Annotated in this window: 53 protein-coding genes (1 of these 53 running past the window's edge); 24 read left to right on the plus strand and 29 right to left on the minus strand. The window is 66.1% G+C overall.

Going from position 1 to position 56,207, the window contains the following annotated elements; genetic code table 11:
* Positions 1-169 precede the first annotated feature (169 nt).
* Positions 170-547 carry a hypothetical protein gene (locus tag RND78_RS20960; protein WP_312731853.1) on the minus strand — a complete coding sequence of 126 codons (378 nt, stop codon included), beginning with the start codon at positions 545-547 and terminating at the stop codon, positions 170-172.
* A 286-nt stretch (positions 548-833) separates the two neighbouring features.
* Between RND78_RS20960 and RND78_RS20965 the strand changes: the two genes are divergently transcribed.
* The 7 genes from RND78_RS20965 (at position 834) to copD (ending at position 7,782) form a co-directional block, all read left to right on the plus strand.
* Positions 834-1,631, plus strand: coding sequence for an outer membrane protein OmpK (locus RND78_RS20965; protein WP_312731854.1), 798 nt, complete (start codon positions 834-836; stop codon positions 1,629-1,631).
* Positions 1,632-1,701: 70 nt separating this feature from the next.
* Positions 1,702-3,078 carry a nucleobase:cation symporter-2 family protein gene (locus tag RND78_RS20970; protein ID WP_312731855.1) on the plus strand — a complete coding sequence of 459 codons (1,377 nt, stop codon included), beginning with the start codon at positions 1,702-1,704 and terminating at the stop codon, positions 3,076-3,078.
* Positions 3,079-3,148: 70 nt separating this feature from the next.
* A complete protein-coding gene (locus tag RND78_RS20975; protein WP_312731856.1) occupies positions 3,149-3,814 on the plus strand; it encodes a TetR/AcrR family transcriptional regulator in 666 nt (221 codons plus the stop codon).
* Positions 3,811-4,395, plus strand: coding sequence for a YigZ family protein (locus RND78_RS20980; protein ID WP_312731858.1), 585 nt, complete (start codon positions 3,811-3,813; stop codon positions 4,393-4,395). Before RND78_RS20975 ends, RND78_RS20980 begins: the two co-directional genes overlap by 4 nt.
* Before the next feature lie 286 nt (positions 4,396-4,681).
* Positions 4,682-6,466: a SulP family inorganic anion transporter gene (locus RND78_RS20985; RefSeq protein WP_312731860.1), complete on the plus strand. Its 1,785-nt coding sequence runs from the start codon at positions 4,682-4,684 to the stop codon at positions 6,464-6,466.
* 33 nt (positions 6,467-6,499) lie between these two features.
* Positions 6,500-6,874, plus strand: a complete 375-nt coding sequence (gene copC / locus RND78_RS20990) for a copper homeostasis periplasmic binding protein CopC (protein ID WP_312731861.1) — start codon at positions 6,500-6,502, stop codon at positions 6,872-6,874.
* An 8-nt stretch (positions 6,875-6,882) separates the two neighbouring features.
* Positions 6,883-7,782 (plus strand): copper homeostasis membrane protein CopD, encoded by a 900-nt coding sequence (copD, locus tag RND78_RS20995; protein ID WP_312731863.1) that lies wholly within the window; start codon positions 6,883-6,885, stop codon positions 7,780-7,782.
* A gap of 33 nt (positions 7,783-7,815) precedes the next feature.
* Here the strand turns inward: copD and RND78_RS21000 are convergent, their stop codons facing one another.
* The 8 genes from RND78_RS21000 to ptsP all read right to left on the minus strand — a co-directional run bounded on the left by RND78_RS21000 (position 7,816) and on the right by ptsP (position 21,822).
* Positions 7,816-8,421, minus strand: coding sequence for a hypothetical protein (locus tag RND78_RS21000; protein WP_312731864.1), 606 nt, complete (start codon positions 8,419-8,421; stop codon positions 7,816-7,818).
* Between the two features lie 162 nt (positions 8,422-8,583).
* Complete coding sequence (locus RND78_RS21005) at positions 8,584-9,594, minus strand: class 1 fructose-bisphosphatase (RefSeq protein WP_312731865.1); 1,011 nt, start codon at positions 9,592-9,594, stop codon at positions 8,584-8,586.
* A 166-nt stretch (positions 9,595-9,760) separates the two neighbouring features.
* Entirely contained in the window at positions 9,761-11,857 is a 2,097-nt protein-coding gene (gene glgX, locus RND78_RS21010; protein ID WP_312731866.1) for a glycogen debranching protein GlgX, read from the minus strand.
* Between the two features lie 157 nt (positions 11,858-12,014).
* Positions 12,015-14,456 carry a glycogen/starch/alpha-glucan phosphorylase gene (locus RND78_RS21015; protein ID WP_312731867.1) on the minus strand — a complete coding sequence of 814 codons (2,442 nt, stop codon included), beginning with the start codon at positions 14,454-14,456 and terminating at the stop codon, positions 12,015-12,017.
* A 335-nt stretch (positions 14,457-14,791) separates the two neighbouring features.
* Positions 14,792-16,147: a chloride channel protein gene (locus RND78_RS21020; protein ID WP_312731868.1), complete on the minus strand. Its 1,356-nt coding sequence runs from the start codon at positions 16,145-16,147 to the stop codon at positions 14,792-14,794.
* A gap of 73 nt (positions 16,148-16,220) precedes the next feature.
* The gene (locus RND78_RS21025) at positions 16,221-17,978 is read right to left on the minus strand and encodes a PTS fructose-like transporter subunit IIB (RefSeq protein WP_312731869.1); all 1,758 of its coding nucleotides are present in this window, start codon (positions 17,976-17,978) and stop codon (positions 16,221-16,223) included.
* On the minus strand, positions 17,975-18,943 hold the full coding sequence (gene pfkB, locus RND78_RS21030; protein WP_312731870.1) for a 1-phosphofructokinase: 969 nt from the start codon (positions 18,941-18,943) through the stop codon (positions 17,975-17,977). The genes RND78_RS21025 and pfkB overlap by 4 nt, the downstream gene beginning before the upstream one ends.
* Positions 18,940-21,822: a phosphoenolpyruvate--protein phosphotransferase gene (gene ptsP / locus RND78_RS21035; RefSeq protein ID WP_312731871.1), complete on the minus strand. Its 2,883-nt coding sequence runs from the start codon at positions 21,820-21,822 to the stop codon at positions 18,940-18,942. Before ptsP ends, pfkB begins: the two co-directional genes overlap by 4 nt.
* A 280-nt stretch (positions 21,823-22,102) precedes the next feature.
* Here ptsP and cra point away from each other — a divergent pair, with 280 nt between their 5' ends.
* A complete protein-coding gene (cra, locus tag RND78_RS21040; protein WP_312731872.1) occupies positions 22,103-23,095 on the plus strand; it encodes a catabolite repressor/activator in 993 nt (330 codons plus the stop codon).
* Positions 23,092-23,889 (plus strand): TatD family hydrolase, encoded by a 798-nt coding sequence (locus RND78_RS21045; RefSeq protein ID WP_312731874.1) that lies wholly within the window; start codon positions 23,092-23,094, stop codon positions 23,887-23,889. Before cra ends, RND78_RS21045 begins: the two co-directional genes overlap by 4 nt.
* Here RND78_RS21045 and ampD read toward each other — a convergent pair.
* Both ampD and RND78_RS21055 read right to left on the minus strand, forming a co-directional pair.
* Positions 23,886-24,446: a 1,6-anhydro-N-acetylmuramyl-L-alanine amidase AmpD gene (ampD, locus tag RND78_RS21050; RefSeq protein WP_312731876.1), complete on the minus strand. Its 561-nt coding sequence runs from the start codon at positions 24,444-24,446 to the stop codon at positions 23,886-23,888. The genes RND78_RS21045 and ampD overlap by 4 nt on opposite strands.
* Complete coding sequence (locus RND78_RS21055) at positions 24,446-24,922, minus strand: FAD/FMN-containing dehydrogenase (RefSeq protein WP_312731877.1); 477 nt, start codon at positions 24,920-24,922, stop codon at positions 24,446-24,448. Before RND78_RS21055 ends, ampD begins: the two co-directional genes overlap by 1 nt.
* An 82-nt stretch (positions 24,923-25,004) precedes the next feature.
* Between RND78_RS21055 and RND78_RS21060 the strand changes: the two genes are divergently transcribed.
* Together RND78_RS21060 and RND78_RS21065 are read left to right on the plus strand one after the other, a co-directional pair.
* Positions 25,005-25,484, plus strand: a complete 480-nt coding sequence (locus RND78_RS21060; RefSeq protein WP_312731878.1) for an MOSC domain-containing protein — start codon at positions 25,005-25,007, stop codon at positions 25,482-25,484.
* A 445-nt stretch (positions 25,485-25,929) separates the two neighbouring features.
* The gene (locus RND78_RS21065; protein WP_312731879.1) at positions 25,930-27,222 is read left to right on the plus strand and encodes an NAD(P)/FAD-dependent oxidoreductase; all 1,293 of its coding nucleotides are present in this window, start codon (positions 25,930-25,932) and stop codon (positions 27,220-27,222) included.
* A 136-nt stretch (positions 27,223-27,358) separates the two neighbouring features.
* On the opposite strand, the gene RND78_RS21070 is transcribed toward RND78_RS21065, so the two are convergent.
* A complete protein-coding gene (locus RND78_RS21070; RefSeq protein ID WP_312731880.1) occupies positions 27,359-29,548 on the minus strand; it encodes a DUF1631 domain-containing protein in 2,190 nt (729 codons plus the stop codon).
* A gap of 287 nt (positions 29,549-29,835) precedes the next feature.
* On the opposite strand from RND78_RS21070, the gene nadC reads away from it, so the two are divergent.
* Together nadC and RND78_RS21080 are read left to right on the plus strand one after the other, a co-directional pair.
* The gene (gene nadC / locus RND78_RS21075; RefSeq protein WP_312731882.1) at positions 29,836-30,687 is read left to right on the plus strand and encodes a carboxylating nicotinate-nucleotide diphosphorylase; all 852 of its coding nucleotides are present in this window, start codon (positions 29,836-29,838) and stop codon (positions 30,685-30,687) included.
* A gap of 111 nt (positions 30,688-30,798) precedes the next feature.
* Positions 30,799-31,020, plus strand: coding sequence for a hypothetical protein (locus RND78_RS21080; RefSeq protein WP_312731883.1), 222 nt, complete (start codon positions 30,799-30,801; stop codon positions 31,018-31,020).
* Here RND78_RS21080 and RND78_RS21085 read toward each other — a convergent pair.
* Positions 31,008-31,238 (minus strand): hypothetical protein, encoded by a 231-nt coding sequence (locus RND78_RS21085; protein WP_312731885.1) that lies wholly within the window; start codon positions 31,236-31,238, stop codon positions 31,008-31,010. The two genes, RND78_RS21080 and RND78_RS21085, sit on opposite strands and share 13 nt — an antisense overlap.
* Entirely contained in the window at positions 31,210-32,061 is an 852-nt protein-coding gene (gene purU, locus RND78_RS21090) for a formyltetrahydrofolate deformylase (protein ID WP_295468237.1), read from the minus strand. Before purU ends, RND78_RS21085 begins: the two co-directional genes overlap by 29 nt.
* Positions 32,062-32,366: 305 nt before the next feature.
* Between purU and mvaT the strand changes: the two genes are divergently transcribed.
* Positions 32,367-32,750, plus strand: a complete 384-nt coding sequence (gene mvaT / locus RND78_RS21095) for a histone-like nucleoid-structuring protein MvaT (RefSeq protein ID WP_312731887.1) — start codon at positions 32,367-32,369, stop codon at positions 32,748-32,750.
* A gap of 251 nt (positions 32,751-33,001) precedes the next feature.
* Here mvaT and sbcB read toward each other — a convergent pair whose 3' ends face one another.
* Positions 33,002-34,453, minus strand: coding sequence for an exodeoxyribonuclease I (gene sbcB / locus RND78_RS21100; RefSeq protein ID WP_312731888.1), 1,452 nt, complete (start codon positions 34,451-34,453; stop codon positions 33,002-33,004).
* A 251-nt stretch (positions 34,454-34,704) separates the two neighbouring features.
* Here sbcB and RND78_RS21105 point away from each other — a divergent pair, with 251 nt between their 5' ends.
* Genes RND78_RS21105 through RND78_RS21115 form a run of 3 tightly spaced genes read left to right on the plus strand, consistent with a single transcriptional unit; the run spans position 34,705 to position 37,740 of the window.
* Positions 34,705-35,922, plus strand: a complete 1,218-nt coding sequence (locus RND78_RS21105) for a DUF4350 domain-containing protein (protein WP_312731889.1) — start codon at positions 34,705-34,707, stop codon at positions 35,920-35,922.
* Positions 35,912-36,907 carry a MoxR family ATPase gene (locus tag RND78_RS21110; RefSeq protein ID WP_312731890.1) on the plus strand — a complete coding sequence of 332 codons (996 nt, stop codon included), beginning with the start codon at positions 35,912-35,914 and terminating at the stop codon, positions 36,905-36,907. Before RND78_RS21105 ends, RND78_RS21110 begins: the two co-directional genes overlap by 11 nt.
* On the plus strand, positions 36,904-37,740 hold the full coding sequence (locus RND78_RS21115) for a hypothetical protein (RefSeq protein WP_312731891.1): 837 nt from the start codon (positions 36,904-36,906) through the stop codon (positions 37,738-37,740). Before RND78_RS21110 ends, RND78_RS21115 begins: the two co-directional genes overlap by 4 nt.
* Here the strand turns inward: RND78_RS21115 and RND78_RS21120 are convergent.
* A complete protein-coding gene (locus RND78_RS21120) occupies positions 37,701-38,063 on the minus strand; it encodes a PilZ domain-containing protein (RefSeq protein WP_312731892.1) in 363 nt (120 codons plus the stop codon). The two genes, RND78_RS21115 and RND78_RS21120, sit on opposite strands and share 40 nt — an antisense overlap.
* A 55-nt stretch (positions 38,064-38,118) precedes the next feature.
* Positions 38,119-38,505 (minus strand): tetratricopeptide repeat protein, encoded by a 387-nt coding sequence (locus RND78_RS21125; RefSeq protein ID WP_059230281.1) that lies wholly within the window; start codon positions 38,503-38,505, stop codon positions 38,119-38,121.
* Positions 38,506-38,701: 196 nt separating this feature from the next.
* On the opposite strand from RND78_RS21125, the gene pyk reads away from it, so the two are divergent.
* Positions 38,702-40,153 carry a pyruvate kinase gene (gene pyk, locus RND78_RS21130; protein ID WP_312731893.1) on the plus strand — a complete coding sequence of 484 codons (1,452 nt, stop codon included), beginning with the start codon at positions 38,702-38,704 and terminating at the stop codon, positions 40,151-40,153.
* Positions 40,154-40,246: 93 nt separating this feature from the next.
* On the opposite strand, the gene RND78_RS21135 is transcribed toward pyk, so the two are convergent.
* Positions 40,247-40,399 carry a hypothetical protein gene (locus RND78_RS21135; RefSeq protein WP_177339242.1) on the minus strand — a complete coding sequence of 51 codons (153 nt, stop codon included), beginning with the start codon at positions 40,397-40,399 and terminating at the stop codon, positions 40,247-40,249.
* Positions 40,400-40,541: 142 nt separating this feature from the next.
* Between RND78_RS21135 and RND78_RS21140 the strand changes: the two genes are divergently transcribed.
* A complete protein-coding gene (locus tag RND78_RS21140) occupies positions 40,542-43,157 on the plus strand; it encodes a DEAD/DEAH box helicase (protein WP_312731895.1) in 2,616 nt (871 codons plus the stop codon).
* Between the two features lie 229 nt (positions 43,158-43,386).
* Here RND78_RS21140 and RND78_RS21145 read toward each other — a convergent pair whose 3' ends face one another.
* Positions 43,387-43,860, minus strand: a complete 474-nt coding sequence (locus RND78_RS21145; RefSeq protein WP_312731896.1) for a phosphate-starvation-inducible PsiE family protein — start codon at positions 43,858-43,860, stop codon at positions 43,387-43,389.
* 279 nt (positions 43,861-44,139) lie between these two features.
* Here RND78_RS21145 and RND78_RS21150 point away from each other — a divergent pair, with 279 nt between their 5' ends.
* Positions 44,140-44,946, plus strand: a complete 807-nt coding sequence (locus RND78_RS21150) for a transglutaminase family protein (protein ID WP_312731898.1) — start codon at positions 44,140-44,142, stop codon at positions 44,944-44,946.
* 173 nt (positions 44,947-45,119) lie between these two features.
* Here the strand turns inward: RND78_RS21150 and RND78_RS21155 are convergent, their stop codons facing one another.
* The 3 genes from RND78_RS21155 to RND78_RS21165 all read right to left on the minus strand — a co-directional run bounded on the left by RND78_RS21155 (position 45,120) and on the right by RND78_RS21165 (position 46,739).
* The gene (locus RND78_RS21155) at positions 45,120-45,809 is read right to left on the minus strand and encodes an LrgB family protein (RefSeq protein WP_312731899.1); all 690 of its coding nucleotides are present in this window, start codon (positions 45,807-45,809) and stop codon (positions 45,120-45,122) included.
* On the minus strand, positions 45,802-46,185 hold the full coding sequence (locus RND78_RS21160; protein ID WP_409457093.1) for a CidA/LrgA family protein: 384 nt from the start codon (positions 46,183-46,185) through the stop codon (positions 45,802-45,804). The genes RND78_RS21155 and RND78_RS21160 overlap by 8 nt, the downstream gene beginning before the upstream one ends.
* A 92-nt stretch (positions 46,186-46,277) precedes the next feature.
* Positions 46,278-46,739, minus strand: a complete 462-nt coding sequence (locus tag RND78_RS21165) for a flavodoxin (protein WP_312731900.1) — start codon at positions 46,737-46,739, stop codon at positions 46,278-46,280.
* 214 nt (positions 46,740-46,953) lie between these two features.
* Between RND78_RS21165 and RND78_RS21170 the strand changes: the two genes are divergently transcribed.
* From RND78_RS21170 to RND78_RS21185, 4 genes are all read left to right on the plus strand, one after another.
* The gene (locus RND78_RS21170) at positions 46,954-47,514 is read left to right on the plus strand and encodes an antibiotic biosynthesis monooxygenase (RefSeq protein ID WP_312731901.1); all 561 of its coding nucleotides are present in this window, start codon (positions 46,954-46,956) and stop codon (positions 47,512-47,514) included.
* Positions 47,515-47,609: 95 nt separating this feature from the next.
* Positions 47,610-48,308 (plus strand): dihydromonapterin reductase, encoded by a 699-nt coding sequence (folM, locus tag RND78_RS21175; protein WP_312731902.1) that lies wholly within the window; start codon positions 47,610-47,612, stop codon positions 48,306-48,308.
* A 15-nt stretch (positions 48,309-48,323) separates the two neighbouring features.
* Positions 48,324-48,617: a DUF1244 domain-containing protein gene (locus RND78_RS21180; protein WP_312731904.1), complete on the plus strand. Its 294-nt coding sequence runs from the start codon at positions 48,324-48,326 to the stop codon at positions 48,615-48,617.
* Positions 48,614-48,952 carry a HopJ type III effector protein gene (locus tag RND78_RS21185; protein WP_312731906.1) on the plus strand — a complete coding sequence of 113 codons (339 nt, stop codon included), beginning with the start codon at positions 48,614-48,616 and terminating at the stop codon, positions 48,950-48,952. The genes RND78_RS21180 and RND78_RS21185 overlap by 4 nt, the downstream gene beginning before the upstream one ends.
* 58 nt (positions 48,953-49,010) lie before the next feature.
* Here the strand turns inward: RND78_RS21185 and lpxC are convergent, their stop codons facing one another.
* The 7 genes from lpxC to ftsW all read right to left on the minus strand — a co-directional run.
* Entirely contained in the window at positions 49,011-49,925 is a 915-nt protein-coding gene (gene lpxC, locus RND78_RS21190; RefSeq protein ID WP_059230293.1) for a UDP-3-O-acyl-N-acetylglucosamine deacetylase, read from the minus strand.
* A 109-nt stretch (positions 49,926-50,034) separates the two neighbouring features.
* Entirely contained in the window at positions 50,035-51,216 is a 1,182-nt protein-coding gene (gene ftsZ / locus RND78_RS21195; RefSeq protein WP_059230294.1) for a cell division protein FtsZ, read from the minus strand.
* A gap of 53 nt (positions 51,217-51,269) precedes the next feature.
* Entirely contained in the window at positions 51,270-52,514 is a 1,245-nt protein-coding gene (gene ftsA / locus RND78_RS21200) for a cell division protein FtsA (RefSeq protein WP_059230295.1), read from the minus strand.
* Between the two features lie 16 nt (positions 52,515-52,530).
* Positions 52,531-53,382 (minus strand): cell division protein FtsQ/DivIB, encoded by an 852-nt coding sequence (locus tag RND78_RS21205; RefSeq protein WP_059230296.1) that lies wholly within the window; start codon positions 53,380-53,382, stop codon positions 52,531-52,533.
* Between the two features lie 65 nt (positions 53,383-53,447).
* On the minus strand, positions 53,448-54,866 hold the full coding sequence (gene murC / locus RND78_RS21210) for a UDP-N-acetylmuramate--L-alanine ligase (protein WP_312731911.1): 1,419 nt from the start codon (positions 54,864-54,866) through the stop codon (positions 53,448-53,450).
* Positions 54,867-54,900: 34 nt separating this feature from the next.
* Positions 54,901-55,971: an undecaprenyldiphospho-muramoylpentapeptide beta-N-acetylglucosaminyltransferase gene (gene murG / locus RND78_RS21215; protein WP_312731912.1), complete on the minus strand. Its 1,071-nt coding sequence runs from the start codon at positions 55,969-55,971 to the stop codon at positions 54,901-54,903.
* Positions 55,961-56,207, minus strand: the final stretch of a protein-coding gene (ftsW, locus tag RND78_RS21220; RefSeq protein ID WP_153014266.1) for a putative lipid II flippase FtsW. 953 nt of this gene lie beyond the right edge of the window; the window shows 247 of its 1,200 coding nt (coding positions 954-1,200); the start codon falls outside the window, past its right edge; it ends in the stop codon at positions 55,961-55,963. Before ftsW ends, murG begins: the two co-directional genes overlap by 11 nt.

Here is a 56,207-nt window from a genome sequence, read left to right on the forward strand (position 1 = left end):
TTCGCCGAATTCCGACCCGAAGGCTAGAACCCAGCAGCGAGGACTCCGTGGACCCCTCGCCCGGCTCAGACCTAAGTGCTTGATTTTCAAGCCCTTCAGCGTCTGCGCCGGAAGTGGGGCGCATTATAGGGGAGTTTAGGAGCAGGTCAACAGGTTATTTCAGAAATATTCAATAAAGAGGAATAGGCGCCAGGCGATAGCCCGCTTCGGTGCCGATGATCCGGTATTGCTTGATCTCGCCGGGCGCCAGGAGAATGGACTGCGACACGGCACTGGCCATGGGGGCGGCACAGGCGCCGGGCCCGGACGAGGTGAGGCTCACCGTGATCTCACCCGAAGGCAGGTTGAAGGAGGCACTCTGGCCGGCCATGAGGGTACCGGCCAGGCGACCCTGGATCACCAGGCCGATATCGCACCCCGAGCCAGAATAGGCGTCGTTGCGCGTGATCATCAGGATGCCCGGCTGTCCCGTCCCGCCCTGGGCGACCTGGGCAAGCGCAGAGGTACTACAGAGCAGGACGGCGAAAACACCAGCAAGCCACTTCATGACGATCTCCTCCGAGTCGTTACGAACCTTAGCATCGACCAGCCGGAACCGCGCTCTCTTTCGAAGCACGACCGGCCAGGTAGACGCCTACCCTGCACAGAAACTGAGCGAGCGGTCAGATTCCAGACTGAAGCAGCTGCCAGCAGCTATCTCTTTCAATAGCTATATCATTGAAAAACAACAATTTTATCTATCATCCCGAAAGTGGCTTCGATATTGCTAAAGAGGGCGATACCTGACCGTAGGGACAGGAAGCCATAACGAGAAAATCATCTGGGGAGCTGAAATGCGCAGAATCTTAACCACCACACTACTGACGGGCAGCCTGTTGGCCACCGGTGCAGCCAAGGCCGCCGACAGCCCGTTGCTGTGGCATGGCGAAAGCCTCACCTATCTATATGGCAAGGATTTCCGGGTCGACCCGCACATTCAGCAGACCATCACCTTCGAGCACGCCAGCGCCTGGACCTGGGGCGACCTCTTCCTGTTCGTCGACAGTATCTGGTTCAACGGCGCGAGCAATGCCAGCGATGGACACCAGGGCTTCTATGGCGAGGTCAGTCCGCGGCTGTCGTTCGGCAAGCTCTCCGGTAAGGATCTCTCCTTTGGCCCCGTCACTGACGTGCTGCTGGCCACGACCCTGGAATACGACCAAAACGATGGCAGAGGCGCCGGCCGTGATCAGCGCAACTATCTAATCGGCCCGGGCTTCGATCTCAAGGTGCCAGGTTTCGACTACTTCCAGCTGAACCTCTACTACCGCAAACCCGATGGCGGCAGCGCCCCCTCGGGTGCCTGGCAGTTGACGCCGGTGTGGGCCTACACCCTGCCCCTGGGCAATTCGGATCTGCTCATCGACGGCTACATGGATTGGGTGATGAACAACAAGGGCAGCTACCACGCCAACCTGCACTTCAATCCGCAGATCAAGTACGACCTGGGCAAGGCCCTGGGCTACGACGCCAAGCACCTTTATGTAGGTACCGAGTACGACTACTGGTCGGATAAGTACGGCATCAAGGACAGCGAAGGTTTCCGTACCGACCAGAGCGTCTTCAGCTTCCTGGTGAAGTATCAATTCTAAATCGCCCGGGGCCGTCCACGGTCCTGCCGCCGCCGTCCGCACGCGCGGATTCGATGCGAGGTAATCATCCATGACCACTCCCTCCCGGGACGATCTTCTCTATGGCCTGGAGGATCGCCCGGCCCCCCTCGCGGCCTTCTGCGCCGCGCTGCAGCACGTGCTGGCCAGCTTCGTGGGAATCGTCACCCCGCCGCTGATCATCGCCGGCGCCCTGGGCCTGCACGAGCACCTGCCCTATCTGATCAGCATGGGCCTGATGGTGTCGGGCGTCGGCACCTTCCTGCAGGCGCGGGGCGCGGGTGGCCTGGGTGCGGGCATGATCTGCCTGCAGGGCACCAGCTTTTCCTTCCTGTCGGCGGTGCTGGCGGCGGGGATGCTGGTGAAGCAGCGTGGCGGCACGCCGGAGGACATCCTGGCGATGATCTTCGGCGTCTGTTTCTTCGGCGCCTTCGTGCAGATCGGCCTGAGTCAGTGCCTGGGGCTGTTGCGCCGGGTGATCACGCCCCTGGTGACGGGTATCGTCATCACTCTGATCGGTGTGAGCCTGATCAGGGTGGGTGTCACCGACCTTGGCGGCGGTGCCAAGGCGGCTGACTTCGGCGCACCGACCAACCTGGCGCTGGGTGGACTGGTACTGGTGCTCATCATCGGCCTGAATCTGTCGCGACGACCCTGGCTACGGCTGTCGGCGGTGGTGATCGGCCTGCTGGTCGGCTCTCTGGTCGCCTGGGCCTGTGGCCTGCTGAAACCTCAGCCCTTGCCGCCGTTGCCTCTGGTGAGCGTACCCCTGCCCTTCCACTTCGGTTTCGCCTTCGACTGGTCGGCCTTCCTGCCGGTGGCGCTGATCTATCTGATCAGCACCCTGGAGACCACCGGCGACCTGACCGCCAACTGCCTGATCTCGCGGCAGCCCATCGAAGGACCGGCCTATCTGCGGCGTATTCGAGGCGGAGTGCTGGGCGATGGCGTCGCCTGCCTGGTGGCGGCTACCTTCAATACCTTTCCCAGTACCACCTTCGCGCAGAACAACGGCGTGATCCAACTGACCGGCGTGGCCAGTCGCTACGTGGGCTACTGGATCGGCGGCATCCTGCTGCTGCTGGGGTTGTTCCCGGTACTGGGCGCCGTCCTGCAGCAAATCCCCAAGCCGGTGCTGGGTGGTGCGACGCTAGTTCTGTTCGGCAGCGTCGCCGCAGCGGGCATCCGCCTGCTGGCGCAATGTAGCCTGGACCGCCGCAGCCTGTTGATCATCGCCACCTCCCTGGGTGTGGGGCTGGGCGTGGCCAGCCAGCCGACGTTGCTGGATCAGTTGCCGCCGCTGGTAAAGAATCTGTTCGATACCGCGATCACCAGTGGCGGCATCACCGCCATCCTCCTCAACCTACTGCTGCCCGAGGAGCGCACCGTACCGGTGACCGAGGGCAACCGCTCGGCGCAGCACCCTTGAGCGGAGACTTGTGTCCGAGGCAAGGGGTGCGCTATTGATGCCTGCCCCGCCCTCGGACCCTGCAGTCGTCATGACCCTACTCGTACCCGCCCACTACACCGGCCAGGACAAACCGGCTGGTCGCATCCGGCAGAAGAACGAGGAGCTGATCCTCGCCGCGGCGGAGGAGGAATTCGCCCGCAACGGCTTCAAGGGCACCAGCATGAATACCATCGCCCAGCGCGTGGGGCTGCCCAAGGCCAATCTCCACTACTACTTCAATAACAAGCTCGGCCTCTATATGGCGGTGCTGGGCAACATCCTCGAGTTGTGGGACAGCACCTTCAACCACCTGACGGTGGATGACGATCCGGCCGAGGCGCTGGCCCGCTATATCCGCGCCAAGCTGGAGTTCTCGCGACGCCAGCCACTGGCCTCGCGGATCTTCGCCATGGAGATCATTGGCGGCGGCACCTGCCTGTACGAGTACTTCAACCAGGACTACCAGGCCTGGTTCCGCAGCCGGGCAGCTGTGTTCGAGGCGTGGATCGCTGCCGGAAAGATGGACCCGGTAGACCCCATCCACCTCATCTTCCTGCTCTGGAGCAGCACCCAGCACTATGCCGACTTCGCCAGCCAGATCTGTCGGGTGACGGGACGTACGCGACTGACGCGGCAGGATTTCGAGGAGGCGGCCCAGACGCTTACCCATGTCGTCCTCAAAGGCCTCGGGCTCAAGGCGCCCGCAGGCGCATGACGTTCACCCTGACCGACGAAGCCTCCTGCGAAGAAGAGGTACGAAAGAGTCGTTTCCTCGCCCTCGCCGCTCCCGTCAGCAGCGTTGAGGCCGCCGTGGCCTTCATCGAACGGGTCAGCGTGCCCACCGCCACGCACAATTGCTGGGCCTGGAAGCTCGGCAACCAGTATCGCTTCAACGACGATGGCGAACCCGGAGGTACCGCGGGCCGCCCTATCCTGGCCGCCATCGAGGGTCAGGATTGCGATCAGGTCGTGGTAGTGGTCATCCGCTGGTATGGCGGCATCAAGCTGGGCACGGGCGGACTGATGCGAGCCTATGGCGGTTGCGCCGCTCGCTGTCTGCAGCAGGCAGACAAGCAGCCACTGGTGTTGCGTCAGGATTTCCGTTTCGCCTGTACCTATGCGGAATGGCCACTGATCAAGGCGCGCCTGGCGACCCTGGCCGTCGTGGTGCTCGACGAGGAGTACCAGGCCCTGGAAATCGCCCTGCGGATCGCTATAGAGCCGCAGCGCCGGGACGAGGTGGCGACCCTCCTGGCCAATGTCAGCAGCGGCCGCATCGTCTTGAGCGCCCTCTAGCGGCACGACCTTCGCTTTTACTCGCATCGCCGCCAACAGTCACGACGGCTGATCGCTCGGGTTACCCACAATGCCCGTGCACAGGGATGTGGATAACCCGTGCATGAAGTCACCGGAACGCCACCCAGACAGCTTTGACGGCAACTGGCGAAGAAATGAACACGACGCGTGGCCCCGCACCCCTGCCTTGACCCTGTCGTGGAGACGACGGCGGGAGGCGGGCCATCGGTAGCCTGCTGACCGCCGGAGTCGGTAGAGTGAGCGACCCCCTTTCCAGGAGCGCCCCATGCCCGCCCTTTCCACCCTGCTGCCCTGGCTCCGCGAGGTGGACCGCACCAGCCTGAGGGCGGACCTGGGCGCGGGCCTGCTGGGCGCGGTGCTGGCGCTACCCCAGGGCGTGGCGTTCGCCACCCTGGCCGGACTGCCGCCGCAATACGGGGTCTATGGCGCCGTAGTGCCCTGCATCGTCGCCGCCCTGGCCGGCTCCAGCCGCCACGTGGTGACCGGGCCGACCAATGCCAACTCCCTGGCCCTGCTGGCGGCGCTGTCGCCGCTGGCGCTGGCCGGCTCCGGGCCCTATATCGACCTGGCCCTGGCGGTGACCCTGCTGGTCGGCCTGCTGCAACTGACCGTGGGGGCGCTACGCCTGGGCGCCGTGGCCAATTTCATCTCGCCATCGGTGCTGCTCGGTTTCATGAGCGGCGCCGCCGTGCTGATTGGACTCTATTCGCTCAAGGATCTGTTCGGGCTTTCACCGCCCCTGGGCACCTCGGCGTTCGGCGTGCTCGGCTATCTGTTCGCTCATCCCTTGGCGATTCATTGGCCGTCGCTGGTGATCGGCCTGGTGACCCTGGCTGCCACCCTGCTGCTGCGCCGGCTACGGCCACGCTGGCCTAACATGCTGCTGGGCCTGCTGGCCGGGTGCCTCTGTGCCTGGGTGCTGGAGCGTAACCTGCCGGGTGCGGCCCAGGGCATCGCCCTGGTTGGCCGCATCCCTTCGGCCTTGCCGCCCTTTCATATCCCCGACGTCACCCTGCAGGACTTGGGCAATCTCTCCGGGATCGCCGTGGCCCTGACCCTGGTGGCGCTGGGGCAGTCGCTGTCCATCGCCAAGGCGGTGGCCCAGCGCTCCGGACAGCGGCTGGACATCAATCGCGAATTCATCGGCCAGGGGCTGGGTAATCTGGCCGGCGGCTGTTTTTCGGCCTATGTCTCCTGTGGCTCGCTGAATCGTTCCATGCCCAATCTGGAGGCGGGTGCCCGCACCCCCCTGGCCGCGGTGTTCGCCGCGCTGCTGGTGGTTGCCCTGGTGGCCTTCGGGGGCGCACTGATCGCGGCCATTCCCCTGGCAGCGATCTCCGCCACCCTGCTGCTGGTGGCGCGCGGCCTGCTGGACCTGGGGCGCTGGCGCGAGGTGCTGAAGGTCAGCCGCACCGAGGCGCTGGTCGCCGGAGTGACCTTCCTGGCGACCCTGACCATCCCCTTGGACCGCGCCGTGCTCCTAGGCACCCTGGTGTCCCTGGTGGCCTATCTCTATCGCACTTCGCATCCGGCGATCCGTCCGCTGGTGCCGGATGGCAGCACACCCGAGCGCCGCTTCACCCCGCTGGACGAATTGGGCCATCCGGCACAGGAATGTCCGCAGCTCAAGCTGGTGCGGGTGGAGGGTTCGGTGTTCTTCGGCGCCGTCCAGCATGTCACCGAGCAACTGGACGGCTTCCGTCGCACCCAGCCAGACCAGAAGCACGCGCTGTTCATGACCAAGAGCATGAATTTCATCGACCTGGCCGGTAACGACCTCTGGCGCCGAGAGTGGCGTGAGCGCCGTGCCCTGGGTGGCGACCTCTATTTCCATCGCCCACGGACGCCGGTGCTGCAGTTGTTCGCCAAGACCGGCTTCCTCAGGGAGCTGGGCGAGGGGCACGTGTTTTCGTCCAAGGACCAGGCCCTGCGCAGCATCTATCCGCGCCTGGACCCGGAAATCTGTCGAACCTGCACCGCGCGCACCTTCGTGGAATGCGCGGCGCGAGCAGCGGAGCCGCCTAAGGACGAGACCCGGACGGGCTGCTAAGCTGGCGGTTTCCCTCTGCCGCTGGAGCTGCTCATGCCTGCTGTCCTGTCTCGCGTTCGTTCGCTCGCCTTGACCTGTCTGCTGTTGCCAGGCCTGGCCCTGGCCCATGGTCATCTCAAGAACGCCGAGCCCGCGCCGGACAGCACCAGCAGCCAGGCACCCAAGCAACTGAGCCTGACCTTTTCCGAGGGCATCGAGGCGTCGCTCAGCCAGGTGCAGTTGCAACGGCTGGACGGCCAGTCCAGCACGGCGATCACCACCGGCAAGGTCATTTCCGGCACGGATGCCCGGACCCTGGAGGTCCCGCTGGAAGCACCGCTGCCGGCAGGCCGCTATGAGGTGAAATGGCGGGTACTGGCCAAGGATGGGCACAAGACCCAGGGTGATTACCGCTTTACCGTCCAGTAAGTCTACTCGTGTTCGACGGCGGACTGGCGACGCCCGAGGCCTGGCGTCCGCTCACCCGTGCCCTGCTGCTACTGCCGCTGCTGCTGACCTGGGGTTATCTGGCCCTGGCGCTATGGCTCGCCAAGCCCAGGCTGCGTGCCTGGCTGCTGGCGCGTGCCAGGTCGAGCGCACGGCTGTTGGGCGGACTGTTGTCGCTCGGCGTGCTGGCGCAATTACCATTGCAGGCCGCCTTGATCGGTGATGGCTGGACGGACGCCTTCAACCTGACGCTATGGCGCCTGGTCTTCGCCACCGACGCGGGACAGGTCTGGCGCTGGCAACTGCCCCTGGGGTTGCTGCTGGCGTTGTGGCTGCTGGGAGGGCCGCGCGAACGGGGTTGTGGCTTGTTCTGGGGCCTGAGCGGCGTACTACTGGCCAGCCTGGCACTGGGCGGCCATGCGGCGGCAACGGGTGGCGCCCTGGGCTTTGCGCACCAGTTGAATCAAGGGATGCACCTGCTCAGCAGCGGTCTCTGGCTGGGCAGTCTGCCCGGCGTGCTGCTCTGCCTGTATCGGCCACCTGCCGCGTTGAAAGGCGGGATCCGCGAGCTGCTGCAGGGCTACTCGCTGCCAGGCCAGGTGAGCGTGGCATTGGCGCTGCTCAGTGGTGTAGTCAACAGCCTGTTGATCCTCGGACCCGAGGGACTGTTGCAGCTGACTCCCTACTCCGGCCTGCTGCTGGCCAAGGTGCTGGTGGTGGCGGGGATGGTGGGGCTGGCGCTGCTCAATCGCTATGGACTGGTGCCGCGCTTGGCGCGGGGACCCGGCGCCTTGCAGTGGCTCCGCCGGGCCACCCTGGTGGAGATCGCCCTGGGCGTGATCGCCGTGGCCTTGGTAGCGATCTTTTCCGGCCTCGATCCCTACCGCTGAAACGCGGGGCGGCGCGCACCGCCCCGGTACGCCTCAGAAATAGACGTTCATGCCCAGGTAGATTTCCTTGGTGCTGTCGAGTTCGGTGGAGCCGAGCTTGGTGCCGTCTTCGTCGATGTCCGGCTTGGCGTTGCTGCGCAAGTAGCGATAGCCGGCCTCCAGCGAGGTGCGGTCGTTGACCTGCTGCAGGATGCCCGCCTGGACGCCGGCCAGGTAGCCGGTATCGCCGTTGTGGCTGTAGTTGGAGCCATCCTGGGTAACCCGCGTCAGGCCCAGGGTGCCACCGCCGAACAGTTTGGTGCTGTTGCCCAGCGGGTAGAAGGCGTCGTAGCTGCCAGTGAGATCCTGCTGCCGGAGCTTGATGCCATCACTGCTGCCGCTGACCTGGTCGAGGGTCGCGTAGTAGCGCCCGGCGTCGTTCTGCTGACCGAGGCGCAGCCCCCAGGTGTTGTTGCCGTCGATGGCGCCATCGGTGTCGGGGCTGTTGAGGTTGCTGTTGAGCGCGTGGCTGTTGTCGAAGTTGTTGTAGCTCTTGCCGTAGGTGAGGCCGGCGAAATTCTGGGTATCGGCAGCGAAGACCGAGTGGCTGGCCAGCGCCAGCAGACCGAAGAGGACGACACGGGATTTCAAAGCGTTCATGTTGATAGATCCTCACGCGATTCGAATACAGCCCGACCGGCTGCGAGGCCATCTTCGCGGCACGCAGGTTATCGGCGGATTAACGGTACTGAATCGAAGCTGAACGGCATGAGGCGGGAAGGCGACCGGACCGCCCGTTGCAGGCGGCCCGGCAGGGAGGGATCAACGCTGACGATGGTACTCGGTCACGCGCAGGACTTCTTCCTTGGAGCCCAGGAACACGGCTACCCGCTGGTGCAGGCCGTCGGGCTGGACGTCGAGGATGCGCTGGTGGCCGTTGGTGGCGACGCCACCGGCCTGCTCCACCAGCAGGGCCATTGGGTTGGCCTCGTACATCAGGCGCAGCTTGCCGGGTTTCTCCGGCTCACGGGCGTCGCGGGGGTACATGAAGATGCCACCGCGGGTGAGGATGCGATGGACGTCGGCCACCATGGAGGCGATCCAGCGCATGTTGTAGTTCTTGCCCAGGGGACCTTCCTTGCCCGCCAGCAGCTCGTCGACGTAGCGCTTGACCGGGGCTTCCCAGTGACGCTGGTTGGACATGTTGATGGCGAATTCGGCGGTGCTCTCCGGGATGGTGATGTCTTCGTGGGTCAGTACGAAGCTGCCCAGCTCGCGATCCAGGGTGAAGCCCTTGACGCCGTCGCCCAGGGTCAGTACCAGCATGGTCTGGGGACCGTAGATGGCGTAGCCGGCGGCCACCTGCTCGGTGCCCTTCTGCATGAAGGCTTCTTCGGTCACGTCACCGGTGGTGCTGCTGACGAAGTCCTTGCGCAGGATGGAGAAGATGGTGCCGACGGAGACGTTGACGTCGATGTTGGACGAGCCGTCCAGCGGGTCGAACATCAGCAGGTAGGCGCCCTTGGGATAGTGACCGGGGATCTGGTGGACCTGGTCCATTTCTTCGGAGGCCATGCCGGCCAGGGTGCCACCCCATTCGTTGGCTTCCAGCAGGATTTCGTTGGACAGCACGTCCAGCTTCTTCTGCACCTCGCCCTGGACGTTCTCGGTGCCCATGCTGCCGAGGACGCCACCCAGCGCTCCCTTGGACACCTCGTAGCTGATGCGCTTGCACGCCCGCGCCACGACTTCGATGAGGAAGCGCAGGTCGGCCGGGGTCTTGTGGCTGCGGGTCTGCTCGATGAGGTAACGACTGAGGGATATCCGGGACATCGCGGTGCTCCTTGTAATGATGGGCGCGAGTGTAGCGCCAAAGCTCAAGCTCCGTCTCAAGCAGAGCGAAGGGACCAGCCAGGGCCGGGACGCACTGCACGCCAGGAAGCGACGCCGGCTTGGGGCGGGCGTCGCCGACATCGCCAGAGGCGACGTCTCGAGGGGCTCAGGACGCGTCCAGGGTCTCCACGGCCAGCAATACGCCTCGGCCAGCACGGAGATTTTCGGCGCTGGGATAGACTGCCGAGTCAGGTTCCAGTTCAGGCTGGCGACTGTCCAGCTGTATCACCCAGTGATGTCCATCACGTGACGGGGGCAGGCACAAGGCGATTTCCTCGGGGCGGGGCTGGAAGGCCAGCCAGAGTCGCGCGGCCTGGGCCTGACCTTCGCCATCGACGGGTTCGAGGGTCAGGGCGAGCGGCAGGCTGGCCGCGCTCTGCCAGCGGCCATCGTCCATTGGAGTGCCGTCGGCGTCGAGCCATTCGATCCTGACCCAGCCATTGGGGTCGGGCCGCCCGAGCAAACGCCGGGCCTGCAGGGCGGGATGGGCGCGGCGCAACGCCATGAGCCGACCGACGAAGGCGCCCTGCCGTTGCCCAGCCTGGCTGGCGGCCAACTGCCAGTCGAGCCAGGAGAGTTCGTTGTCCTGCACGTAGGCGTTGTTGTTGCCCTGCTGGGTGCGACCGAATTCGTCGCCGGCGGTGAGCATGGGCTCGCCCCCGGCGAGGATCAGGGTCGCCAGCAGGGCACGCTGGTCGGCGGCGCGGGCCTCCTGGATCCGTGGATCGTCACTCGGACCCTCCACGCCGTTGTTCCAGCTCTTGTTGTCGGTGGTGCCGTCCCTATTGCCCTCCCCATTGGCCTCGTTGTGCTTTTCGGCGTAGCTGACCAGGTCGGCCAAGGTGAAGCCATCGTGGGCGGTGATGAAGTTGACGCTGGTGCGCAGCAGGCGATCGCCTTCCCCGAACAGGTCGGCGCTACCCGCCAGGCGGGTGGCCAGGGCACCACGCAGGCCCTCGTCACCGCGCCAGAAGCGACGCACGTCGTCGCGGAAGGCATCGTTCCACTCCTGCCAGGGCGCGCGGAAGGCACCGACCTGATGGCCGCCGGGGCCGATGTCCCAGGGTTCGGCCACCAGCCGTACCTGGCGCAGGATCGGGTCCTGGGCCAGCGCCTGGAGCAGCGGCGCATCGCGGTCGAAGCCGCTTTCCAGCCGCCCCAGGGCGGGGGCCAGGTCGAAGCGGAAGCCGTCGACGCCAGCGGCAGAGACCCAGTGGCGCAGGCTGTCGAGGGTCAGGCGCAGTGCCGGCGGGCTGTACAGCGCCAGGCAGTTACCGCAGCCCATGTCATTGATGTAGCGCGCCGGATCGTCCGGTTGCAGGCGGTAGTAGCCAGCGTTGTCCAGGCCGCGCAGGTTGAAGGTAGGACCCAGTTCGTCGCCTTCGCCGGTATGGTTGAAGACGACGTCGAGCAGCACCTCGAAGCCGGCCGCCTGCAGGGTGGCGACCGTCTCGCGCAACTCGCCCAGGGCATCGGCCCCGGCCAGGCGCGGATCGACGGCGGCCATGACCACCGGGTTGTAGCCCCAGTAGTTGGCCAGGCCCAGGGCCGGCAGATGACGATCATCGGCCCAGGCAGCGATGGGCAGCAATTCAAGGGTGGTGACGCCGAGGCGCTGCCAGTGCTCGATCAACGCTGGCTGCCGCAACGCGGCCAGGGTGCCACGCTGGCGGACCGGGACCTTGGGGTGCAGCTTGGTCTGGCCGCGCACGTGCAATTCGTAGATCAAGCCAGCGTCGCGGCGCTTGGGCGCCGGCGCCAGGGCTTCCAGGGATGGCAGGACGATGGCCTTGGGCACCTGGGCGCCGCTGTCGCGTTCGTCCGGACGGTTGGGGTCGTCGGGATGAAAGCCATAGGTGCTGGGATGCAGCTGGAAGGGCCGGTCCACCGCCAGGGCCCAGGGGTCCACCAGCAGTTTGTGGGCGTTGAACCTGAGGCCATCCTGCGGCCGGTAGGCGCCGTGGGCACGCAGACCGTATCTCAGTCCTGGCCTGGCGCCGGGCAGGAACCCGTGCCAGACGCCGCCCTCGTGCTCGCGAAAGGTCAGGCGCTGGGTCTCGGCTTCACCCTTGACGTCGTAGAGGCAGAGTTCGACGGCTTCGGCAACGGGCGACCAGACGGCGAAGTTGATGCCGTCGTCGACGAGGGTGGCACCGTAGTGCGTGGGGCTGCCGGCTTCGAGGCGGGTGAGGGTGCGGGGCATGGGGGCTCCAGTTGGACGGGGGCGCTTCAGGGATGTAGACGTCGTGGACGGCAGGGGTTCTCAGTTGGGACACCGCTGATCGCGGCCATGGGCCGCTCCTACAAAAGCCGGCATTACCTGTAGGAGCGGCCCATGGCCGCGATAGAACCTCAAACGACTACAACGCCTTCCAGATCTCCGTGGCGTACTCGCGGATGGTGCGGTCCGAGGAGAACCAGCCCATGCTGGAGGTGTTGATCACCGCCGACTGCCACCATTTGTCCGGCTGTTGCCAGCGATTCTCGACCTGGCGCTGGGCGTCCCAGTAGGCATCGAAATCGGCGCAGACGAGGAAACGGTCGTGCCAGGTGAGGACGTCCAGCAGGCTGTTGTAGCGAGCCGGTTCCTCGGGCGAGAACTGGCCGCCGCGCAGGCCCGCCAGGACCTGGGAGAGGCGCGGCGAATTCTCGATGATGTCCGAGGAAATCCCGCCGCTGCGCTGGCGCTCTTCCACCTCGGCGGCCTTGAGACCGAAGATGAACATGTGTTCGGCGCCGATCAGTTCGCACATCTCCACGTTGGCGCCATCGAGGGTGCCGATGGTGAGAGCGCCATTGAGGCCGAACTTCATGTTGCTGGTACCCGAGGCCTCCATGCCGGCGGTGGAAATCTGCTCGGACAGATCCGCCGCCGGGATCATGACCTCGGCCAGGCTGACGTTGTAGTTGGGCAGGAAGACCACCTTGAGCAGGTCGCGGGTCAGGGGATCGTTGTTGACCACCTTGGCCACGTCGTTGGCCAGCTTGATGATGAGCTTGGCCTGGTGGTAGCTGGCAGCGGCCTTGCCGGCGAAGATCTTGACCCTCGGGGTCCAGTCACCGTTGGGGTTGTCGCGGATCGCCTGGTAGAGGGCGATGGTCTGCAACAGGTTCATCAGCTGCCGCTTGTACTCGTGGATGCGCTTGATCTGGACGTCGAACAGCGCACTGGGGTCGAGGTCGATCTCCATCCGCTGTTTCACCAGGCTGGTGAAGGTGTCCTTGTTGCGCTGGCGCTGCAGGGCGAAGCGCTCGCGGAAGTTGCTGTCGTTGGCGTAGGGCTTGAGTTCCGGCAGGGTCCGCTCGGGATCGTGCAGCACGCCCTGCCCCAGGGTGTCCACCAGCAGGTCGGTGAGCGCCGGGTTGGCCTGGTGCAGCCAGCGGCGGAAGGTGATGCCGTTGGTCTTGTTGTTGATCCGCTCCGGATAGAGGCGGTGCAGCGAGCGGAACACCGTCTTGCGCATCAGATCGGTGTGCAATCCGGACACGCCGTTGATGCTGTGGGAGCCGAGGAAGGCGAGGTTGCCCATGCGCACCCGGCGACCCTGGCTTTCGTCGATCAGGGAGACGTAGGAGATCATGGCGCCATCGGTTTCGCCGCGGGCGCGCAGGGAGTCGAGGAACTGGGCGTTGATCAGGTAGATGATCTGCATGTGCCGCGGCAGCAGGCGCTCCATTAGTTGCACCGGCCAGGTCTCCAGGGCCTCGGGCAGCAGGGTATGGTTGGTGTAGCTCAGGGTGCCGACGGTGGTGCTCCAGGCGGCGTCCCAGGGAATGCCATGGACGTCCACCAGCAGGCGCATCAGCTCGGCGACGGCGATGGCCGGGTGGGTATCGTTGAGCTGGATGGACACGTGCTCGGGCAGGCTGAGCAGGTCGCTGTGCTGCTTGAGGTGGCGGCGGGTCAGATCGGCCAGGGAGGCGGCGACGAAGAAGTACTCCTGGCGCAGGCGCAGTTCCTGGCCGGCTTCGCTACTGTCGGCCGGATAGAGCACCCGCGAGATGCTTTCGGCGCGGGCCTCGTTGGCCACGGCGCCGACGTGGTCGCCGGCATTGAAGGTTTCCAGGTGGAGGATCTCCAGCGGCCGGGCGCGCCACAGGCGCAAGGTGTTGGCGCCCTCCCCGCCCCAGCCGATCACCGGGGTGTCGTAGGCCACCGCACGGATGCGCTCGCCGGGATTCCAGATCTGCCGACGCGGATCGCCTTCACCGTAAGGCGCGACATGGCCGCCGAAGCCGATCTCGTACACCACCTCGGCACGCTCGAATTCCCAGGGATTGCCGAAGTCCAGCCAATTCTCCGGCTGCTCCAGCTGGAAGCCATCGGCGATCACCTGGCGGAACAGGCCGTGCTCGTAGCGAATGCCGTAGCCATGGCTGGCAATGCCCAGGGTGGCCATGCTTTCCATGAAGCAGGCCGCCAGGCGCCCAAGACCGCCGTTGCCGAGGGCGGCGTCCGGTTCCAGGCCGCGGATGCGCTCCAGGTCGACCCCGAGGTCAGCCAGCGCCCGGCGGGTCTCTTCGAGGATGCCGAGGTTGGACAGGCTGTCGATCAGCAACCGACCGATGAGGAATTCCAGGGAGAGGTAGTAGACCCGCTTCTGGCCGGTGCGATAGGCCTCGCGGGTGCGACTCATCCAGCGGTCGACGATATAGTCGCGCGCGGCCAGGGCGGTGGCCTGGAACCAGTCGTGGTCGAGGGCGTTGTCAGGGTCCTTGCCGACGGCATAGGTGAGCTTGGAGAGGATGTTGGTACGCAGCGCGGAAACTTCGTTGGGCGAGATGAAGCGGGGTCTTGTCATCAGGGTTAACCTCTGCAAGCGCTTAGGCTTGCCTGAAAAGTACCTGCGCATCGGTGATGCTGCGTTAAAAATCAGCTCGGAATGCTCATTTACCGCTCGTAAACTCCGCTTCCTCGCTGATTTTTGCCTTGCCTCACCTTCGCTCGGCGACTTTTCAGACACGCCTTAGGAATCAGATCGCGAAGTGGCCGCATACGGCGCGGCTGGAGCCTTTCCCCTTACTTGTAGGCGAAACGCCAGGGAGCTCCAAGCTTTTTTCGACCAGCCAGGCGGCGGAAGGTCCCCTCCCATCCTCTCTGTCGTAAGCTTTTCCCAGGCGAGCGTGACGACCAGGCTCAAGGGCGCCGGGGCGTCAAGGTGTCCAGCACCTGCCGCGCCAGGGCATGGTAGAGCGGTACCGGCATCAGCCAGCCGGAGACCGCGGCGGCCAGCAGACAGGCGGCCAGTACCGGCAGCGCCATGTCCGGGCTGTGGGCCAGTTCCAAGGTGATGACGGTGGCGGTCAGTGGCGTGCGGGTGACGCCGGCGAGATAGGCGGCCAGGCCCAGCAAGGCGCCCTGGGCCAGACCGATGCCGGGCAGCCAGTCGACCAGCGAGGCGCCTAGGGCGGCGCCCACCGCCAGCGAGGGCGAGAACAGCCCGCCCGGCACGCCGGCCAGGTAGGAGACGATGTTGGCGAGGAATTTCCACAGCAGGAAGTCGCCACTGGTCACGGGCTCGCCGGCCAGGATGGCGTGGGTCTCGGCATAGCCGGTGCCGAACACGTGTTGGCCGGAGAGCAGTCCCAGCGCCGCCAGCACCACGCCACAGCCGGCCGCGAAGGCCACCGGGCGACGGCGGCGGACGGCGTTCAGGCGTCCCAGCCAGCCCCGGTCGGTGGGCAGCACCAGGCGGCCGTAGCAACCGCCCAGCAGCCCGCCGACGATGCCGATGACGGTCACGCCGACCCAACCCAGGCCCCAGTTCAGGTGCAGGTCCAGGGCGCCGAGGTAGCTGTAGGGACCGACGATGCCTAGGGTGACGATACCGCCGAGCAACACGGCGGTCAGCACCAGACCGCTGAAGCGCTGCTCGAAGGTATGGGTCAGCTCCTCGATGGCGAAGACCACCCCGCCCAGGGGCGTGTTGAAGGCCGCGGCGATACCCGCGGCGCCGCCGGCGAGGATCAGTCCGGACAGGGTCCGGCGACCGTGCAGGCCGAGGCGCTTGCCGAAGCCATAGAGCAGCGCGGCGCCGACATGCACGGTGGGCCCCTCGCGGCCCACCGAGCCGCCCACCAGCAGCGCACCGGCGGTGAGCAGCAACTTGGCCAGGGCGATGGGCGGCGCCAGCAGGCGGGCGCGCAGGTCCGCCTCGGGCCGTTCGAGGGTGGCGATGACCTGGGGAATGCCGCTGCCACGGGCGTCGCGCAGCACGCCTTGGGTCAGCCAGACCAGCAAGGCGAAGCCCAGGGGCGTCACCAGCCAGGGCCAGACGGCGCTGTGCTGCAACATCTTCTGAAAGAAGCCGAAGGCGGCATCGGCCAGCCAGGCGAAGGCCAGACCCGCCAGGCCCACCAACACGGCCCCAACCCAGAAGGCGATGCGCTGGCGCCATTCGCGCAGACGGCGACGGCGGCGGTGACGCTGCAGGTGCAACCGCCGGCGGGCGGCGACTTCGGGATCGGTATCGGGAAAGACGGGATCGGACATGGACGCGAGAGCACCGGGAGGCCAGGGCCTCCCAGTGTAACCGCTTGTTACCGCCGTGTTGCCAGGGCTGGCATCAGGCCGCGGGGACCAATTCGGTCGCCGCCTCGTTGCGCTTGAGCACGGCGTAGATCACCCCGGTCACCACACTGCCGGCGGCGATGGCGCCCAGGTACAGCCAGGCGTGGCTGATGGCATTGGGGATCAGCAGCACGAAGAGACCGCCGTGGGGCGCCATCAGCTTGCAGTTGAACAGCATCACCAGGGCGCCGGTGAGGGCACCACCGATGACGCTGGCCGGGATCACCCGCAGCGGGTCCTTGGCGGCGAAGGGAATCGCCCCCTCGGAGATGAAGCACAGCCCCAGCACCGAGGCCGCCTTGCCGGCCTCGCGCTCGCTCTGGGCGAACTTGTGGCGCGCCAGCAGGGTGGAGATGCCCATGCCGATGGGCGGCACCATGCCGGCCGCCATGGTGGCGGCCATCGGCCCGTAGGTCTTGGAGGCCAGCAGGCCGACGGTGAAGGCATAGGCAGCCTTGTTGATCGGCCCGCCGAAGTCGATGCACATCATGGCGCCGAGGATCAGGCCAAGCAGCACGGCGTTGCTGGTGCCCAGGTTGTTGAGGAAGTCGGTGAGCCGACTCAGGGCGCCGGCCACCGGGGTGCCGACCAGGTAGATCATCACCAGGCCGACGATGAGGCTGGCGAACAGCGGGATGATCAGGATCGGCTTGAGCGCCTCGACGCTGGCCGGCAGCTTCACGTGCTGGGCGATGGCCTTGGCCACGTATCCGGCCAGGAAGCCGGCGATGATGCCGCCGATGAAGCCGCTGCCCAGGCTGGCCGCCAGCCAGCCGCCGATCATGCCGGGCGCGAGGCCCGGGCGGTCGGCGATGGAATAGGCGATGTAGCCGGCCAGCACCGGGACCATCAGCTTGAAGGCCGATTCACCGCCGATCTGCATCAGTGCCGCGGCGAGCGTGCCCTGTTCCTTGAAGGCCTCGATGCCGAAGACGAAGGACAGGGCGATCAGCAGGCCGCCCGCCACCACCATCGGCAACATGTAGGACACCCCGGTGAGCAGGTGCTTGTAGACGCCCGCGCCTTCCTTCTTGGCGGGCTTGGCGCCCTCGCTCGCGGTCGGCGCGGCACTGCCGGCCAGGGTCTCGCCCTCGGCCAGGGCCTTCTTGAGCGTCGCCTCGGGTTGCTTGAGGGCGACGCCGGTGCCGCAGCGATAGACGCGCTTGCCGGCGAAGCGCTCGACGTTGACCTCGATGTCGGTAGCCAGCAGCACCACGTCGGCCTCGCGAATGGCCTCGGCCGGCAGCGGATTGCGCGCCCCTACCGAGCCCTGGGTCTCCAGATGCAGGCGATAGCCGAGCTTCTTGGCCGCGTTCTGCAGCGCCTCGGCAGCCATGAAGGTGTGGGCGACGCCGGTCGGGCAGGCGGTGATGGCCACCAGGCGTGGCGTCTCGCTGGCGCTGGCGGGCATCGGGGCGGCGGCAGTGCCCGTGGTAGGGGCCTGCTCGAGGACCTTGGCTTCGCTGGCGGCGCGTTGCAGGAAGGCATCGACGTCGCGCAGGGCTTCCGCCGGGGTGGCGCGATAGACGCGCTTGCCGACGAAACGACCCAGGTCGACGGGACCAGTGTGGACCACGACGACCAGTTCGGCGCGCGCCACCTGGTCGTCGCTGAGCAGGGTGGCCTCGGGGCCGTCGTGGATCTCGACACTGGTGGTCCAGCCGCGGCGCTGGGCAGCGGCATCCAGCAAGCGGGCGCTGAGCACGCTGGTGACCATGCCGGTCGGGCAGGTCGTGACGATGGCGATGTTCATGGGGTTACCCCTGGTTCTTGTTCTAGCGGAAAGTCGGGCAGGCGGCGCACGCGCACCTGGTCTTCGAAGGCAGCGAGCTGCACGGGATCGTGGATGCCGAAGCCGATCTGGGTGACCGCCAGGGCAGCGATCGCCGTGGCCGTGGTCAGGGTGCGCTCCGGCGTCTGGCCGGTGAGCAGGCCGTGCAGGATGCCGGCCAGCAGCGAATCCCCCGCGCCGACGGTGCTGGCTACCGTGACCTTGGGCGGCTGGGCCTCCAGGGTTTGCTGGCCGTACCAGCGCACGCCGTCGGCGCCCTGGGAGATCACCAGGTGCTCGATGCCCAGGGCGCGCAGTTGCTCGACCAGCAGCGCCTGCTCGGTGGCGGTCTCAGCGGGTGCACCGCAGGCCTCGGCCAATTCTTCGGTATTGGGCTTGATCAACCATGGACCGGACGCCAGGGCGGCGCGCAAGGCAGTGCCACTGGTGTCCAGCGCCACCGGCAAGCCGAGGGACTTGAGCCGGCCGATCAACGCCGCCAACCACTCGGGGCTTACTCCACGCGGCAGGCTGCCTGCCACCACCACGGCATCATGGCCGGGCGCGATGCGATCAAGGGTCTCCAGCAGTTCCTGCTGGGCAGCGGCGGAAACCTCCGGGCCGGGTCCATTGATGTCGGTGATGCGGCCGTCGGCTTCGGCCAGCTTGAGATTGCTGCGGGTCTCGCCGGGTACCCGGACGAAGGCGTCGGTGAAGCCGCGGCGGGCGAACAGCGCTTCGAAGGCGGCAGCGTTATCAGCACCCAGGAAGCCACTCACCGTCAGTTCATGGCCGAGATCGGCCAGCACCTGGGCGACGTTGATGCCCTTGCCGGCGGCATGCACGATCACCGCCTCGCTGCGATTCACCGCGCCGGGCTTGAGTTCGGGCAACTGGACGGTGAGGTCCAGCGCCGGGTTGAGGGTCAGGGTGAGGACGCGGCTCATCGCAGGGCCTCCACGCTCTGCCGCACTTCGGCGGCAGTAGCCAGCTCCAGCGCTCGCGCGGCGCAGGACTGTACCAGGCGCAGCTCCAGCTCGCGCACCCGCGCCTTGACCAGGGGCACGCTACGCGCCGAGACCGACAGCTCGTCCACGCCCAACCCCACCAGCAGCGGCACCGCCAGGGGATCGGCCGCCAGTTCGCCGCAGACGCCGACCCACTTGCCGTGGGCATGGGCGGCGCGCACCGTCATGTCGATCAGGCGCAGCACGCTGGGGTGCAGGCCGTCAGCTTCGCCGGAGAGCAGCGGGTGCCCACGGTCGATGGCCAGGGTGTACTGGGTGAGATCGTTGGTGCCGACGCTGAAGAAGTCCACTTCGGGGGCCAGTACCGGCGCCAGCAAGGCAGCCGAGGGGACCTCGATCATGATGCCGACCTGCAGGTCGGTGGTCGGGATCTCCTGGCGCAGGCGGTCGAGGATGTCACGCGCCTGGCGCCACTCCTCGACCCGGCCGATCATGGGGAACATGATCCGCAGCGGCCGGCCATCGGCGGCCTTGAGCAGGGCGCGTAGCTGAGTTTCCAGCAGCTCGGGGCGGCGCAGGGTCAGGCGGATGCCCCGAATGCCGAGGAAGGGATTCTCTTCCGGCGGCAACGGCAGATAGGGCAGCGGCTTGTCGCCGCCGACGTCCAGGGTGCGCACCACCAGCGGCTTGCCGGCCAGGCCGTCGAGGGCGCGGCGGTATTCCGCTTCCTGGGTGGCCTCGTCGGGCGCGGCGTCATGGCTCATGAACACCAGTTCGGTGCGCAGCAGGCCGACGGCTTCGGCGCCCTGCTCCACCGCGGCGGCGGCCTGGGCGGTGTCGCCCAGGTTCACGGCGATCTCGACGTGGTGGCCGTCACGGGTGGTGGCGCTTTCGAAACGGCGCGCTTCGGCGGCGCGGCGGCGCTCGGCCTGGAGCTCGCGCTCACGCTGCACGGCCTCGATGCGTTCGGCATTCGGGGCGATTTCCAGGGTGCCCTTGTCGCCATCCAGCAGCAGCACGCTGCGCGGCGCCAGGTCCAGCACCCGGCGCCCGGCACCGACGATGGCCGGAATGCCTAGGGCACGGGCGACGATGGCACTGTGGGAGCTGGCACCGCCGCGGGCGGTGAGGATGCCGCAGACGCGCTCGCGGTCGAGGCGGGCCACGTCGCCGGGGCCGACCTCGTCCATCACCAACACATAGGGTTCTTCCGGTTCACGCACCGCTTCGACGCCACAGAGCTGAGCCAGCACCCGGCGACCGACATCGCGCAGGTCGGCGGCGCGCTCGGCGAGCAGCCTGTCATGCAGGGCCTCCTGCTGGCTGGCCGCCTCCTCGATCTGGGCGTCCCAGGCCGCGGCAGCGCTGGCGTTGGCCTTGAGCCGGGTGGCGATGCCCTGCTGCAGATCGGGATCTTCCAGCATCTCCAGGTGGGTCAGGAAGATCTCGCGCAGGGCACTGGCTTCGCTACGGGCGATGAGCGCCTCGATGTCGGCACGCACCGCGGCCAGAGCCGCATCCAGGCGCTGGCGTTCGGCAGCGGCGCCTTCGCCGGTGGCGGGATAGTCGAAGTGCTGGGGCGCCACCACATGGGCCGGGCCCACGGCCAAGCCAGGCGCGGCGGCCACGGCCTGGGCATGGTCGCCCGGTGCCAGCGGCAGTTGTTCGGCGGGGTCCACCAGGCTGATGGCGGTGACCCGGGCGGCACCGGCCGGGGCCGGCGTGCTGGCCGTGACCGGTTCCACGTCTTCACCGAGACCGGCCTGTACGGCGCCGATCAGATCGTTCAGTGCGGCTTCGGCCGGGGTGCCGGGCTGGACCAGGAATTCCAGGGTCTGGCCGCGACGGGCGCCCAGCGCCAGCAGCCGCGACAGGCTCTTGGCCGAGACTGGGGCACCGCCATCGACGCGCACGCGGATATCGCCGTCATAGGCCTTGGCCAACCGCGCCAACTCCTTGGCCGGGCGGGCATGCAGCCCGTGGGCGTTGGCCAGCACCACCTGAGCACTGGGCCAGTCCGGGGCGACTTCACCGCCCAGGGCTTCGAGCACGGCACGACGGGAAGTAGCCTGAGCCAGTTCCTGGCCACGACCGGCCACCAGCAGGTCGCACAGGCGTTCGAGCAGGGCGCGATGGCCTTCGCCCAGGCTGGCCAGGCAGAACAGGCCACGCACCGGCTGATCTTGGTGCTGCAGGGGTTGCAGCGGGGTGACGAAGGCCAGACCGGGACGCTTCACCGAGGTCTCGCTGTTCAGCCACCAGAGGCCGTCGCCCAAGGGCAGCGGCTGACTGCCTTGCAGGGCAGCGGCAAAGCCAGCTCCCACGCATTCCATGTGCTTGAGCATGCGCGCACCCTGCCAGGCCAGGTCTTCCAAGTCCTCGGCATCGATGGCCAGTTGCACCAGTTCCTCGTCCAGGGCGAGGGCCTGGGGCGCCCCCTGCAGCAGGTCGAGGATCTGCTGGGGCTCGCGGGCCTCGCGCAGGGCCTGTTGCAGCTCGCTTTCGCCCAGGGCGCGGGTCAGCAGTTGCAGGATGCGCAGGTGTTCGTCGGACTTGGCGGCGATGGCGATGGCCAGGTAGGTCAATTGGCCGTCGCCCCAGTCCACGCCTTCGGGAAACTGCATCATCCGCACGCCGGTGACGAACACCTGGTCGCGGGTCTGGGGCGTCCCGTGGGGAATGGCGATACCCTGGCCGAGGTAGGTGGAGCCCTGGGCTTCGCGGGCCTTGAGGCCGTCGAGATAACCTGGCGCGACCAGACCGTCGCTGACCAGGGACTCGGCGAGCATGGCCAGGGCGGTCGCCTTGTCCGGCGCCTGCTGGGCCATGCGGATATGCTGGGCATTGAGTTCGAACATGGAAGGATACCTCCGGCGCCGCGCGCCCGATCCTGGCGCCGTGCCTTTCTTGTAATAGATGCTTGCCGGCTCGCTCGGCCCTGCAAAGGCGCCGGAAGCGGCGGCGCAGGGCCCTGGGCAGATAAGTGTCAGCCCTCGGACAACGGAAAGCTGAAACGTTTCACCCAATGGGACTGGAACGTTACTCGATAATCACCGATCCTTGAAGCACAACACACAATAAAGACCGCCTCGTTCGCGCCGTACAGCGCAGCAAGGGCAGGTCCGATGAGGAACAGGCGTGAAACTCAGCGACATCGCCCAATTGGCCGGCGTATCCCTCACCACGGCGAGCTATGTCATCAACGGCAAGGCGGCCCAAAGACGTATCAGCGCAGCGACCGTGGCGCGGGTCATGGCCGTGGTCGAGGCCCATGGCTACCAGCCCGACCAGCGCGCCGCCGGCCTGCGCCGCGGGGCCACCCATACCCTGGGCTTTCTGCTGCCCGACCTGGAAAACCCCAGCTACGCCCGCCTTGCCAAGCAGCTGGAGGGACGCGCCCGGGCGCGCGGCTACCAATTGCTGATCGCCTGCACGGACGACGATCCGGACAGCGAGCGCAAGCTCATCGCACTGTTTCGTGCCCGGCGCTGCGACGGCCTGTTCACTGCCAGCAGCCTGGCCGAGGACGACGCGCCCTATCGGCAGTTGCAGGAGCACAATATCCCGATCATCGCCATCGACCGCCAGCTCGATCCCGCGCAGTTCTGCTCGGTGGTCAGCGACGATCACGCCGCCGGCCGGCAGCTAGCGGCCACCCTGCTCACCCCCGACACCCACAGCATCGCCCTGATCGGTGCGCGCCCCGACCTGGTCATCAGCCGCGAGCGCGCCGCCGGCTTCGCCGCGGCCATCGCCGATCACCCGGCGCGCCACTGGGAACGCCATGCGCCCCACTACAGCCGTGACGGCGGTCGTGCCCAGGCCCAGGCGATGATCGAGGAGCTCGGCCATTGGCCCGAAGCCCTGCTGACCACCTCCTACGTCCTGCTGCAGGGCGTGCTGGACGTGTTGCGGGACCACCCGCTGGCGGCCGGTGCCAACCTGCGCCTGGCCACCTTCGGTGACACCCAGCTGCTGGACTACCTGCCATTCAAGGTGAACGCCATCTCCCAGCAGCACGAAGTCATCACCGAGCGCGCGCTGGAACTGATGCTGGGCGCCCTGGAAAACGACGAGTACCTGCCCGGCGTCCGGGCCATCCCTAGGGTGCTCAAGCGCCGCCTGCCATGACCCCGCTGATCGACACCCACAACCACCTGGACTATCCGGGCTTCGACGCCGAGCGGCCGGCGCTGCTGGCCGAGTGTGGGCGCCTGGGCGTAGTACGTCAGGTGTTGATCGGTGTGGAGCGTGAGCAGTGGCCGCAACTCTGGCGAGTCGCCACGGCAAACCCAGGCCTGTATGCCGCGCCGGGCCTGCACCCGCTGTACCTGTCACGTCACCAGGAAGCCGATATCGAGGCGTTGCGGGCCTTCTGCCTGGACCATCGAGAAGATCAACGGCTTTGTGCCATCGGCGAGATCGGCCTGGACTACTTCATCGAGGCACCGGACAAGCCGCACCAGGCCTGGTTCTTCGAGCAGCAGGTGCGCCTGGCCATGGAGCTGGAACTGCCGGTGCTGCTGCATGTGCGCCGCGCCCATGCCGACGTGGTCAGGATCCTGAAGCGCCTCAAGCCACCACGGGCCGGCATCGCCCACGCTTTTTCCGGGAGCTACGAGGAAGCCCGCGAATACCTGCGCCTGGGTTTCAAGATCGGCCTGGGCGGTGCACCCACCTGGCCCCAGGCCAAGAGATTGCAACGGGTACTGCCGCAACTCCCCCTGGACGCCATCGTCCTGGAGACCGATGCCCCGGACATGCCGCCGGCGACGCATCCGGACGTGCGCAACAGCCCTACCCACCTACCGGCCATCTGCGCGGCCCTGGCGCCACTGTGGGACGTCTCGGCCGAAACCCTGGCGGCCACCACCACGCGCAATGCCTGCGCGGTGTTCGGTTGGGACGCCCCCCACCTCGCCTAACGTTCGTCGCCCCCCAATTCGCGGTGCAACCTCCCCCAATCGAAGGCCGGACCGGGATCGGTCTTGCGCCCTGGCGCTATGTCGCTGTGGCCTTGGATTCGCTCGGCGGTGATCGCTGGATAGGCCCGCTGCAGCGCCCGCGTCAGCCGGCCCAGGACGAGGTACTGGGCATCGGTATAGGCGAGGTCGTCGGTGCCTTCCAGTTCGATGCCGACGGAAAAGTCATTGCAGTTCTCGCGACCGTCGAAACGGGAAACCCCGGCATGCCAGGCCCGCTGGTCGCAGGAGACGAACTGGATCACGGCACCGTCGCGCTCGATGAGGAAGTGGGCCGCCACCCGCAGGTCGACGATCTCCTGGAAGAACGGGTGGGCGCCGTGGTCGAGGCAATTCTGGAAGAAGGCCTGGACGCACCCTGTGCCGAATTGCCCGGGGGGCAGGCTGATATTGTGGATCACCAGCAGGGACACCTCCGTCCCCGCTGGCCGCTCGTTATGGTTGGGCGACGGGCAGCGTTGCGCCTCGCGGTACCAACCCTCGACGAATACCCCTGCCATCAGCGCGCCTTGGCCTTGAGCGCGTCGCGCAGGGCGGTGGCGTCGCTGAACTCACGCTGGCCGACGAAGCGGCCGTGATCGAGCATCACCCAGAGCACCTTGTCCGCCGCACCGGGAAAGCGCGGCACGATGCGCGACTCCCGGTCCAGCAGCACCCGGTAACCGTACTTGCGCATCGCCGGCACGGCGAACATCTTGGTGATGGCCGCCGGCATGCTGCTGATGTCGGCGATGTAGGCCACCCGGGTGCCGTCGATGAAGGCAGCCGGCTGATCACGCATCGCCTCCTTCACCAGGCCGGAACCGGTCATGCTGCGGGCGACCAGCAACACCTGCAGGCGGTCGTCGAAGGTATAGGGCTGGTCGCGCTGGTCGAGCAGCGTGAAGGGTGCGACCCGCTCGCCCGGCTCCAGCGCCAGGGCGGTCAAGGGCAGCAACAGACAGGCCAACAACAACGCCAGGGCTCGTGCGCGCATGGCATCCTCTCTTGAGTGATCCAACGAGGTCGCTATCCTGCCCTAGCGCTTCGGCAGGCACCACCCTGGCATCGAGGACCCCATGATTCCACTGACAGAACTGCTCGCCCAGGTTCCCCAGCGCGGCGCGGTCCGCTGGATCGGCGTAAGACCCGCCGGCCGGGCGCCGATGGTCGAGATCGACGCCGTGGAAGCGCGCCGGGACGCCGGCCTGACCGGCGATCACGCTCGTCCCAGCCCCCGCAACCAGCGCCAGGTCACCCTCATCCAGTGGGAGCATCTGCCGGTGGTCGCGGCCTTGATCGGCAGGCCGATCGCACCGGCCGATCTCCGGCGCAACCTGGCCATCGCCGGGATCAATCTCTTCAGCCTGAAGAATCGCCGCTTCCGCATCGGCCAGGCCGTGCTGGAAACCACCGGCTGGTGCCAACCCTGCGCCCGCCTGGAAGAACGCCTGGGGGCCGGCACCTTCCAGGCCATGCGCGGCCACGGCGGTCTTACCGCCCGGGTGCTGGAGAGTGGCATCATCCGCCTGGACGATGTCGTCGAGGTACTGGATTGACCCCAGTGTGGTGCTTCAGAAGTTACCTACACAATTTTGGCGGCGCTTTTTGTCCGCAGCGGCGGACCGCCCTGAACGTCGTTGCCACTCCTCGCCATAGCCCTGCTATGACTCGTCCCGGCGCCTAGCCCATGAACAAAAATCACTCGCCAATTCTGGCGCGAACTTCTGAAACACCACACTAGTCTGCCGAGGGTCGAATGCCTACCTCAGCCCGGTTAAACTAACGTTACCTTTCGTCGTCATGCAGCGGCACCCCTGGCCAGATGCCCAGCCCTTCTCTTGAAAATCGCCGCTTCTCGCCCAAGGTGCAGGGAATAGGCCCTGACTTAGGGGCGTGCCCTGCGCCTCGACGATCCCCCATTCCGGTCGACCCGGGACTGCGCCCGCTTGCGGCGACGCGCCCGGCTCGCCCACCCGCTTTCCTTCTCTACGAGTGCAACCCATGACCCATCGCATCGTTATCGTCGGCGGCGGCGCCGGCGGCCTGGAGTTGGCCACCCGCCTGGGCCGTAGCCTGGGCAAGCGTGGCCAGGCCAAGATCGTGCTGATCGACGCCAATGCCACCCACATCTGGAAGCCCCTGCTGCACGAGGTCGCTGCCGGCTCGCTCAACTCCACCGACGACGAGCTGAGCTACGTGGCCCAGGCCAAGTGGAATCACTTCGACTTCCAACTGGGCCGCATGACCGGCCTGGATCGCGAGCGCCGCAAGGTCCAACTGGCGGCCATCGAGGACGATGGCGCCATCCTGGTGCCCGAGCGGGAGATCGGCTACGACTCCCTGGTGCTGGCCATCGGCAGCACCACCAACGACTTCGGCACGCCGGGCGCGGCGGATCACTGCATCTTCCTCGACACCCGGGCCCAGGCCGAGCGTTTCCACCGCAAGCTGCTGACCCACTACCTGCGCGCCCATGTCAGCGAACAGCCGGGCGAATTCATCGAGGTAGCCATCGTCGGCGCCGGGGCCACGGGCGTGGAGCTGGCCGCCGAACTGCGCAACGCCGCCGAGGAGCTGCAGGCCTATGGCCTGGACCGCATTCGCCCGGAAGACCTGCGCATCACCGTGGTCGAGGCCGGCCCCCGCATCCTCCCGGCTCTGCCCGAGCGCATCGCCGGCCAGGCGCAACGCACCCTGGAAAAGCTCGGCGTGCGGGTCCTCACCGGCTCGGCGGTCAAGGAGGTCCGTGCCGACGGCTTGCAGACCGCCAGCGAATTCGTCCCCGCCAGCCTCAAGGTCTGGGCGGCCGGTATCCGCGCCCCGGCCTTCCTCAAGGACCTGGCCGGCCTGGAAAGCAACCGCATCAACCAGCTGGTGGTCAATTCGACGCTGCAGACCACCCGTGACCCGAACGTCTTCGCCCTGGGCGACTGCGCCGCCTGCCCCCTGACGCCAGGCGACACCCGTACCGTACCACCCCGCGCCCAGTCCGCGCACCAGCAGGCCTCCCTACTGGTCAAGACCTTCAAGGCGCGCCTGGAAGGCAAGCCGCTGCCCGAGTACGTCTACAAGGACTACGGCTCGTTGATCTCGCTGTCGCGCTTCAGCGCGGTCGGTAACCTCATGGGTGGTGCCCTGGGCAGCCTGACCCTGGAAGGCTGGCTGGCACGGACCTTCTATGTGTCCCTCTACCGCATGCACCAGGTCGCGCTATACGGCCCGCTGCGCGCCCTGGCGCTGTTCGCTGGCGATCACCTGAGACGCAAGACCGAGCCACGCCTCAAGCTGCACTGAGTCCGTGTCGCTCGGGTACAAGAACGACCCGCAGGGACTTGGCCCCGGCGCAACCTACCGCCTGGCGTGTGACCGCCAGGAACGGTAGGCCCAAAAAAGCCGTCCCTTGGGACGGCTTTTTCATTCCCGCACCGCCTCAGGACGACTGGCCACGCAGGTTGCCGATCACCGAGGTCATGGCCCGGTCGAACAGCAGCGCATCGTCAAGCAACCGTACCCGGCCTTCCTGATAATCCAGGGCCAGCTCATCGCGCGTACGATCCAGTACCTTCATGCCGGTGCGATTCACGAACACCAGCCGGCCCATGGGACGAATGACCGCGGCCAGCTTGCAGCGCAGCTTCTGGTCCTCGTCCTGGATCTCGAGCCAGGCACCGACCGACAGGCTATCCACCCAATCCAGGGATTCGTCCGTCAAACCCGCGATGCGCTCGGCGGCCCTCGGCAATTCGAAGGGTGCGTCGACGACGACGCTGGCCGACGGCACGCTCGGTGCCGCGACGCTGGCCCCCTCCACCACGTCGGTGCGGGTCTGCTGGAAGGTCTGCACGTGCAGCGATTCCAGTTCGGTGAAGAATTCCGAGGTGGAGAAGGGATCGAAGGCTGCACTCGCCAGGCCTTCACGCAGGGCCTTGAGCAAGCCAGGCACCATCTCCAGCAGACGCTGGCGCGAGGCCACGTCGTGGTGCGGCTGGATGCTCCAGATCAGATCGTCCATGGTCTGGAGCGCCGCGCGCCATTCGCTGGATTCGTAGCCCTGCTTCAGGCACGTCAACAGCAATACCTGGCTCCAGGCTTCGCGCAGCACCCGCTGCACGGCCGCCGGCAGCGAGTGCTCCTGCAGACGCAGGCTGAGTACATGTTCCACCTGCAGCCGGGCGATCTCGGCCCGGGCCCGCCCCTCTTCGGCGTCGCGGGTGCGCTGTTCGAGCAGTTCGCTACGGCGCTGCTCGTCGCTGACGTAGGCCATGAAGTCGGCCAGCAGCTCGGCGAAGATCTCCGGGTCGTCGACGAAATCGGTGAGCAGCCGCTGCACGATTTGCTCGATCTTCTGGTACAGCCCGTCACGCTGCAGATCGCTCTGCTCGCCCCAGCCGAGGGAGGCCGCCGCGATCTCATTCAGCAGACGCCGTGCCGGATGGCTGCCACGACTGAAGAAGGTCTTGTCGAGTACCGCGACCTTGAGCATGGGAATCTGCAGGCGTGCGATCAGTGCCTTGAGCGAGTCCGGCAGGGTGAGGTCGTCGAGAATGAATTCGAAGAGCATCCCCACCAGGTTGATGACGTCTTCGTCGACCTGCCCCACCACGCGCTTTCGGCCGGAGCGCTCGCTGATGCGACCTAGCGCCGTGTCCAGTTGCGCCCGCAGGTCGTAGCCGTCCAGGGACTCACCGGAAATCTGCTGCTGCAAGTGGGACAGCAGGCGCATCAGGTCGTAGCTGGTGATCGCCTGGTCGGCTCCGGCCGCCAGGATCTCGCCGCTGCCGCTGGAGCCGCCCCCCATGGACGCGGAAGCAGGCGTGCGCAATTGGGCCAGCAGGCTCTGCAAGGTACCGAAGAGTTCCTGACCATCGTCTTCGCTGTTGACGTGGGCCGGGGTACGACCGCTGTAGCCCTTGGCGCTGCGCCCCGGCACCTGCTGGGGAATGGCCTTGAGCTGGGGCAGCACGCCTGCCTCCACCAGTTGCCGATTGGATTCCGCGTACAGCTGGCCGAGTCCGTTGAGCACGAAGCGCTCGAACAGCTTGTAGATGATCAGCTTGACCTTGATGTCGGTATCGAGGTCCCGACAGGCTTCGACGAAGGCCTCGCACAGGCGCCGCGGGCCCAGGGGATGGGTCGCGTCGTCGAGCTTGCTCGACAGCTGGGCGTTGAATCTGATGGTCAGATGGCTGATGGCCATGGCGTTGTTGCTCAGCGCCTTGGCCACCATGGTGTCCACCGCCACGCTCTCTTCGAGGGCATCGTTCTGCACCAGGCTCAGGTCTTCGTAGGACACGCTGTCGAGGCGTATCTCCGGCTTGCCGCTGACCAGATTGTTGAGGGCGGCGAAGCGCTCGAAGTACTGCTGGAGAAAACTGCGTTCGATGCTCTTGCGTCTCAGACGCAGGTCACGCATCGCCTCGAAGTAGAGGCTTTGTTCCTGGTTGCTGCCGGCACGATCGGCCATCTCGAACAGGGCATCGTCGGCATTGTCGAAGAGCTGCTGCAAGGAAGCATTGAGTCGCTGAGCGGCGCGATCTCTGACCGGCAAAAGTACTGCGGGCAATCGGGAAGAGGACTCCCCGAGCGCCTTGAAATGAACCACATTTACGTCGTTCTGCACCACCGCCTCCCACAACCGTTCTTGCGTTCGGCTGAATCGCGTTCCACTACAGGAGCATTGAACAACGTTGGCCGCCCTGGCCGCGAGGTGAAACGTTGTCGATGTGCCATTATTTGCTCAGCTAAGGCATCGACCAATCGGCATCTGCACAGTACATGACAGGGTTCACAAGGCACCTGTCAGACGACGCCTACCCTTCGAATGATTCAACGTTGTCTATCTCAGATCGTCAACGTCCCCTAAAGTTGCCCGTCCGCCCCACTGCGGCCCCTCATCGGAGTACTTTCATGTCCAGCGCTATCCTGCCCGACCTCGCCCAGGTCGTCACCGAAAACGTCGCCGCTGCCTTGCGCGAAGACATCGGCAGCGGCGATCTCACGGCGGGTCTGATCCCCGAGCGGCAGAGCGCGCGCGCGCGGATCATCACCCGCGAGGCGGCGGTCGTGGCGGGAACGGCCTGGGTCGACGAAGTCTTCCACGTGCTGGACCCCCGCGTCGAGGTCAGTTGGCAGGTACGCGACGGCGACCGGGTCGCGCCCGATCAGGTCCTGTTCGAACTCCAAGGCCCGGCTCGCGCCCTGCTCACCGGCGAACGCAGCGCCCTCAATTTCCTGCAGTTGCTGTCCGGCACCGCCACTCGCTGCCGGCACTACGCGGATCTGGTGCAGGACACCGCCGTGAAGCTGCTGGATACCCGCAAGACCCTGCCCGGCCTGCGCCGCGCCCAGAAATACGCGGTCACCTGCGGCGGTTGCCACAATCATCGAATCGGCCTGTTCGACGCCTTCCTGATCAAGGAAAACCACATCGCGGCCTGCGGCGGCATCGACCAGGCAGTGGCGACCGCCCGCCAGCTCGCGCCCGGTCGCCCGGTGGAAGTGGAGGTGGAAGATCTCGGTGAACTGGAACAGGCCCTGGCCGCGGGTGCGGACATCGTCATGCTCGACGAGCTGAGCCTTGCGGACATGCGCACCGCCGTCGCCCTCACCGCCGGCCGGGCCAAGCTGGAGGCCTCCGGCGGGGTCAACGAGGCCAGCCTGCTGGGCATCGCCCAGACCGGGGTCGACTACATTTCCATCGGTACCCTGACCAAGGACGTCAAGGCCATCGACCTGTCGATGCGCATCCTCGGCCAGTAGGCAAAGTGCCACGCGGCGGCTAGACTCGGCAGCCGCGCCCCCGGCGCGTCCACCCTGGAGAGCCGTTCGAAGGGCTCTCCCCCCTCGCGACACTCGAACAAGATCGAACCCGTGACCAAAGATCAACTTCGCGCTGAACTGGAACGCCAGGCCCAGCGCTATCAGGATGTCTACGGTGGCGAAATCGTCACCTACGCTGCACAACCCAAGCCCGATCGCAAACCCTGGAAGAAGCGTCCTACCGTACAGGACGAGGTGTTCGCCTCGGAAGTCCGCAAGATCGCCGATCTCAAGGCCAAGACCGTCGCCGACAACGGGCTTCAGGACGACTGAGTCGTGTCCGCGTCATCGGCGGCCGGATCGGCCGCTTCCGCCTGCAAGCGGCGCCACAAGGCCGCAGCCGCGCTGAAGTCAGCGCCCAGGTGCTCGTCTGCGGCCTGCAGGTCGTAGCGGGCCAGGCAACCCTCGCCCAGCCGCGGCGGCGCCTCGGCCGTGCCGGGTGCCGCCCTAGAGGATTCCTGGTCAGTCGAAGATGACGGTCTTGTTGCCATGCACCATGACCCGGTCTTGCAGGTGATATCTCAGACCGCGGGACAGCGCCATCTTCTCCACGTCCTTGCCCAGGCGAACCATGTCCTCGACATTGTCCCTGTGGCTGACGCGCACCACGTCCTGCTCGATGATTGGACCGGCGTCCAGTTCCTCGGTCACGTAGTGACAGGTGGCGCCGATCAGCTTCACGCCCCGCTGCGCCGCCTGGTGATAAGGCTTGGCGCCGACGAAGGACGGCAGGAAGCTGTGGTGGATGTTGATCACCTGGTGGGCATAGCGCTGGCACAGCTCGGGCGGCAGGATCTGCATGTAGCGCGCGAGCACCACGGTGTCCGCCTGGTGCAGGTCGATCAACCGCGAGACCTCGTCGAAGGCCGGCTGCTTGTCGCTGGGGTCGACCGGCACATGGAAGAACGGTATGCCATGCCACTCGACCATGCTGCGCAGGGTGTCGTGGTTGGAGATGACGCAGGGGATCTCGCAGTCTAGCTCGCCGCTGTGCCAGCGATGCAGCAGATCCGCCAGGCAATGGGATTCGCGACTGGCCATGAGCACCACGCGCTGGCGCTGGGCCGAGTCGGTGATGCGCCACTGCATGGAGAACTCCCGGGCGATGGGCGCGAAGGCTTGCCGGAAGCCTGCCAGATCGAACGGCAGGGAATCGGCGCGGATTTCGTGGCGCATGAAGAACCAGCCACTTTCCGTATCCGAATGATGACTCGCTTCGGTAATCCAGCCGTTATAGGTCGCCAGGAAGTTGCTGACCTTGGCAACGATACCTACCCCGTCCGGACAGGCGATCACCAGACGAAACGTTTGCATAGGAAAACCTCGCGCGAAAAGGGGCTGCATTCTAGGCGCAGTCGCCAGCAGCGTCGAGCGGCGCAACGGTGATCCCACTGGGCTCGCGGCACGGCGAATAGGCGGGATCGCACAACTATCGAGGCACAAGTTTCCGGCGCCACCACTGGAGTTTAACAGTCGGGGGCACATCCCTTTTTTCAAGTCTTTCCGCGACGTGAGTATTAAATATTGAACGTCTTTCGCGGCCTGTTTACTTATCTCAATAGCCAATCTATGATTGGACCACTTTTCTTTTTTGCACCACCACCAAGCAAAGGCCAATCATGTCGCTTATCAACGAATATCGTCAGACCGAAGAAGCCATCAAGGAACTGCAGGAGCGTCTGAAGTCCCTGCAAGAGGACGACAAGCTGCAGAAGGAACTGGAGTTCGAAAAGAAACTCCGTTCGTTGATGGGCGAATATCAAAAGTCCCTGCGTGACATCATCGGCATTCTCGATGCCGAAGCCAAACCGACGCGCCAAGCTCGCACCAACAAGAGCAATGCCTCCGGCACTCCCAAGCGCGCGCGCAAGGTCAAGCAATACAAGAACCCGCACAACGGCGAAGTGATCGAAACCAAGGGCGGCAATCACAAGACGCTCAAAGAGTGGAAGGCCAAGTGGGGCTCCGACGACGTGGAGTCCTGGGCTACTCTCCTGGATTGATCGAAAAACGCCGGCTTGCCGGCGTTTTTTTGCCCTGTGCAGCCTGCCAGGGTGGCTGAGACCCTGCGCCAGCCACTGCACCCTGACTCCACCACGCACCTTAGTGCCGGCTGTTACCGACCCTGGCAGCGACAGCCGCTCTTCAATGCCCTCTAGACTCGGTTGAAATCGGCATATGATCCACGCCTATTTCCACCCGCGCTACGCCAACTGAAACTCAAGACTTCGCCCAGAAGTGGACAAGCGCGACTTCATGTCGCATCGTCGATACTTTCATCCAGGCGAGCGACCAGGGTGCGAACATGATCGGTCCAGGCATCGAGTACCGCTAATTGATCGGCGGACGCCTCGCGACGAAACTCCTCGGTCAGCGCGAGGAATTGACCACAGGTCAGCTGTCCCTCCGCCTCCCCCCTGAGTAATCGCTGACGGCAGAACTGCCGCCAAAGTGCAGCCTCCTGTGCGGTCAGCCATTCCGGGAAGTTGCGCGCCCGGTAACGAAAGAACAGTTCCGGGTGTCGGTCGTCACGAAAGGACCAAGTTCGTTCGCCAAGTTCCGCGGGGGGACACTGGCGAAGTTGATCGCACAGTTGCCGTTCTTCGGCATCGATGAAGCCGTCGTAAAGTCTCAATTCAGCGTCCAGCGTTTCCGTCTGGATGGTAGGTGCGGCATAGATCCGCGGCAGCTTGGGACGCCAGACTTCGCTCCGGTCGAGGATCTGTCGTACCGTCCGCCACACCGCAGCCGTATCGAACTGCAGCCGCTCCTGATCCTCCGGGCGCAGGACGCTGAACGGCGCCAGGATCGGGCACTTGTTGATCTGCACCAACTTGAGCGGCACCGGCAGCTCGTCCGCGGCCAGGGCGTCGCGGCGGGTGTAGAGTCGCTGGCGCAGGGCCTCGGCATCCAGCTCGAACAGCGGGTCCGGCGCTGCCGCGAGATCGCAGACGATCAGGGCATTGCGGTTCACCGGATGCCAGGCCAGCGGCAGGACGGGAGCGAGGAAGTGACGTTCGGCACTGAAACGACCGGAGACGTGCAGCACGGGCTCGAGCAGGCGTATCCGCGCCTGCGCCGCCTTCTTCTGCCGCAGCGACCAGAGATAGTCGTAGAGCCGTGGCTGGCGCTGCCTGACCAGACGCGCCAGGGCCAGGGTCGCCCGGACATCCGCCAGGGCATCGTGGGCCTGGGCGTGATCGATGCCATTGGCCAGGGTCAGGCGATCCAGGCGCAGGGACACGCGGTCATTCTCCTGCGGCCAGTTCAGGCTTTCCGGGCGAAAGGCATAGAGTGCCCGGATCAGCCCGAGCACATCCCAGCGACTGTTGCCCTGCTGCCACTCCCGGCCATAGGGATCGTGGAAGTTGCGATAGAGGCTGTGACGCAGCATCTCGTCATCGAAACGCAGATTGTTGTAGCCGACCGTGCAGGTCTGCGGCCGGGCGAGTTCGGCATGCAGGCGCTGGATGAAGTCCCGCTCGCGCAGCCCCAGCCGCTGCAGGGTTTCCGGCAGGATACCGGTGACCAGACAGGCCGCCGGATGCGGCAGGACATCCTCGCTCAAGCGGCAATGCAGATTGAGCGGCTCGCCGATCTCAGTGAGGTCCAGATCGGTACGCACCCCGGCGACTTGCAGCGGGCGATCCCGGCGAGGATCGATGCCAGTGGTCTCGAAGTCGTACCAGAAAATGCTCTGCGTCACACTACCCTCCCCCAGGTTGTGTACGAAAAGTCGCCGAGCGAAGGTCAGGCGAGGCGAAAAAGGCTGAGGAAGCGGAGTTTACGAGCGGTAAATGAGCATTCCGAAGCCTTTTTCAACGAAGCATCACCAAGCGCAGGCATTTTTCGTACAGAACCTAGAATCGGCGCAGTCTAGCATCGCCTATCGCCTTGCCCGGGATCACCCGCACCCGCTAGGCTCTGGTCCTTGTTTCCAGGCGTAGCTTTTCCTGCATGCGTTCAGTCGATCGGCTCTTCCCTCGCGCCTGGTGTCGCCTCGCCGGCCAGCGCCTGGGCGCCTGGCTCCTCGCCCTGATGCTACCCCTCACCTGCCTGGCCCAGTCGGAGCCGCTGTCCTGCCCCTTGCCGCCCCAAGCCGACAGCGGACCGGCCAGCCTGCGGCTGACTCACCAAGGGCTCGATAGCCAGGCAGCCCGCCAGATCGCCGCTCAGCTGTCCGCGACAACCTCTCGCAACCCTGAGTCCCAGGCGCTGGCCGCTGCCTTCCTGCAGCACTTCGGCGGCCCGGTGACGCGCTTCTCCGCCGAGCGCCTCGACGAGCTGCCGGCCCAGGGCATGCGGCTCTGGCTGGCCGGCAACCCACAGCTTCAGGAGCAACAGGCCCAGGACCTGCTGGACTGGGTGGCAGCCGGTGGCCATCTCGTGGCGGTCGCGGACGACAGCACCCTGGCCCTGAGCGCCACCCTGGGCGTGCGACCGATGCCGACCCGTGAACTGGGCGGGGCCGTGCAACCCATCATGGCGCTACCGCTGTGGCCCAACCTGACCCAGCTCTATCTGGCCGAGGACGATGCTCCGGCCTACCTGGGCTTCGATGACAGCCGGCATCTGTTCGACGTCGGCGACCAGGCCACGGCCTGGGCCAGCAGTGCCAGCGCTACCCACATGCTGCTGCTGCCCTGGGGCGAAGGCAGCGTCACCCTGCTGTCGGACACCGAGCTCTGGAGCAACGCCCGGCTCGGCCAGTACGACAATGCCTGGCTGCTGTGGTACCTGACCCAGGGCGCGCCGGTCGCCCTCATCGCCCCGGCGCCGCCGGCCCCCCTCTGGCAAGAGGCGCTACAGCGCTTCGGCCTGGCCCTTGCCCTGTTGCTGGCGACCCTGATCGCCTGGCGGTGGCGACGCCGTCTCGAGGGGGTGGCCCAGCCCGCTCGACCGCCGGAGCCCTGGCCGGACCTGATCGCTACCTTGCAACGCGATATCCAGCGCCAACTGCAGCGCCGCCGTCCCGAACTGGCCGACCAGGGCGTGGCCGAGCGCTGGCAATACCTGGCCCGCCTGAGCGGCCTGCCCACCCGCGCGGTGGGTGAAGCCATGCGCCCCTGTCCGGCCCGGCCCGGCAGTCGCGAGATCACCCTGCGCGTCATGCAACTGCGCCAACTGCGGCTGGCCTTGCGCTCCCAACCTCCGAGGACTCCCAATGACCGATAGCTCCCCTCCCGAAGGAACCATGGCGGACACTGGCGAGACCAGCGTCAAGGCCCGAGCCCTGGCGCGGCTGCAGGTGTTGCGGCAAGCGCTGCTCAAGGTGCTGCCGCAACAGGAGCTCGCGGTGAACGGACTGCTGGCCACCCTACTGGCCGGCGGCCACCTGCTGCTCGAAGGACCGCCCGGGGCCGGCAAGACGCTCCTGGTCCGCGCCCTCGCCGCCAGTCTGGAAACCAGTTTCGGCCGCCTGCACGGCCATGCGGGACAGACCGTGGCCGAGGTGGCCGGCGAGATCGTCGTGGAGGCAGGCGCCGAGAGTGCCCGTCTCCGACGCGGACCACTGTTCCATCAGTTGCTGCTGATCAAGGACCTGCACCGCGCGCCGGCCGTCGTCCAGAATCTGCTGACCGAGGCGCTGCAGGCGCGCCAGCTGATCCTGGAAGGACGCAGCGTCCCCCTGCCCACCCCCTTCATGGTGATCGCCACCCGCAGCCCAGGCAGCGACCTGCCCCTGGCAGTGCGTGATCGCTTCCTCGCCCAGTTGCGCCTGGACTGGCCGGCGGAGGCTCAGGAGCTCTCAGCCCTGCGCCAGGCGGTGCAACAAGGGTATGCCGATCCGCTGGAAGCCGCAGCCCTGCGCCCGCTGCTACAGGCCAAGGATCTACCGCCGCTGCAACGCCTGGTCGCCAGCCTGCCGGTGGCCGAACCGGTGCTGGAGTTCGCTCTGCGCCTGATCCGCCTGACCCGCGACTGGCCCGCCTTCGAACAGGGGGCGGGTCCCCGGGCGGCCCAGGCACTGCTCCGCCTCGCCCAGGCACTGGCCTTCCTCAGGGGCGGCGACAGCGTTACCGCCGAGGACATACGTCAGGCGCTACCCGGGGTCCTGCGTCCGCGCGTTCGCCTGACTCCGGAGCGGGAGTTCGAGGGCGACAGCCTCGATGGGCAGATCCTCAAGTTGCTGGGACAGTGTCCGGCGCCACGCCCGTGAGGCCGAGTCGCCGCCTACTGCTCGTACTGGCGAGCCTGGCACTCGTCAGCCTGGTGCTGGGCCTGGCCCTGCCACCGCGCTGGCAAGCCCTGCCCGCGGCCGGCGCGATCCTGCTCCTGGCCCTGGCCGCGCTGGAACGCTGGCATCCCCGTTGGCGCCGGACAGGACTCTGGCAACAGCCTCCTGCGCTATTCATCGCCGCTCGTGCCCGGCAACGTCCACACACCCTGCATCTGCTGATCGACAGCCGTGCGCCGGCGGGTCGCAGCGCCTGGCAGCAGGATCATGACCAGGCTCTGGACTTCGCCAGGCGCGTCGCCGCCAGCGGCAACGCCGTCCGCGTCTATGGCCTCGATCCCGGCCTGCGCCTCCTCGCCGCCACCGCCCCCGGACGCACTCCGCCCCTGTCCCCGCCCCTTGCGTTGCAGCCCGGTAGGGGCGGCGAGTTCAAGGCGGGCCTGGCGCAGCTATGCCGTCAGGTCGGTCCGGGTGGCTTGATCGTGGTGGTGGCGCCGCTGGCGGAAGAGAGCCTGGAAGGACTCGCGCGCCTGGAAGTCGCTCGACGCGGCCTGACGCTCTGGCTGGTCGGTACCCTGCCACGCGGCCCGCTGGAGCCGAGGCAGCTACGCGGGCCGCGCACGGCCAGGGCCTACGCCGAGGCCTGGAAAACGCAGATTCACCAGGAACGCCTGGCCTTGCGCCTGGCGCGACTGGGCATCACCTGGTTGCCAGCGAGCGGCGAGGCAAGTCTGCAGACGCGCCTGCTGTCGCTGTGGGAGGCGGCCGACGAGGGTCAGACCGCTGATTGGGAAAGTCGACCGAAGGTGAAATAGTGCTGCAACACACCGATCAGCTCGGCGAACTCGGCCGGCGGCTCGGCGACGCTGAAGCCGGAATCGTAGTTGCCCGGCGTCACGTCTTCGTGGCTCCACTGGCAGCGGGCATCGAAGTCGATGAAGTGCAGTTGGCCATCCTGCCCGGGGATCTTCAGCCGCAGCTCGAAACGCGCATTCACCAGCATGGGCAATTGGCTGATCATCAACAGTCCCTCGCGGGAAATGTTGCCGATGTAGCCCATGGGCTTGTCGGTGAAGCGGTTGAACACCTTCAGGTAGTAGGGCAGCTGGTGGCGCTCGATACGACGATTCTGAGTCATGGTGCGTTCATCCTGCACACGGTAAAGCCACTTTACCGACAACGTCCTGGAAAGCTCAGCGCTGCGGTAGTTTTCGCACCGGTTGGGGCGTCGCGACGGCCGCTGTTCCATCTAGCCCCATTTGACGCAGGGTGTCCAGTCGCGCCTGGGCCCGGTAGGCATATTCACTGGCCGGATAGCGGGTCTGGATGAAGCGATAGGTCTGGGCGGCGTCGGCATAGAGTTGCTGCTGCTCCAGGCACTGGCCGCGCAGCATGGACATCTCCGGCTGCAGCCAGGGCCGGGCGCGACTCTTGCGCTCGGCCTGGGAGATCTGCAGCAGGGCGTTGTTGCAGTCGCCCTCGGAATAGGATTTGTAGGCGGCATCAAGATAGGAATTCATCGAGACGCTGGTGCAGCCGGTCAAGCCGAGCAGCAGGAACAGACAAAGATAAGGGCGCATGGAAATTCCTCCTGTCCGCTAGATCGGCGTATGGGCCCGCTTCTTGAGCAGAAACGACCATTGGTGTGACGAAGCTGCAGAAAGCCGTCATGTGCTGGCCACGCGACGGCGCTACAATGAGTCGCGCTCCGTGTTCTACGTCGACTCGGCGCTGAGGCGTCGACTCATGATTGCAATCCGCTAAAGGAAAGACTGCATGATTTATCGCCGTACCAAGATCGTCGCCACCCTAGGCCCGGCCAGCAATTCTCCGGAAGTCCTCGAGCAGCTCATCATCGCCGGCATCGACGTCGCCCGCCTGAACTTCTCGCATGGAACGCCCGACGAGCACCGGGCCCGTGGCCAGCTGGTACGGGAACTCGCCGCCAAGCACGGTCGCCATGTCGCCCTGCTCGGCGACCTCCAGGGTCCGAAGATCCGTATCGCCAAGTTCGTCAACAAACGCATCGAACTCAAGGTCGGCGATCCCTTCCGCCTGTCCATCGCCCATCCCCGCGCCGAGGGCACCGAGGAAGTGGTCGGCATCGACTACCCGGGCCTGATCGCCGACTGCCGCGTGGGCGACGAACTGCTGCTGGACGATGGCCGCGTGGTCCTGCGCGTGGAAGGCGTGACCGCCACCGAACTGCATTGCGTGACCCTGATCGGCGGGCCGCTGTCCGACCACAAGGGCATCAACCGTCGCGGTGGCGGCCTGACCGCACCGGCCCTGACCGACAAGGACCGCGAAGACATCAAGCTGGCCGCTTCCATGGAAGTCGACTACCTGGCGGTGTCCTTCCCCCGTGACGCCGAAGACATGAACGAAGCCCGGCGCCTGATGGAAGCCGCCGGTGGCAAGTCCTGGCTGGTGGCCAAGATCGAGCGCGCCGAGGCCGTGGCCGACGACGAAGCCCTGGATGGCCTGATCCTGGCCAGCGACGCCGTCATGGTGGCCCGTGGCGATCTCGGCGTGGAAATCGGCGATGCCGAGCTGGTGGGCATCCAGAAGCGCATCATTTCCCACGCCCGCCGTCTCAACAAGGCAGTGATCACCGCGACCCAGATGATGGAGTCGATGATCAGCAGCCCGATGCCGACCCGCGCGGAAGTCTCCGACGTGGCCAACGCCGTGCTGGACAACACCGATGCCGTGATGCTCTCCGCCGAGAGCGCCGCTGGCCAATACCCGGTGGAAGCGGTCAAGGCCATGGCGCGCGTCTGCGTCGGCGCCGAGAAGCAGCCCACCAGCAAGCTCTCCAGCCATCGCCTGGGCCAGACCTTCACCCGTTGGGACGAGAGTATCGCCCTGGCCTCGATCTACGTGGCCAACCACTTCCCCGGCGTGAAGGCCATCATCAGCCTGACCGACACTGGCTACACCCCGCTGATCATGTCGCGCCTGCGTTCCTCGGTGCCGATCTTCTCCTTCGCCTCCAGCCGCGCCACCCAGGCCCGCACCGCGCTGTTCCGCAACGTGCACACCATCCCCTTCGACCCGACCTCGATGCCAGCGAACAAGGTGAGCCAGGCGGCAGTGGACGAGCTGCTCAAGCGCGGCATCGTCGAGCACGGTGACTGGGTCATCCTGACCAAGGGCGACAGCTACACCAAGCGCGACGGCACCAACACCATGAAGATGTACCGCGTGGGCGACCTGCTGGTCTGACCCTCCCCGCGTCGACTGCGAACGACGTGGTAGAGAAAGCCCCGGCCAGGTGACTGGTCGGGGCTTTTTGATGGGTGCTGGCGATCTGGAGGATCAACGGCCGCCAAGCGCGAGATAGCCGAGGTGCAGCGCCGCGGCGCCCAGTACACCCAGGCTGCAGACCACCAGTAGGACCCGCTGCAGCGAGCGCAGCCGCCCTTCTCGCCGATCCAGCGCGGAGCGGGTACCGGCCAATGTCAGATTCACTATCGGTTGCTCGCGCATCGCCTCGCCCTCGATCTCCTTAATTGCACTATATTCTCATTCTCACATAGTGCAAGGGAGTCCGACGAGCCATGGAGCGACTGTGGCAGAATAGCCGGTTTGGTACGAACAGCCTGGGTGAACGATGGCGTTACGTTTCGAACGGCTCAAGTGGCAGGACTGGAAAGGCGCCTTCACGGAGCGCAACTACGAGCGCGGTCGGCGCCTGGCGCTGGACGGCCTGGTGCGTATCCACTCGGCCGCCAAGGGGCAGCTCTACGCCGAATGCAGCAGTCCGGCAGGCCCGGCCTATCGCCAGGCGATCAGCCTGCGGCCAGGCGAGAGCACCTGGCGGGTGGATGCCCGCTGCACCTGCCCGGTCGGCCGCCAGTGCAAGCATGCTGCTGCGGCCCTCATCGAACTGGAACGCCTCCAGCGCGACCAGGCCGAACTGCCGACCGTGCCGGTCGTCAACCAGGACCTGCCGCAGCCGGTGCTGACCCTGGGCAGCCATACCCAGATCGACTATGACCGCCACGTCGGCAAGATGCGGCCGACCGTTCGCCATCGGGCGGCTCTGGCCTTCCAGTACGGCAGGCAGCGGCTGTTCGGCGCCCCGCCCAGAAGCCCGGGCGACGATTACCCCGCCCGCCAGCTGCAGGCCGAACAGCGCTGGCGCCAGACGCTGCTCGATCTCGGCCTGCGCCCGGCCACCCGTCGCAGCGCCGCCCTGCCCGACGACAGTGGCGAGATGTTCGAACTGCCCGACGATCCCGCCTGGCTCAGATTCGTCCAGCAAGGGCTTCCAGGACTGCGCGAGACCGGTTGGCAGATCGAGGCCCACCCCGAGTTCATCTTCGACCTCACCCCGGTCGAGGGCTGGTACGGGCATCTCGAAGAAGTCGAGGACCAGACCACCGCCACCGGTCTCTTCGACGTCGAACTGGGCATCCGCCTGGGGCAGCGCCGGGTCAGTCTGATCCCCTTGCTGATCGAGGCCATTCGCCGCGAACCCTCGCAATACGAACCCGCGACCCTGGCCAGGCGCGCCGACGACGAACCCGTGCTGCTGCGTATCGAGCCGCCGCGCCTGGCCGGCCAGCACGGACGCATCCAGCGGGTCGCCGTGCCCCTGGGCCGGCTCAAGCCGATCCTGCAGGTGCTGGGCGAGCTCTATGCGACGACCGGCCTGGCCCAGGACCGCGCCCTGCGCCTGTCGCGCCTGGACGCCGCGCGCCTCGCCGAGCTGGACGAACGCCTGCCCCTGGAATGGGAGGGCGGCGAACGCCTGCGCAGCTTCGCCGAGCGGCTGCGCAGCTATGCCGCCGAGCCGGTGGTGCTGCCGGACACCCTGCACGCCGAACTGCGTCCCTACCAACGCGAAGGCGTGGCCTGGCTGCAGGCCCTGCGCGAACTGGAGGTCGGCGGCATCCTCGCCGACGACATGGGCCTGGGCAAGACGCTGCAGACCCTGGCGCACATCCTCGTCGAGCAGGCCGCCGGCCGACTCACCGCCCCGGCGCTGATCGTCATGCCCACCAGCCTGATTCCCAACTGGCAGGACGAGATCACCCGCTTCGCCCCCGGCCTGCGGGTCCTCACCCTGCAAGGCAGCACCCGCAGCAGTCGCTTCGAGCGCATCCCCGAACACGACGTGGTGCTCACCACCTATGCCCTGCTCCCTCGCGATGCCGAGCGCCTGGCCGACTACGACTTCCACCTGCAGGTGCTGGACGAGGCCCAGTCGATCAAGAACGCCGCCACCAAGGCCGCCCAGGCCGCTCGCCATCTGCGCGCCCGCCATCGTCTCTGCCTGACCGGTACGCCGCTGGAAAACCACCTGGGCGAGCTCTGGTCGCAATTCCACTTCCTCATGCCTGGCTGGCTGGGCGATGAGAAGACCTTCAAGCTGCACTACCGCATCCCCGTCGAACGCGAGGGCGACGTCCAGCGCCTGGCAGCGCTCAAGGCGCGAGTGCGACCCTTCATGCTGCGCCGCACCAAGCAGCGGGTGGCCAGCGAATTGCCGCCGAAGACCGAGATCGTGCAACTGGTGGAACTCAGCACGGCGCAGCGGGAGCGCTACGAGGCTCTGCGCCTGATGCTGGACGAGCGGGTACGCGCCGAAATCGCCCGCCAGGGGATAGGTCGTAGCCAACTGCTGATCCTCGACGCCCTGCTGCGCCTGCGGCAAGTCTGCTGCGACCTGCGCCTGGTGCCCAACGAAGACGAGACCGTGGCCAAGCCCTCGGCGAAGCTGGCGGCGCTGAACGAGAGACTCGACGCCCTGCTCCCGGGCGGCAGCCGGGTCCTGGTGTTCTCCCAGTTCACCAGCATGCTCGATCTCATCGCGGCGGACCTGGATCAGCGCGGCATCGAGTACGTCACCCTCACCGGGGAGACGCGGGATCGGCGCACGCCGGTGCAGCGCTTCCAGAACGGCGAGGTACCGGTATTCCTGCTCAGCCTCAAGGCCGGTGGCAGCGGCCTCAACCTGACCGCTGCGGACACCGTCATCCACTTCGACCCCTGGTGGAATCCGGCCGCCGAGCAACAGGCCAGCGACCGCGCCTACCGCATCGGCCAGGATCGTCCGGTGTTCGTCTACAAGCTGATCGCCCGCGGCACCCTGGAAGAGCGCATCCAGCAACTCCAGCTGGAAAAGGCCCGGCTGAGCGCTGGCATCCTCAGCGAGAACAGCGGCGACTGGCGCCTCACCGAGAGCGATCTGGCTCAGCTGCTGGCGCCACTGGATCGCTAGCAGGCAGACCCGTTCGCCCTCTTGAAGACGCGGCGCCTGACTGGGCGAGCCGCGTCGCCAGGACCGGAACGCAAAAAGCGCCGGTGAAGCTCAGGCGCTAGCCAGCAGAGGACGCTTCCCCACGCAAAGGCTCAGCAGCAGGCGCCCTTCCTGGGCGCTGCTACTGGAGCCGTCCGCTCATCGAGACGACCGCAAGCAGCTATCCGCACCGTCAGCCCAACGTTCCACGCTACTTTTCTCCCGCGTTGTCCCCTACGGCATCCCCGGTGGCGTCGAGCGCCCTGCTGGAGGGAAACTTGTTCGAGGCGACCCGGACCGCCAGCACCGCAAGCGACAGCAGGAAGATCCCGCCACAGAGATACAGCAGCCCGACATCCGGTGGCCGGTGGTGCGAGACGTCTCCGATCAGATAGCGGGTCAACGCCGTGATGGCGATGTAGAGCAGGAAGCGGATGGGCAGGTGGTTGGTCTTGAAGTAGATGCCGACCATGGCACCCAGCTCCAGGTAGATGAAGAGCAGGAGAATGTCATCGATGTTCGCCTGACCCTTGTCGACCATGCCCATGAAGGCCATCACCGAGGCCCAGGCCGTGGCCGCGCCGATGGCGAACAGGCCGAAGTAGTGGAAGCCTTCCACCAGTAGATTGCCGAGCGAATTCGCCCCGTCGTGCATGCGTTTGCGACTGCTGTTTGCCCATTTCATACTCAGTTGCTCCCTCCAGACACAGGGTGGACACCCGGCAGGCCGGCCAGCGGCTTGCCCAGGCCATCGGCCGTTTGCTGCATACGCTGGCGAAGACGCTCGCGCAAAGACTCATCCATGCTGAAAATTCCCATTCGATAGGCGTGCTGGGTCGCACCCCAGGGTCATCTTATAGCGACAAGCGCACCGACCGGCCAGCGCTGTACTGTCGCAGACTGGACGGGCGCGCCCGCACAGGCTAAAAACGTGAGGAAAAGCCCCGAGGGCCTGGAGTCTGCCGTGGAGCCGCGCCTTGCCTGTCTCGCCTGTCTGGACCGCACCGAACCGCGGCTGCTGGAAGCCGCCCTGTGGATCGCGGCCGAGCATCGTCAGGCACTCGAACCCCAGGCGCTGCTGCGCTCGCTGGACGACTTGGCGCTGCAGCTGGACGCCCGCCTAGACGGCGATGCCAGTCAGTCCGAGCGGGCCCAGGCATTGCTGCGGCAGCTGTGTGAGGCGGGCTTCCGTGCGGCGGAATGGCCGCTCCGCCCCGATGCGGCGCTGCTCGACGAGGTGCTGGCCCGCCGCCGTGGCCAGCCACTGTCCATCGCCCTGGTGGCACTCGAACTGGCGCGGCGACTGGAGATCGACCTGCAGGGCATCGGCTTTCCCGGTCACTTCCTGCTGCGCGTCCCCGGCGCCGACCACCTGCTCGAACCTTTCGGCGGCCGCCGTCTGTACATGAGCGATTGTCGCCAGCTGCTGGTGGATCAGTTCGGCGCCAACGCGCGCCTGCAGGCCACCCACCTGGCCCCCCTCACGCCCCGCCAGATGATGCAGCGGCTGTCACGCAACCTGCGCGAGCTGCATCGGCAGGGCGACCAGCCCCTGGCAGCGCTCAAGGATGCCCAGCGGGTCATCGAACTCGGCGCGGCCGGTGTCGCCGACCATCTGGCGCGGGCCGACCTCTATCGCCAGCTCGATTGTCCCCAGGCCGAGCGCTACGACCTGCAGCACGCCCTGCTGATCAGCGAGGACGATGCCGAACGCGATCAACTGCGGCGACGTCTCGAGCGGCTTGGCACGCCCGCGACCACGCTGCACTAGTGTGGTGTTTCCGAAGTTCGCGCAAGAATTGGCGAGTGATTTTTGGGCGGTTCGGCGTTCCGACTGGGCCAGGCGCCGCGACGAGTCATAGCAGGGCTATGCGAGGAGTGGCAACGCCGCCTAGGCCGAAAAAGCGCCGCCAAAAATGTGCAGATAACTGCTGAAACACCACACTAGCCACGCAGCAACCAGAGCACCAACTGGGCACCGAGCAGATTGCTCAGACCGGCGAGCACCATGACCAGGCCGGCCACGGTGCCCTCCTCCAAGCCGACCTCATAGGCCTTGCTGGTGCCGACGCCATGGGCCCCCATGCCGAACAGGGCACCACGGGCCAGGGCCGACTTGAGCGGCAGCAGCTTGATCAGCAGGCTGCCGAGGATGGCGCCACCCAGCCCGGTGATCATCACGAAGGCGGCGGTCAGCTCGGGCACCCCACCGACGTCGGCCGACATCGGCATGGCGAAGGGCGTGCTGATGGAGCGCGGCAGCATGGACAGCAGCACCCGGTCATCGAGCAACAGCAGCCGGGCCAGCAACCAGGAGCTGCCAATGGCGACCCCACTGCCGACGCACAGCCCTACCAGCAGGGCCTGCCAGTAACGCGCCAGCAGGCGTCGCTGCTGCCAGATGGGCACCGCGAAGGCCACCGTCGCCGGGCCCAGCAAGGTGATCAGCCAACGGCTGTAGTGGGCGTACTGGGCGTAGCTGACCTGCTGCCAGAGCGTGGTGGCATAGAGCAGCACGGTGACGAAGATGATCGGACTGACCACGTACCAGCGCAGCCGGGCATAGAGCAGGCGACTCACGCCGTAGCCGGCCAGCGTCAGCAGCAGCCAGAAGAGTCCGGGCAAATCAAGCATCGCGACGTCCCCGCCGGCGGAACATCCAGTCCACGGCCAGGGCCGTGGCCACCATGGTCAGTACGGTACTGAGCAGGATGGCCAGCAGGATGCGCACGCCCTCCTGACGTAGCAGAGGACCGTAGTCGAGCAGGCTCAGCAAGGCCGGAATGAAGAACAGCAGCATCTCGCCGAGCAGCAACCGGACGCCGCCCTGCAGCCACTCTGGCTCGACGATCCGCGCCGCCAGCAGGAGCAGCAACATGACCAGCCCCACCACGCCACCCGGTACCGGCCAGGCGAAGTAGTTCGCCAACAGCGTGCCCAACCCCCACAGCGCCCCCAGAGCGCATAGCTCCAGAGCCAGGCGCAGATATCTATTCACCCAGGGCTCCATCTCGCAATGAATTCAGCCTGCTAGGATACGCAGGCTGGCGGGTCGAGGACAGCCGCGAAGCCTGGACGGTCCGGGTAAAGCAGCTTTGCCCGTCAGGAAACCTCGGCCGCCAGGGCCGTCACCACGGCGTCCGCCCAGCGCGCGGCGTCCACGTCCGGCGTCACCGTCTCGCTGGCATCGATCCGCAGCATGGGCAGCAGCTCGCGCAGGCCCAACTCGACGAACAGCTCCTGCATCAACTCGCCGCCGCCGCAATAGGTATCGCCATAGCTGGAGTCGCCCAGGGCCAGCACGGCGCTCGGCCGGCCGCGCCACGGCGGCAGGCGATCACGCAGCTGGAAGTACAGGGTCTCCAGGTTGGCGGGCAGCTCGCCCATGCCGGTCGTCGAGGTGATGGCCAGCAGCGCCTCGGGGGCGAAGGCCTCCAGACTGGCGAGATCGGCATTCGGCTGGTGCCAGACCTCATGCCCCGCCGCGGTCAGCCGGGTCTTCACCTGGCGCGCGATGTCTTCCGCGGTGCCGAATACCGATCCATTCAAGAGTGCGACTTTCATGCAGACCTCGAGCTGTGACGGCCGGCCAGTATGCCTCGAACGAGGTCGTTTTTGCGCCCCTGCGATCCTGGAAACGTCAGGCTCTGCCACGGTGTCTCAAGGCTTGCTATGCTAGCGGCGCCTGCTACCCCAGGCATTCTTTCGCCACCTTGCTCGCCTATCCGGCAGCTTGACGGCATCCGGCCTATCCGGCCCGATCGCCCGGAGTTGATGCATGAACCAGCCCGTTACCCTCATGGTCGCGCGCCGCGTCGCGGCCGGCCAATACGACGCCTTCCTGGTCTGGCTGCGCGAAGGCGAAGCCCTGGCGACAGCTTATCCCGGTTATCTCGGCTCGGGTGTCCTGACCCCGCCGCCCGGTGACAACCTGGTGCAGATCATCTTCCGCTTCGCCTGCCCGCGCACCCTCGACGAGTGGGAACACTCCGAGACGCGACGCCGCTGGCTGGAGCGTGGCCAGGGCCTGTTCGAAGCCCCTCAGGCGCGGCGGGCGCAGGGCATGGACGACTGGTTCGGCACCAGCGTGCAAGCCCCGCCCCGCTGGAAGCAGAGTATCGCCGTCTGGCTGGCCTTCTTTCCCATCTCGCTGCTGTTCAATGCGGCCTTCGGCGACTACCTTGCGCACCTACCACTGTTGCCGCGCATCCTGCTGAGTACCCTGATCCTCACGCCGGTAATGGTCTGCGTCTTCATTCCGCTGATCACCCGTGCGCTCAAGGGCTGGCTGCATGGCACGACCTCCCGCGCTGGTCACCTCAGAGGCGGCGCCCGCTAGGCCACCACGGATAGGCCTGCGACCTGATGAGTCGAATGCGTACAATAGGGAGCCAGCTCCCTGGCCGCTTCGCTCATCAGGATCGGGTACCGTCCATGTCAGCAACCCTTCCCCTTCTGGTCACCGGCGCCAATCGCCGTGTCGGCCTCGCCCTGACCCGTCGACTGCTCGCCGCAGGTCAACCGGTCATCGCCGTTTACCGCAGCGATCCAGGGCCGCTGCGCGAGCTGGAGATCGAGGCCTATCAAGTCGACCTGGCCGAAGAGGGGCAACGCACCGCCCTGCTGCAGCAACTGCACGAACGCCACCAGGCCCTGCGCGGCATCGTGCACAACGCCTCGGTGTGGGCGGAAGACGGCCTGGACAATCTGCGCCTGCTCTATCGCCTGCACCTGGAAGCGCCCTATCACCTCAACCTGGGCCTGCAGGATCTGCTGCTGGCCGCGCCGCGCGCCGACATCATCCACATCGGCGACGACAGTGCGACCCGCGGCAGCCGCAATCACATCGGCTACGCCGCCACCAAGGCCGCGCTGCACAACCTGACGCTGTCCTTCGCCGAAGCCCTGGCCCCCACCGTGCGCGTCAACACCATCGCGCCGGGCCTGCTGATCTTCAAGGAAGGCGCCGACGAGGCCTATCGCCAGGCCACCCTGGACAAGGCCCTGCTGGATTTCGAACCCGGCGCCGATCCCATCGTGGATACCGTGCTCTACCTGCTGTCGACCGGCTATGCGACCGGCAGCACCTTCACCGTCAACGGCGGGCGCCACCTGCGCCATGGCCGTCGCTAGCAAGAGGAATCAGTCATGACCGAACAAGACCGCCTGGAACTGGAGGCCGCCGCCTTCCGCACCCTGGTCGAGCACCTGCGCAAGCGTACCGATGTGCAGAACATCGACCTGATGAATCTGTCAGGCTTCTGCCGCAACTGCCTGTCCAAGTGGTACAAGGCCGCCGCGGACGACAAGGGCCTGGAGCTGAGCCTGGATGACGCTCGTGAAGTCGTCTACGGCATGCCCTATGCCGACTGGAAGGCCCAGCACCAGACCGAAGCCAGCCCCGTCCAGGCCGCCGCCTTCCAGGATAACCAGTCCCAATGAGCGACCTGTCCAACTTCCGCGCCAGCCTCGCCAGTGGTACTCATGCGTTCGCCGATACCCTGGCGTTCGTGGCCGAGCACTATGACTACCAGCCCACGGCCTTTCGCAATGGCTCGGTGGAGAACGCCGCCGGCCAGAACGAAGGCTCCTGCAAGACCCTCGGCCTGGCCAAGCTGGAAGGTCTGAGCGACGAGGAGGCCCTGCTGGCTTTCGGCGAGCACTATCGCAGCGTGCTGCAGACGCCCGAAGGCAGCGACCATGCCAACATCCGCGCGCTCATCGCCCATGGCCTGGCCGGTGTCAGCTTCCAGGGCGAGCCCCTGAGTCGGCGCTAGGCATGTCGACGCCCATAAAAAAGCCCTGCAGATGCAGGGCTTTTTTATGGGACCGGGCTCAGACGGCAGCCGCGGGTCTCATGTAGGAGATGGGTGCCAGACCGGAGTCTTCGAAGGTCACCACTTCCCAGGCATCGCGATCGGCCAGCAGCGCACGCAGCAGGCGATTATTCATGGCGTGGCCGGACTTGTAGCCACGGAATTCGCCGATGAGGCTCTTGCCGAGCAGATAGAGATCGCCGATGGCGTCGAGGATCTTGTGCTTGACGAATTCGTCCTCGTAGCGCAGGCCGTCTTCGTTGATCACACCCTTCTCGTCCACCACGATGGCATTGTCGACGCTGCCACCCAGGGCCAGGTTGTGCGAACGCAGGAATTCCAGGTCACGCATGAAGCCGAAGGTACGGGCGCGGCTGACTTCCTTGAGGAAGGAGGTGCTCGAGAAGTCCACCGAGGCCTTCTGGGTACGGTTGTTGACGACCGGATGATCGAAATCGATCTCGAACGTCACCTTGAAGCCGTCGAAGGGCACGAAGGTCGCGCGCTTGTCGCCATCGACGACGCTCACTTCACGCTTGATGCGAATGAACTGCTTGGCCGCTTCCTGTTCCTGCAGGCCCGCGGACTGGATCAGGAAGACGAAGGGACCGGCGCTACCGTCCATGATCGGGACTTCGACCGCCGACAGCTCGACGTAGGCATTGTCGATCCCCAGGCCGGCCATGGCCGACAGCAGGTGCTCGACGGTACCGACCTTGACGCCGTCATCGCTGAACAGGTTGGTCGACATGGTGGTTTCACCCACGTTCTCAGCCCAGGCCGGAATTTCCACGACCGGATCGAGATCGGTGCGACGGAACACGATGCCGGTGTCCACGGGAGCCGGTTTCAGGGTCAGGTATACCTTCTCCCCGGAATGCAGGCCCACGCCGGTCGCGCGGATGGTGTTCTTGAGGGTGCGTTGTCTAATCATGCCAGGGCCGCTCGGTCGCAGGGTGCGAATGGTGGTCAACGAAATCGCGATGATAACAGAAGCGAAAATCGATGCCCACTAATCACACCCGCGCTTGTGATATACCCGATCAATCAGCCTGGCGACGCAGGAAGGCCGGGATATCCAGGTAATCCAGATCGTCGTTGGGATTGACCTTGGCTGCCGCCGCCGAACCACCAAGGTTCTGGCTGCCACGACCGGAGCGCATCGAGGTCGGGTACTTGAGGTCGTCGTAGTTGACCGGTGCCGATTCCTGACGAGCGGCGGCCAGGGTCTGGGTGGTGTTGTCCACGACCTTGACCGGCTTCTCGATGCGCGCGCCGAGGCCAGTGGCGACCACGGTGACGTGCAGTTCATCGCGCATTTCCGGATCGATGACCGCGCCGACCTTGACGGTGGCGTGTTCGGATGCGAAGTCTTCGATGATCTCACCCACGGCAGCGTACTCGCCCAGGGATAGATCCAGGCCGGCGGTGATGTTGACCAGGATACCGCGAGCACCGTGCAGGTTGACGTCTTCCAGCAGCGGGTTGCGGATGGCCGCCTCGGTGGCTTCGCGTGCCCGGTTCGGGCCGCTGGCGTGGCCGGTACCCATCATGGCCATGCCCATCTCGCCCATTACGGTCTTGACGTCAGCGAAGTCGACGTTCATCAGGCCCGGACGCTGCATGATGTCGGAGATACCGCGAACGGCGCCAGCCAGTACGTCGTCGGCCTTGGCGAAGGCGGCCAGCAGGCTGGCGTCCTTGCCGAGGATGGTTAGCAGCTTCTCGTTGGGGATGGTGATCAGCGAGTCGACGCATTCGGACAGGGCACGGATACCCTCGTCGGCGACCTGCATGCGCTTGCGGCCTTCGAAGGGGAACGGACGGGTGACCACGGCGACGGTCAGGATGCCCATTTCCTTGGCGACTTCGGCAATGATCGGCGCAGCGCCAGTACCGGTGCCACCGCCCATGCCGGTGGTGATGAAGACCATGTCGGCGCCTTCGAGGACTTCGGCGATGCGCTCACGATCTTCCATGGCCGCCTGGCGACCGATTTCCGGATTGGTGCCCGCACCCAGACCCTTGGTAACGCCTGGGCCGAGTTGCAGCACGGTACGGGATGTGACGTTCTTCAGGGCCTGGGCGTCGGTATTTGCACAGATGAATTCGACGCCTTCGACTCCGCTTTTGACCATGTGGTTAACGGCGTTGCCACCGCCACCGCCCACGCCGATGACTTTGATCACGGCGCTTTGTGGAATGTTGTCTACGAGTTCGAACATGGTCCCCTCTCTTCCTTTCGGATCTTCGCCTACTGCCGCGGTTTAATTGTGAATTACAAGTTGCCCTGGACCCAACGCTTTATGCGCTCCAGGACTGTGGATTTGGTTTCGCTGCTATATCCGCCAGAAACAACCGGCAAAGGATCGGTCTGTTTTTGCAGACCATAAAGCAACAAGCCGACGCCTGTGGAATAGATAGGATTGCTGACGACATCCGTCAGTCCCTTCACCGTCTGGGGCACCCCCAGGCGTACTGGCATATGGAAAATCTCTTCGGCCAGCTCGACCGCGCCTTCCATCTTCGCGGTACCACCGGTGAGTACGATCCCTGCCGGGATCAAATCCTCGTAACCACTGCGGCGCAATTCCGCTTGCACCAACGTAAATAGCTCATCGTAACGGGGCTCGACCACTTCTGCGAGGGCCTGACGCGATAATTCTCGCGGCGGACGATCACCCACGCTGGGTACCTTGATGGTTTCACCCGGGCCGGCCAGCTTCGCCAAGGCACAAGCATACCGAATCTTGATTTCTTCGGCATATTGCGTTGGGGTCCGCAACGCCATGGCGATGTCATTTGTGACTTGGTCGCCAGCAATAGGTATCACGGCGGTATGGCGAATGGCGCCCTCGGTAAAGATGGCGATATCAGTAGTACCGCCGCCGATATCCACCAGGCAGACGCCCAATTCCTTTTCATCGTCGGTCAATACCGAATAGGCCGACGCCAATTGCTCGAGAATGATGTCGTCGACTTCCAGGCCGCAGCGTCTGACGCACTTTTCGATGTTCTGGGCGGCGTTGACGGCGCAGGTCACGACATGGACCTTGGCTTCCAGGCGCACGCCGGACATGCCCAGGGGTTCGCGTACCCCTTCCTGGTTATCGATCACGTAGTCCTGGGCCAGGGTGTGCAACACGCGCTGGTCGGCGGGAATGGCCACCGCCTGGGCGGCATCGAGCACGCGCTCGATATCCGCAGGGCTCACTTCGCGGTCGCGAATGGCGACGATGCCATGGGAATTCAGGCTGCGAATATGATTGCCGGCAATGCCGACAAAGGCCGAATGGATACGGCAACCGGCCATCAGCTGAGCTTCTTCGATGGCCCGCTGAATGGAGGCGACAGTGGATTCGATGTTGACCACCACGCCCTTCTTGAGCCCGCGCGACGGATGGGTGCCGATCCCGACGATCTCGATCTGACCATCGGAAGACACTTCGCCGACCAGAGCCACGACCTTGGAAGTGCCGATGTCGAGGCCGACGATCATCTTGCCGCTTTGCACGCTTGCCATAGTTAGAAACTTCTCCTCAATGCTTGGCCGGTTCGGTCACGGGGGCGGCGGCGATAGCGGGATCGCGCCAGGCCACGGCCAGACCGTTCGGATAGCGCAGGTCGATCCGCGCGATATTGTCCATCTGTGCCTTGAGCACCTGATCGTACAGGCGCATGAAGCGCCGCATCTTTTCCACCAGTTGGTCGCGGCCGAACACCAGTTCCAGGCCCTGACCGGTGGTGAGGTACCAGCTGCCACGCTCCTGCATCTCCAGCCGCGCCACGGTGTATCCGAGCGGCCGGAGCATCTGGCTGAACATCTGGTACTGCTGCATCACTTGCTGCTGCGCCCGCTTGGGCCCGTACAGCCGCGGTAGGTTGTCATAGTTGGCCAGATCCTGCGGGGCAAAAGCCTCACCCTGGTTATTCAGCAGGGCTTCGTCACCCCAGCGAGCGATGGGCATCTGCTCTTCCAGGCGGATGCTGATCTCGTCCGGCCAGACCCGGCGCACCTCGGCGTGGGCGATCCAGGGCATGGTCTCCAGCTCGTGGCGCATGTCGGCCAGATCGACCTGGAAGAAGGTGGTGCCCACGAAGGGCGCGATCCGCTGCTGCACCGCCTGCTGGCTGATGTAGGACAGATCGCCCTTGACACTGACCTTGGCGATCGGCCGGTCGGCGTAGGGCAGCAACTTCTGGGCGCCTTCGTAGGTACCAAAGCCCAGGCCCAGCAGCAGGAACGGCCAGAGGATACGCTTGAGCAGCCCCAGGCTCGGGCGTGGCAGACGGACCGATAGCGGCTCTTCGGCGACCAGGCGGCTCGCACCACGCGGCTCGACCTGCCGCGAGCGGCCGAAGGGTTGGCTGTGACGTAGGGTGGCGACCAAGGTTCAGCCCTCCACGTGTGCGCCGGCGACGGGGGTCGCCGGCAGGAAAGAGGAAAGGTGACGGCTCATGCCGAGCCTCCTGCCGGCGCGGTGGCGCCGGCGAACAGTGGGTGCTTGAGCAACTGGGGCGCCAGGGCGCCGATATCGCCGGCGCCCTGGCAGAGCAGGATGTCGCCGGGACGCAGCAGCGGCTTGACCAGCGGCGCGATGTTGGCGCCACGCTCGACATAGATGGGGTCGAGCTGGCCACGCTGGCGGATGCTGTGGCAGAGCTGGCGGCTATCGGCGCCGGGAATGGGTTCTTCGCCGGCCGGATAGACTTCCATCAACAGCAGGACGTTGGCATCGGCCAGGACCTGGACGAAATCCTCGTAGAGATCGCGGGTGCGGCTGAAGCGGTGCGGCTGGTAGACCATCACCAGCCGGCGCTCGGGCCAGCCGCCACGCACGGCCTTGATCACCGCGGCGACTTCGCGCGGGTGATGGCCGTAGTCGTCCACCAGCATGACGCTGCCCCCGGCGACCGGCAGGTCGCCATAGACCTGGAAGCGCCGCCCCACCCCCTGGAAGCCGGACAGGCCATTGCGGATGGCCTCGTCGCTGACGCCTTCGTCGGTGGCGATGGCGATGGTGGCCAGGGCGTTGAGCACGTTGTGCACGCCGGGCATGTTGACCGACACGGCGAGGGGCGCATGGCCGTTGCGCAGTACGGTGAAATGGGTGCGCATGCCTTCCTGGCGGATGTCCACGGCGCGCACGTCGGCGTCTTCGGCGGTGCCGTAGGTGACGGTGGGCCGGGCGACCTGGGGGATGATCTCGCGCACCACCGGGTCGTCGACGCAGAGCACGGCCAACCCATAGAACGGCAGGTTGTGCAGGAAATCGACGAAGGTGCGCTTGAGCCGGTTGAAGTCGCCTTCGTAGGTGCTCATGTGGTCGGCGTCGATGTTGGTGACCACGGCGACCATGGGCTGCAAGTGCAGGAAGCTGGCGTCGCTCTCGTCGGCCTCGGCTACCAGGTAGCGGCTGGTGCCGAGCTGGGCGTTGGTGCCGGCGGCGTTGAGGCGACCACCGATGACGAAGGTGGGGTCCAGGCCCTCGGCAGCGAACACCGACGCGATCAGGCTGGTGGTGGTGGTCTTGCCATGGGTACCGGCGACGGCGATGCCGTGGCGATAGCGCATCAGTTCGGCGAGCATCTCGGCACGCGGCACCACGGGAATGCGCTGGTCGAGGGCGGCGGACACCTCGGGGTTGGACTTGTTGATGGCGCTGGATACCACCAGCACATCGACCTGATCCAGGTTCTCGGCGCGATGGCCGATGTAGATGCGGGCGCCAAACTGCTGCAGGCGAGCGGTCACCGCGGATTCCTTGAGGTCCGACCCCGAGACTTCATAGCCCAGGTTCAGCAGCACCTCGGCGATACCGCACATGCCGACGCCGCCGATCCCGACGAAATGGATGCGCCGGATGCTGCGCATACGCCGAACTTCAGCCTGAATGGCGCTTTGCGACTTAACCACGGGCCACCTCCAGGCAGGCGTCCACTACCGCACGGGTAGCATCGGGTTTGGCCAGGGCACGGCTGCGGACGGCCATGTCGGCGAGACGTTCGGGATGCATCAGAACCTCGGTGAGCTGCGCGGCGAGATCCGCCGGGCGGGTGGAATGTTGGGGCAGCACCACGCCGGCACCGGCACGCTCCAGGAAGCGGGCGTTGCTGGTCTGGTGGTCGTCGATGGCGTGGGGCAAGGGAATCAGCAGCGCCGGCAGGCCGGTAGCGGTCAGCTCGGCCACGGTCAGGGCGCCGGCACGGCAGATCACCAAATCGGCCCAGGCGTAGGCGGCAGCCATGTCGCCGATGAAGGGCTGGACCTCGGCCTCGACGGAGGCATTGGCATAACGCTCGGCGGTGACTTCGGCATGCTGGCGACCGGCCTGGTGGCGGACCTGCGGGCGTAGCCCGGCCGGCAGTTGCGCCAGGGCCTCGGGCAGCAGCTTGTTCAGCGGCTCGGCGCCCAGGCTGCCACCCAGCACCAGCAGGTTGGCCGGGCGCTCGTCCAGCGGCGCGCGACTGACCGGGGTAAAGAGCTCGGCCCGTACCGGATTGCCGGTGGACAGGCGCTTGGCCGACGCCGGGAAGGTCTCGGCGAAGCCTTCGCAGACGCGCGCGGCCACGGGTACCAGCATACGGTTGGCAGTACCGGCGTGGGCGTTCTGCTCGTGGATCACCAGCGGGATGTTGCACAGTTTGGCCGCCAGGCCGCCGGGACCGGTGACGAAGCCACCCAGGCCCAGCACGCAGACCGGCTTGAGCCGGCGCATCAGGCCGACGGCCTGCAGCAGCGCACCGCTGAGTTGCAGCGGCGCCTTCACCAGGGAGCGCACCCCCTTGCCCCGCAGGCCGGTGACCTGGATGTGGTGCAGGGGAATGCCGGCCTTGGGCACCACGTCGTTCTCGATGCCGCGCGGGGTGCCGAGCCAGTGGACGGTGTAGCCGCGTGCCTGGAACTCCCGGGCGCAGGCCAACGCGGGGAAGACATGCCCCCCGGTGCCACCGGCCATGATGAGGACGTTAGCGGACATCGGCGAAATCCTCCTCGGTGAACTCCACATCCTCGGTATCCACCAGCGTTCGGCGCTCCCACTCGATGCGCAGCAGCAAGCCCATGCTCACGCAGCAGATCACCAGGGAGCTGCCGCCGTAGCTGAGGAAGGGCAGCGTCAGCCCCTTGGTGGGCAGCAGGCCGACGTTCACGCCGATGTTGATCAGGAACTGGCCGATCCACAGCATCGACAGGCCGTAGGCGACGTAGGCCGAG

Source organism: Pseudomonas oryzihabitans, assembly GCF_032027545.1.
GTDB lineage: Bacteria > Pseudomonadota > Gammaproteobacteria > Pseudomonadales > Pseudomonadaceae > Chryseomonas > Chryseomonas oryzihabitans_F.

What these genes read in the sequence shown, in the direction of transcription:
- RND78_RS20960 (WP_312731853.1), bottom strand. Translation starts at nt 547, where the DNA reads ATGAAGTGGCTTGCTGGTGTTTTCGCCGTCCTGCTCTGTAGTACCTCT.
- RND78_RS20965 (WP_312731854.1), top strand. Translation starts at nt 834, where the DNA reads ATGCGCAGAATCTTAACCACCACACTACTGACGGGCAGCCTGTTGGCC.
- RND78_RS20970 (WP_312731855.1), top strand. Translation starts at nt 1,702, where the DNA reads ATGACCACTCCCTCCCGGGACGATCTTCTCTATGGCCTGGAGGATCGC.
- RND78_RS20975 (WP_312731856.1), top strand. Translation starts at nt 3,149, where the DNA reads ATGACCCTACTCGTACCCGCCCACTACACCGGCCAGGACAAACCGGCT.
- RND78_RS20980 (WP_312731858.1), top strand. Translation starts at nt 3,811, where the DNA reads ATGACGTTCACCCTGACCGACGAAGCCTCCTGCGAAGAAGAGGTACGA.
- RND78_RS20985 (WP_312731860.1), top strand. Translation starts at nt 4,682, where the DNA reads ATGCCCGCCCTTTCCACCCTGCTGCCCTGGCTCCGCGAGGTGGACCGC.
- copC (WP_312731861.1), top strand. Translation starts at nt 6,500, where the DNA reads ATGCCTGCTGTCCTGTCTCGCGTTCGTTCGCTCGCCTTGACCTGTCTG.
- RND78_RS21000 (WP_312731864.1), bottom strand. Translation starts at nt 8,421, where the DNA reads ATGAACGCTTTGAAATCCCGTGTCGTCCTCTTCGGTCTGCTGGCGCTG.
- RND78_RS21005 (WP_312731865.1), bottom strand. Translation starts at nt 9,594, where the DNA reads ATGTCCCGGATATCCCTCAGTCGTTACCTCATCGAGCAGACCCGCAGC.
- glgX (WP_312731866.1), bottom strand. Translation starts at nt 11,857, where the DNA reads ATGCCCCGCACCCTCACCCGCCTCGAAGCCGGCAGCCCCACGCACTAC.
- RND78_RS21015 (WP_312731867.1), bottom strand. Translation starts at nt 14,456, where the DNA reads ATGACAAGACCCCGCTTCATCTCGCCCAACGAAGTTTCCGCGCTGCGT.
- RND78_RS21020 (WP_312731868.1), bottom strand. Translation starts at nt 16,147, where the DNA reads ATGTCCGATCCCGTCTTTCCCGATACCGATCCCGAAGTCGCCGCCCGC.
- RND78_RS21025 (WP_312731869.1), bottom strand. Translation starts at nt 17,978, where the DNA reads ATGAACATCGCCATCGTCACGACCTGCCCGACCGGCATGGTCACCAGC.
- pfkB (WP_312731870.1), bottom strand. Translation starts at nt 18,943, where the DNA reads ATGAGCCGCGTCCTCACCCTGACCCTCAACCCGGCGCTGGACCTCACC.
- ptsP (WP_312731871.1), bottom strand. Translation starts at nt 21,822, where the DNA reads ATGTTCGAACTCAATGCCCAGCATATCCGCATGGCCCAGCAGGCGCCG.
- RND78_RS21045 (WP_312731874.1), top strand. Translation starts at nt 23,092, where the DNA reads ATGACCCCGCTGATCGACACCCACAACCACCTGGACTATCCGGGCTTC.
- ampD (WP_312731876.1), bottom strand. Translation starts at nt 24,446, where the DNA reads ATGGCAGGGGTATTCGTCGAGGGTTGGTACCGCGAGGCGCAACGCTGC.
- RND78_RS21055 (WP_312731877.1), bottom strand. Translation starts at nt 24,922, where the DNA reads ATGCGCGCACGAGCCCTGGCGTTGTTGTTGGCCTGTCTGTTGCTGCCC.
- RND78_RS21060 (WP_312731878.1), top strand. Translation starts at nt 25,005, where the DNA reads ATGATTCCACTGACAGAACTGCTCGCCCAGGTTCCCCAGCGCGGCGCG.
- RND78_RS21065 (WP_312731879.1), top strand. Translation starts at nt 25,930, where the DNA reads ATGACCCATCGCATCGTTATCGTCGGCGGCGGCGCCGGCGGCCTGGAG.
- nadC (WP_312731882.1), top strand. Translation starts at nt 29,836, where the DNA reads ATGTCCAGCGCTATCCTGCCCGACCTCGCCCAGGTCGTCACCGAAAAC.
- RND78_RS21085 (WP_312731885.1), bottom strand. Translation starts at nt 31,238, where the DNA reads ATGGCAACAAGACCGTCATCTTCGACTGACCAGGAATCCTCTAGGGCG.
- purU (WP_295468237.1), bottom strand. Translation starts at nt 32,061, where the DNA reads ATGCAAACGTTTCGTCTGGTGATCGCCTGTCCGGACGGGGTAGGTATC.
- mvaT (WP_312731887.1), top strand. Translation starts at nt 32,367, where the DNA reads ATGTCGCTTATCAACGAATATCGTCAGACCGAAGAAGCCATCAAGGAA.
- RND78_RS21105 (WP_312731889.1), top strand. Translation starts at nt 34,705, where the DNA reads ATGCGTTCAGTCGATCGGCTCTTCCCTCGCGCCTGGTGTCGCCTCGCC.
- RND78_RS21110 (WP_312731890.1), top strand. Translation starts at nt 35,912, where the DNA reads ATGACCGATAGCTCCCCTCCCGAAGGAACCATGGCGGACACTGGCGAG.
- RND78_RS21120 (WP_312731892.1), bottom strand. Translation starts at nt 38,063, where the DNA reads ATGACTCAGAATCGTCGTATCGAGCGCCACCAGCTGCCCTACTACCTG.
- RND78_RS21125 (WP_059230281.1), bottom strand. Translation starts at nt 38,505, where the DNA reads ATGCGCCCTTATCTTTGTCTGTTCCTGCTGCTCGGCTTGACCGGCTGC.
- pyk (WP_312731893.1), top strand. Translation starts at nt 38,702, where the DNA reads ATGATTTATCGCCGTACCAAGATCGTCGCCACCCTAGGCCCGGCCAGC.
- RND78_RS21140 (WP_312731895.1), top strand. Translation starts at nt 40,542, where the DNA reads ATGGCGTTACGTTTCGAACGGCTCAAGTGGCAGGACTGGAAAGGCGCC.
- RND78_RS21145 (WP_312731896.1), bottom strand. Translation starts at nt 43,860, where the DNA reads ATGAAATGGGCAAACAGCAGTCGCAAACGCATGCACGACGGGGCGAAT.
- RND78_RS21155 (WP_312731899.1), bottom strand. Translation starts at nt 45,809, where the DNA reads ATGCTTGATTTGCCCGGACTCTTCTGGCTGCTGCTGACGCTGGCCGGC.
- RND78_RS21160 (WP_409457093.1), bottom strand. Translation starts at nt 46,185, where the DNA reads ATGGAGCCCTGGGTGAATAGATATCTGCGCCTGGCTCTGGAGCTATGC.
- RND78_RS21165 (WP_312731900.1), bottom strand. Translation starts at nt 46,739, where the DNA reads ATGAAAGTCGCACTCTTGAATGGATCGGTATTCGGCACCGCGGAAGAC.
- RND78_RS21170 (WP_312731901.1), top strand. Translation starts at nt 46,954, where the DNA reads ATGAACCAGCCCGTTACCCTCATGGTCGCGCGCCGCGTCGCGGCCGGC.
- folM (WP_312731902.1), top strand. Translation starts at nt 47,610, where the DNA reads ATGTCAGCAACCCTTCCCCTTCTGGTCACCGGCGCCAATCGCCGTGTC.
- RND78_RS21180 (WP_312731904.1), top strand. Translation starts at nt 48,324, where the DNA reads ATGACCGAACAAGACCGCCTGGAACTGGAGGCCGCCGCCTTCCGCACC.
- RND78_RS21185 (WP_312731906.1), top strand. Translation starts at nt 48,614, where the DNA reads ATGAGCGACCTGTCCAACTTCCGCGCCAGCCTCGCCAGTGGTACTCAT.
- lpxC (WP_059230293.1), bottom strand. Translation starts at nt 49,925, where the DNA reads ATGATTAGACAACGCACCCTCAAGAACACCATCCGCGCGACCGGCGTG.
- ftsZ (WP_059230294.1), bottom strand. Translation starts at nt 51,216, where the DNA reads ATGTTCGAACTCGTAGACAACATTCCACAAAGCGCCGTGATCAAAGTC.
- ftsA (WP_059230295.1), bottom strand. Translation starts at nt 52,514, where the DNA reads ATGGCAAGCGTGCAAAGCGGCAAGATGATCGTCGGCCTCGACATCGGC.
- murC (WP_312731911.1), bottom strand. Translation starts at nt 54,866, where the DNA reads ATGCGCAGCATCCGGCGCATCCATTTCGTCGGGATCGGCGGCGTCGGC.
- murG (WP_312731912.1), bottom strand. Translation starts at nt 55,971, where the DNA reads ATGTCCGCTAACGTCCTCATCATGGCCGGTGGCACCGGGGGGCATGTC.